Below are 57,671 nucleotides of genomic sequence, written 5' to 3'. Positions count from 1 at the left end.
GACAGTCGCCACGGCTACCAGAACTACAGCGGCAACACCCTCGGCGTAAAAGGCCAACTGCGCCGCGATGAAATCGACACCGCCCGCAGTCTCGACCCCTATATCCAGGCCAACTGGGCCCTCGACCGCTGGACCCTGCAAGCCGGCGTCCGGCACAGCACCATGCAGTTGGACGTTGACGACCAGTTCCTCAGCAACGGCGATTCCAACGGCAACAAGACCTATCAGAAAAATACGCCGTCAATGAGCGTGATGTATGCGTTCACGCCTGAACTGCATGGTTATGTGAGCGCGGGCAAAGGCTTCGAAACACCAACCCAGGCCGAATTGGCCTATGCGCCGGGCAATGTGGAGGGCTTCAACTTCGGCTTGAAACCGTCAGAGAGCACCCAGTACGAAGTGGGATTAAAGGCCCAAGTGAAAAACACCAGGATCAATGCGGCCGTATTCCAGATAACTACAGAAGATGAGTTAGTGGTCGCTCAATCCAAAGACGGCCGCACCAGTTACCAAAACGCCGGCCGCACCCTGCGCCGCGGCTTCGAACTGGGCATCGAAAGCCAGCTCAGCGAGCACTGGAGCGCCAACCTCGCCTACACCCGCCTGCAAGCCACCTACGACAGTGACTTCGTCAGCGGCAACACCGCCGTCGACAAGGGCAACTACCTGCCGGGAGTCCCTCAAACCACGCTGTTCGCAGAACTGAGCTGGAAACCAAGGGACTGGGTCAGCACCGCCCTCGAAGGGATGTACCGCAGCCAGGTCTACGTCGAAGACACCAACAGCCAACACGCCGCCCCGGCCTACAGCGTATTCAACTGGCGCGCCCGCTTTGAGCAGAAAGTCGAACACTGGACCTTCCACCAGACCCTGCGCCTGGACAACCTGCTCGACCGCCAGTACGTCGGCTCGGTGATCGTCGGCGACGGCAATAACCGCTACTACGAAGCGGCGCCTGGACGTTCGTGGTATGCAGGCGCCGGGGCGGAGTATCGGTTCTGATCAGTTGATATCTCGAGGCAACCGCTGATCAATCAATTGGTACAACGCACTGCTTTCAGGCCAGTTACGCATGAACCGCGCCCGGTCCTTGGCATACGCCGGGGCGAAGCTCGCCTCGGAGCCGTGCTGACACATGGCGTCCAGGTCGATCAGCGACCAGCGCCCCTGGTCCCAGAACAGGTTGTGGCCCTTGAAATCGCCATGGCTGATGCGTTCACGGATCAGCTCGGCGAACAGGTGATCCAGCGCCTGCAGTTCGTTTTCCGGCGCGTCACCATTTTCAACGTACGGTGCGAAGCGCTCGATGATGTCCGGGCCGGGCAGGTATTCGGTGACCAGGTAAGCGCGACGGCGCAACCAGAAGAAGCGTTTTTCCAGCACAGCCAGCGGCTTGGGCGTGGCGATACCGAGGAACGCCAGGCGGTTGCCTTCGCGCCAGGAGTGCCAGGCACGGCTCGGACGCCAGAAGCGTTTGAGCCAGTGGGCGAAGCCCTTGATGTTATAGCGCTTGATCACCAGCGGCCGACCGGCCACCTCGACCTTGGCCACGCTGGCGGCGCCGCCGGTCTTGTACAAATGCCCCTGGTCCAGCAGTGCGTCAGCCTGTTCCAGCACCGGCAGCATGGCCGGTTCCTCTTCCCGCCGGATCGCGCGCAAGGCAAAGGCGCCGCGCACCACGCTGAACAGCGTGCATTCACGGCCGACCTTGCTCAGGAAGTCCTTGAGGCGCCAGGCACTGACCTTACGCACCTGTTTCTCAAGGGCTTCCAGCGGCAGGGCGTGCTCGCCGTTGCTCAGCAGGTAGTACACCAGCAGCTCTTCGGTAAACGGCTCGAGATTCTTCGGCAACTGGGCGAAAAACACCCCGAGGTTTTCCAGCACACGGTTGCGTGAGAGCGGTTTACCCGCGTCTTCGACGCGGATCCCGGCGCCATCGATCAGGTACAGCTTGCCGTCCTGGCGCAGCAGGTTGTCCAGGTGCAGGTCTTCCTGCCATAGGCCCCTGGTGTGCATCTGCGCAATGGCACCCAGCGCTTCGGCCAGCACGGCGGTTTGTTCGTCAGCCAGCGGCGGCAGGTCTTCGACGGCCTGCCAGGCAGCGGCCAGGCTTTCGGCGCCCTCGATGAACTCGAACAGCAGCCAGCCGCCCTCGCCTTCCTGCAAGCCATCGGCCAGCAGCAACGGCGTGGTCAGGCCTTGCTCGGCGAGCAGGCGCACGCCGCTGAGTTCACGCTGAAAGTGCCGCGCCGCCTTGCTGCCCACCAGTAACTTGGCCAAAACCGGACGACCGCGCCAGACCGCCGCCCCCACATAACGCTCGCCCGGCAGCACACGCAACAGGCTCAGCAGTTGCAACTGGCCCGGGCCGGCCGCATCGGCCAGTTCGAGGGTCAGTGGCAGCTCGGGGTTACGGCCGGCGGCTTTCAGCTCGGACAGACGCATCAACGGTTTTCCTTGTGACTACGGCGCGCGGTCAGTTTCTGCAGCCAGCTGGTGACCAGCGCGCTGTCCTTCGGTTGATCAAGATAGGCGGCCAACAGTTGGCGTACCTGTTCATCCGACCACTGCGGTGCACGTCGCAACAACGGCTCCAGGTCCTTGACCCGATCGCGCCAGCCGAACAGCAGCGGGCGGGTTTTCTCAAGGTCGATCAACTGCGCGGCATAGCCGTCGCCGGTGGCCTGCATAAAAATATGCTTGGGATAAAAACAGCCATGCACCTGGCCGACGCTGTGCAACCGACGTGCAAGCTGACCGCAGGCCAGCAGGATCGCGTGGTGCTGGGCGTCGCTCAATTGAGGCCACTGCCCCAGCAGCGAATCCAGGTCATTCCAGCCGTCCAGGGCACGGGTCAGCAGCATCGCGCGATGCTCGCCGCCCACCTTGCGCTCGCCGTAGAAAGCCGCCTGCAAGGCAGGGATGCCGAGCTTGCGGTAACGACTGATATTGCGGAACTCGCGGGAGAAACTCGGCTCGCCAAAGGGACGGTGCAGGCTGCGCGTCAGGTAGTTGCTCTGACGCTTGAGATAATAACCGTGGCCGTCCAGCTCCAGACGAAACACGCTGCTCCAGCCGCCGCGACTGGTGTTGGGTTCATCCACTGCATCCAGTTGTTTGGCCCACAGGGCGTCGAACGTCGCCAAGCCGTTGCGCTCCAGCAGCGCCCGGTCTTCAGCCGCCAGGAAATCACTCATTCACGTCCCTCGAAAAACTTCACCACGTGGCGAATACGCTGTTTGTCCGCTGCACTCAGGTGTCGGCGCTGACGGTATTGCATGTAGAAACGCAGGCGCTGGGTGGCGGACAAGTGATACTTGGCCACCTTGTCCAGGCAGGCCAGGTCTTTGGTGATGCGGTACTTAAGCCAGAACCCGCGCCAGAAATCGCCGTTGGGGCAGTCGATCAGGTACAGGGTCTGCTGGTCATCGATCAACAGGTTGCGCCACTTCAAGTCGTTATGGGTAAAGCGATGATCGTGCATGGTGCGTGTGTATTCGGCGAGCTGACGGCTCACCGCGTCGACCCACTTGGGGTCGCGCAGGCGCGCATCGTTGCGCTCGGCCAATACCGAGAGGTCTTCGGTCTTCGGCAGCTCGCGAGTGATCATCGCCCCACGATCATAGGCCACACCCTTTCGCTCCAGCCCCCAGGCGACTACATCAGCGGTGGGAATACCCCATTTGGCGAAACGCTTGAGGTTCTGCCATTCGGACTTGACCCGCGGCTTGCCCAGGTAGCGCCGCAGCCCTTTGCCGGCACCGATGTAGCGCTTGACGTAATAGTTGACCCCGCCACGCTCCACGCGGATCACTTCCGACAGCGGATCGCGGGTCAGGCGCTCGCCCTGCAGGGCGAAGACCGCTTCGAGGTTGCCGAAATCATCCGCCAGGCTGGCGTACGCAGGTTCCAGGTTCCAACCCGCCATCAGATCGCATCCCCATAACGCAGCTTGCGCGCATACAGCTTGTCGGCCTTGCGCTGCATCAGGCTCAGGGACGCCGATTGCTCAGCGAGGATCTGGCGCAGCGGCTGGCGGAAGTAGCCCTTGAGGAAACGCAGCTTGTCGCGACGGGTGAGGCCGATATCCAGCGCCGAGTAGTACAGCGCGGACAGGTCCTTGTCGCGCCAGCGCAGCGGCAGATGGGCACGCAGTTGAGCGCGGTGCAGGTCGATCACCGACAGCTTGATGTTGTTCGCATCGATGGGCCTGGCGGTGTCCAGCAGGAAGTGGCACAGGTAGCAGTCGCGGTGGTTTACGCCACCCCGGTGCATATCACCAACCATGCGCGCCAGCTCGGCCGTGAGGGCATGACGCAACGCGGGCGCAGGCGGTTCGGCGACCCAATTGATCGTGACGTCTTCGAGGCTGAGGGTCGGCGCCAGCTCTTCGGTGATGATGAACGAATGCTGGTCCGCCGGGTTGCTGCCCTTCTCGCCGAAAGCCACGCCGGTCATGGTCGGCACGCCGAGTGCCTGGAGTCGATGAATCGCCGCCCATTCAAGGCCTGCGCCCAGCACCGGCAGCTTGGCGGTAATCAGGTTCTTGAAGATTTCGCCCCAGCCGATGCCACGGTGGATCTTCACGAAATACGGACGGCCATCCACCACGGTGCGCAGCGTGCGGCGCGCCGCAAGCTCACGGAATACCTGGCCTTGCAGTTTCTCGACTTCGGCAAAGGCATCAAGCCCGGCCCACAATGTCTTGAACGGTTCGGCAAGAATCAACTTCATCGTTTTGGCTCCGCCAGAATCACATCCGCAGCGCGCTGCGGCATGCTGTAAAGGTCGGCCGTCTCAGCGAAGGCCAGGCCATTGCGGCTCCAGGCCGCGCGCTGTGCAGTGTCGGTGAGCATGTGCGTCAGGTACTGGTTGAGCTGCGCTTGTTCAAACGGCTCATCCAGTACCAGGCCACTGTCGGCCTCGGTAATGTAGTGGGCATACCCACATACTGCCGAGACCAGCACCGGCAACCCGGCCACCAGGGCTTCGAGCAAAACGGTGCCGGTGTTTTCGTTGTACGCCGGGTGAATCAACAGGTCGGCGCCCAGCAGGAAACGCGGGATATCGCTGCGGCCCTTGAGGAACTGCACGTTATCGCCCAAGCCCAAGGTGGCGCTTTGCAGTTGGAATACCTTGGGGTCGTCCTGGCCGATCACAAACAGGCGCGTGCGTTTTTTCAATTCAGGCGGCAACGCGGCCACGGCCTTGAGGCTGCGGTCGACGCCCTTGGTCTTGAAGCCCGAGCCGATCTGCACCAGCAGCAACTCGTCGTCGCCGAGGTTGAATTCCTTGCGGAAACCCTCACGGATTTCGGCGGCATTCGGCGGTGCGCGGCGGTCCTGGGCAATGCCCGGTGGCAGCAGGTGGAAGCGCTCCACCGGGGTGTCGTAATGCTTGATGAACAGCGGCTGCTGCACTTCGGAAATCATCAGGACTTCGGTCTTGGCGTCCTTGGCGAACACTGCGCGCTCGTACTCGGCGAAGTGCTTGTAGCGGCCGAAATAGCGGTACAGCGAGTGGCGCAGGTTTTGCGCCTTGTCTTCAAAGCAACCGTCGGCGGCGTAGTACACGTCCAGGTTGGGCATTTTGTTGAAGCCGACCAGGCGGTCAACCGGGCGCTTGGCCAGGTCTGCGGCCATCCAGGCGCTGAGCTTTTCATTGCGCCGATGGTTGAAGAACGCCTTGACCGGCGCCACCAGCACTTCGAAGCCGGGCGGGATGTCGCCTTCCCAGATCAGCGTGTACACACGAATCTGATGGCCGCGCTGCTGGCACTCCAGGGCGATGCGCATGAAGTCGCGCTGCAGGCCACCGAAGGGGAAATATTTGTACAGCACAAAAGCCAGTTGCATCAGTGCAGCTCCTCAGCCAATAACAACGTGCTCAGTCGGCTTGCCACACGCTCTGGGTTCAGGCGAGTGAAGCACAGGGGCGACTCGCGCTTGAGGTCGAACCGACGCAGGTCGTCGGCCGTCGGTTGATAGGTACATTGCTTTTGCAGGCACGGCGCGCAGGGGAAGTCGCTGGCCAGATGAATCTGGCGCTTGCCGTAGGCACCGGTGAGGCCGGGGTTGGTCGGGCCGAACAGGGAGATGGTCGGCACATCCAGCGCGGCGGCCAGGTGGCCGAGACCGGTGTCCACTGCCACACAGGCGCGAGCGCCGGCCAATACACGAGCCACACCGGCCAGGTTCAGCTTGGGCAGCACCTCGGCGTTTTGCAGGCCCTGGGCCAGGCGTTCGGCACGGGCTTTTTCGGCGGCGTTACCCCAGGGCAATTTTACGTCGACGCCCAGGCGGCCCATGCGCTCGGCCAGCTCGCGCCAGTAGGCTTCGGGCCAGTGCTTGGTGTCCCAGGTGGTGCCGTGCAACAGCAGCACAAAAGGTTTTTTCGGCGGCAGGCCCAGGAGCTTTTCAGTGCTCAGGCCGTAGTCGCCCAGGCCTTTGGGCAGGTCATATCCGAGCGCCACGGCGAACAACTGGCGCAGACGCTCCACCGCGTGTTGCCCTCGCGCAACGGCGAGGCGTCGCGAATAGAAACGCGCAGCCATCGGCTCGCGGGCGGAGTTTCTGTCGAAACCCGCGACGGGCGCACGCACATAACGGGTCAGCCAGGCGCTTTTCAGCAGGCCCTGGGCGTCGATCACCAGATCGTATTTGGTCGACTGGACTTGCTGCTTGAAGCGCCGCCATTCGCCACTCTTGATGGTTTGCCAGATGTTTTTGCGCCAGCGGCGGATCGCCACCGGGATCACCTTGTCGACCGCCGGGTGCCAGGTGGGAATCTCGGCAAAGCCTTCTTCCACTACCCAGTCGAATTGAATGCCGGGGATCGCCCGCGCCGCGTCGGTCAGCGCCGGCAAGGCGTGGATCACGTCGCCCAGGGATGAGGTCTTGATTACCAGTACGCGCAAACTATCGGACCTCGACCGCAGAGCCCTGCAACCGCTGCAAGGCCTCGTTCACCGGCTGTGGCAACAACTGGCGCATGCAATTGTAGTGGCCGAAACGGCAGGTACGGTCAAAACACGGGCTGCACTCCAGGCCCAGGCGCACCACTTCGACCTGATCGGCCAAGGGCGGCGTGAAGCCCGGCGAGGTGGAGCCATACACCGCCACCAGCGGGCGGTTCAGCGCAGCGGCCACGTGCATCAGGCCGGAGTCGTTGGACACCACCGAATCGGCGCAGGACAGCAGGTCGATGGCCTCGGCCAGGGACGTGTCGCCACTGAGGTTCACTGCCTCTTCACGCAGGCCGGGGATCAGGCGCTGACGAATGTCTTCACCTACCGGATGGTCCTTCTTCGAACCGAACAGCCACACCTGCCAGCCTTCGCGGATCTTCGCCTCGGCCACCTTCGCGTAATGCTCCGACGGCCAGCGCTTGGACTCGCCAAACTCGGCGCCGGGGCACAAGGCCAACACCGGCCGGTCCAGGGTCAGGCCGAACTTGGCCAGGGCCGCGTCGCGGCTCAGCGGATCGATCTGCAGGCTCGGGCGCGGATACGGCTTGGGCAACTCGGCACCCGGCTCATAGGCCAGGGCCATGAAGCGTTCGATCATCAGCGGGTAGCGGGCTTTGTCCAGCGTCCGCACGTCATTGAGCAGCACGTAGCGGAACTCGCCGCGCCAGCCGGTGCGCTTGGGGATACCGGCAAAATACGGCACCAGCGCCGACTTGAGCGAGTTGGGCAGCAGGATCGCCTGGTCGTACTCACCCGCCAGGGACTTGCCGATGCGACGGCGGGTTGCCAGCTCCAGGGCACCGTGGCCGAGCGGGAAGCTCAAGGCCTTGCGCACCTCGGGCATGCGCTCAAGGATCGGCCGGCTCCACTCGGGGGCGAGCACGTCGATCTGGCAGTCCGGGTAACGCACGCGCAGGCACTGGAAGAGTGTCTGCGCCATCACCATGTCACCGACCCAACTGGGCCCAACGATCAGAATATTCATGTAGTTTCCACAAACGATGCGGGGAGGCTTATGCCTCCCCGCCGTAATAGTGTTTCAGCTCAGCCCCAGCGCCTGCCAGATTCGCATTACCTGGCGCCGTTCGTCGGCAAACTGATCCCCGGCCACTGTACCGGCCTCGTTCTGCAAGGCCTGGCGGTGCGCGGCGGATCGGTAGGCCTTATACACCTCACGCAGCAGATGGGCATCGGCGGCGGGCATCAAGCCTACCTGCTCCAGGCCTTCCAGAATGCGGATATTGTCGGTGTAGCGCAGCAACGATGGATGTTGCGCAGACCACGCCAAAGCCGCGTATTGCACCATAAATTCAATATCGACGATACCTCCGGCGTCCTGCTTGAGGTCGAACAGCGCCGTGGCTTCGAAGGCATTGGCGCCGGTGCCGGCCGCCGTGCCCTTGGTACCCAGGTTGTCACGCATCTTGGCGCGCATCTCGCTGACCTCCTGGCGCAGCTTCGCCAGGTCCCGCTCCTGCCCCAATACCTTAGCCCGTACCCGCTCGAACGCCTGGCCCACATCCTGGCTGCCCACCAGCACCCGCGCACGGATCAGGGCCTGATGCTCCCAGGTCCAGGCTTCATTTTGTTGATAGCGCTCAAACGCCCCCAGCGAACTCACCAACAAACCGGATGCGCCGGAAGGTCGCAGGCGCATGTCCACTTCATACAACTGGCCCGAGTTGGTCTGGGTGGTCAGCAGGTGGATGATGCGCTGGCCCAGGCGCGTGAAGAACTGCGCACCGTCGATAGGCTTGGCGCCATCGGTTTCCGCCTGGGGATCACCGTCGTGGATAAACACCAGGTCCAGGTCCGAACCATGCCCCAGTTCTATACCGCCGACTTTCCCATAACCGACAATGATAAACCCAGGATCGCACAGGGTGCCGTCCAACCGCTGCGGCGAGCCATGGCGCGCCACGGTCTGGCGCCAGGCCAGGGCCAGCACTTGTTCGAGGATGGCCTCGGCGAGCCAGGTCAGGTAGTCGCTGACTTTCATCAGCGGCAGGCTGCCGGCGATCTCCGAGGCCGCCACGCGCAGGCGGTGGGCCAGCTTGAAGTGCCGCAGGGCTTCCATCTGTTGCTCAAGGTCATCTTCGGGGATGCGTGTAAGACGCTCGCGCAGTTCGGCGGCCAGTTCCGGCGCCAGCGGTGGCTTGAACAGGCGGCCTTCGTTGAGCAATTCGTCGAGCAACAGCGGGAAACGGGTGATCTGCTCGGCGATCCATGGACTGGCGGCGCACAGGGTCAGCAGGCGGCGCAGGGCATCGGGGTTTTCCGTGAGCAGCACCAGATAAGCGGAACGCCGGGCGACGGCTTCCACCAGCGGCAACACGCGCTCCAGCACCAGGTCCGGGTTGGCGTGCTCGACCGCCTGGGCAAGCAGGCGCGGTATAAAAGCATCCAACCGTTCGCGCCCCAAACGCTGCATGGCACGCAGTTGCGGGCTGTTGCGCAGGCCGGCCAACGCCTTGAGCGCCTTGGCCGCGTCGGTAAAACCACCTTCGGCCAACTGACGGCAGGCCGCCTCTTCATCCTGGGATTCCTCCCAAAGCGGCAACCACTCACCGCCCACCACCAACTCGCTTTCTTCGCCCTCTTCTTCATCCGGATCGGCGATCACCTGGCGGAAGTGCCAGTCCACCCGACCGCGCCAGTACATCAGGCGCTCGTGGAAAGCGTCCCAATCGGCAAAGCCCAACATAAAAGCAATGCGCGCCTGGTCTTCGGGGCTGTCCGGAAGCATTTGTGTCTGGCGATCGGCAATCGCCTGGATCGCGTGCTCGGTGTAACGCAGGAATTCGTAGCCATTGCGCAATTCGGCAATCACCGCCGGCGGCAGGTAACCCTGGCCTTCCAGGGTGCCGAGCACCTTGAGCAGCGGGCGCTGTTGCAGGCTCAGGTCGCGGCCGCCGTGGATCAACTGGAACGCCTGGGCGATAAACTCCACTTCGCGGATGCCGCCCGAGCCCAGCTTGATGTTGTCGGCCATGCCTTTGCGCCGTACTTCCTGCTGAATCAACTGCTTCATCGTGCGCAGCGCTTCGATGGCGGAGAAGTCCAGGTAGCGGCGATAGACGAACGGCCGCAGCATGTCGAGCAGTTGTGCACCGGCCACCTGGTCGCCGGCCACGACCCGCGCCTTGATCATGGCGTAGCGTTCCCAGTCACGGCCCTGATCCTGGTAATACTGCTCCAGCGCGTTGAAGCTCAGTACCAGCGCACCGGCCGAGCCGTAGGGACGCAGGCGCATGTCGACGCGAAACACAAAGCCGTCAACGGTGATCGGGTCGAGGGCCTTGATCAGTTTCTGACCAAGGCGGATAAAAAACTCCTGGTTATCCAGGGCGCGCTTCACACCCACCGTCTCGCCACCTTCCGGGTAGGCGAAGATCAAGTCGATATCCGACGACAGGTTCAACTCCACCGCACCGAGCTTGCCCATGCCGAGGATCACCATGTGCTGCGGCTCGCCGCTGCGCCGCCCGGTGGGCGTGCCGAACTGTACGCAGTGGCGTTGGTACAGCCACTGGTAGGCCTGGTCGATGCAGGCGTCGGCCATGTCGGAAAGGTCGCGGCAGGTTTGCACCAGGTCGGCCTGGCGGGTCAGGTCGCGCCAGATGATGCGCACTTGCTGGCGCGTGCGCTGGCGACGCAGCACACGGCCGAGTTCATCTTCTGTTTCGACTTGTTGCACGGCGCCAGCAATCTGCCCGCACAGCTCGCCGGGCGCAAAACCCCGGTCCAATTCGCCCCAGGCGACCAGTTCGAGCAACATCAAAGGGTCACGAACACTCTGTTCAATGACGAAATCACTGGCGGCGCACACGCGGGCGAAGTCGGCCCACCGTTGCGGCGTCCACGCAGAAAGTCCATGATCGTCGTCCAGCGCGGCCACTGCGTCACGAAATGACTGCTCGGCCCGCTGGGCTTTTGGCAAGAGAATGGCCGGTAGTTGGGCCAGTGTTGGAAGGCTCATGGTCTATCCTTGATCGGCGTGTAATTGGCTACGTGTTGTGAACGCAAGGACCACGCTCTATGAAGGACTGTCGAACAAAGGTTAGAAATAGCTGAAATTAATTTCATTTTGGCAGCCAACATCAAGCTTTCACCTTTTCTTGTTCGCAAAAGATCAACAATAACGATTATGCTCACCAGCCAGACCGAGCCATACGCTCAGTCTTGTGTAGTTTTACTACTCGTATATACATTCGAAAGGCTGAAATGGCCGACGATTTGTAGTAAAACTACAGGACGCCGAAGCAACCTTCGGCCATCCAAGAATTTATGTCGTCTGCCCACAAGGCCAGTCGCAAACTTCAGGCAACCGATTCTGGTAGCCTTTCCGCCCTGGAGCAAGCCATGCAAGACCTCGATCCCGTCGAAACCCAGGAATGGCTGGACGCCCTGGAATCGGTTCTCGACAAAGAAGGCGAAGACCGTGCTCACTACCTGATGACCCGTATGGGCGAACTCGCGACCCGCAGCGGCTCGCAACTGCCTTACGCCATCACTACGCCATACCGCAACACCATCCCCGTTACCCACGAAGCACGCATGCCTGGCGACCTGTTCATGGAACGCCGCATTCGCTCGCTGGTACGTTGGAACGCCATGGCGATGGTAATGCGCACGAACTTGAAAGATTCGGACCTGGGCGGTCACATCTCCAGCTTCGCTTCCAGCGCAACCCTGTATGACATCGGCTTCAACTACTTCTTCCAGGCCCCGACCGACGAACACGGCGGCGACCTGATCTACTTCCAGGGCCACACCTCGCCAGGCGTCTACGCCCGTGCGTTCATGGAAGGCCGCATCAGCGAAGAACACATGAACAACTTCCGCCAGGAAGTGGACGGTAACGGCCTGTCGTCGTACCCGCACCCTTGGCTGATGCCTGAGTTCTGGCAGTTCCCGACCGTTTCCATGGGCCTGGGCCCGATCCAGGCGATCTACCAGGCACGCTTCATGAAGTACCTGGAAGCCCGTGGCTTCATCCCTGAAGGAAAGCAGAAAGTCTGGTGCTTCCTGGGCGACGGCGAGTGCGACGAGCCGGAATCCCTGGGCGCCATCTCCCTGGCCGGCCGCGAGAAGCTGGACAACCTGATCTTCGTCATCAACTGCAACCTGCAGCGCCTCGACGGCCCGGTTCGCGGCAACGGCAAGATCATCCAGGAACTCGAAGGCGTATTCCGCGGCGCCCAGTGGAACGTGACCAAAGTCATCTGGGGCCGTTTCTGGGACCCACTGCTGGCCAAGGACGTCGACGGTATCCTGCAACGTCGCATGGACGAAGTCATCGACGGCGAGTACCAGAACTACAAGGCCAAGGACGGCGCGTTCGTCCGCGAACACTTCTTCAACACGCCTGAACTCAAGGCGATGGTTGCCGACCTGTCCGACGACGAGATCTGGAAACTCAACCGTGGCGGCCACGACCCGTACAAGGTCTATGCGGCCTACCACGAAGCGGTCAACCACAAAGAACAACCGACTGTCATCCTGGCCAAGACCATCAAGGGTTATGGCACCGGTGCCGGCGAAGCGAAGAACACCGCGCACAACACCAAGAAAGTCGATGTCGACAGCCTGAAGTTGTTCCGCGACCGCTTCGACATCCCGGTCAAGGACGAAGAACTGGAAAACCTGCCGTTCTTCAAGCCGGAGCCGAACAGCGCCGAAGCCCGCTACCTGGCCGAGCGCCGCGCCGCACTGGGTGGTTTCGTGCCACAGCGTCGCGCCAACAGCTTCAGCGTACCGACGCCGGACCTGAGCACCCTCAAGGCTATCCTTGACGGCTCGGGCGACCGTGAAATCTCCACCACCATGGCCTTCGTGCGGATCCTCGCGCAGCTGGTCAAGGACAAGGACATCGGCCCGCGCATCGTCCCGATCATTCCGGACGAAGCCCGTACCTTCGGTATGGAAGGCATGTTCCGTCAGTTGGGCATCTACTCCTCCGTCGGCCAGCTCTACGAGCCAGTCGATAAAGACCAGGTGATGTTCTACAAGGAAGACAAGAAGGGCCAGATCCTCGAAGAAGGCATCAACGAAGCGGGCGCAATGAGCTCCTTCATCGCTGCCGGTACTTCGTACTCCAGCCACAACCAGCCGATGCTGCCGTTCTACATCTTCTACTCGATGTTCGGCTTCCAGCGTATCGGCGACCTGGCCTGGGCAGCAGGCGACAGCCGTACCCGTGGCTTCCTGATCGGCGGCACCGCCGGTCGTACCACGCTGAACGGCGAAGGCCTGCAACACGAAGACGGTCACAGCCACATCCTGGCTGCCACCATCCCGAACTGCCGCACCTTTGATCCAACCTACGGCTACGAGCTGGCGGTGATCATCCAGGACGGCATGAAGAAGATGACCGAAGAGCAGCAGGACGTTTTCTACTACATCACCGTGATGAACGAGTCCTACCAGCAGCCAGCCATGCCGGCCGGCGTGGAAGAAGGCATCATCAAGGGCATGTACCTGCTCGAAGAAGACACCAAGGAAGCAGCGCACCACGTACAACTGATGGGCTCCGGCACCATCCTGCGCGAAGTGCGTGAAGCGGCCAAGATCCTGCGTGACGAGTTCAACGTCGGCGCCGACGTATGGAGCGTGACCAGCTTCAACGAACTGCGTCGCGATGGCCTGGCCGTAGAGCGTCACAACCGCCTGCACCCTGGCCAGAAGCCACAGCGCACCTTCGTTGAAGAGTGCCTGACCGGCCGTAAAGGCCCGGTGATCGCTTCGACCGACTACATGAAACTGTTTGCTGAACAAATTCGCCAGTGGGTCCCGTCCAAGGAATTCAAAGTCCTGGGCACCGACGGTTTCGGCCGCAGTGACAGCCGCAAGAAGCTGCGTCACTTCTTCGAAGTTGACCGTCACTTCGTGGTGTTGGCAGCCCTGGAAGCCTTGGCTGACCGTGGTGAGATCGAACCGAAGGTGGTGGCTGACGCTATCGTCAAGTTCGGGATCAACCCGGAAAAACGCAACCCACTGGACTGCTGAGGAGACTTTTTGTGAGCGAACTCATTCGCGTACCTGACATCGGCAGCGGTGAAGGTGAAGTAATCGAGCTGTTTGTGAAGGTCGGCGACACCGTCGAAGCCGACCAGAGCATCCTGACCCTGGAATCGGACAAGGCGAGCATGGAAATCCCTGCTCCCAAGGCCGGCGTGGTCAAGAGCCTGAAAGTGAAGCTGGGCGACCGCCTGAAAGAAGGCGACGAACTGCTGGAGCTGGAAATCGAAGGTGCCGCTGATGCGGCCCCTGCGCCGGCGGCCCCTGCTGCCGCCGCTGCACCTGCGCCTGCTGCTGAAAAACCTGCCGAAGCGCCTGCCGCTGCGGCTGCCGCACCTGCCGCCGCCACTGTCCAGGACATTCACGTCCCGGACATCGGTTCGTCGGGCAAGGCCAAGATCATCGAGCTGCTGGTCAAGGTCGGCGACACCGTCGAAGCCGACCAGTCGCTGATCACCCTGGAGTCCGACAAAGCCTCCATGGAAATCCCTTCGCCGGCTGCCGGCGTGGTGGAAAGCATTGCGGTCAAGCTGGAAGACGAAGTCGGCGCCGGTGACTTCATCCTCAAGCTGAAAGTACAAGGCGCTGCGCCTGCCGCCGCCCCAGCCCCGGCCGCTGCTCCAGCCGCCAAGGCTGAAGCCGCACCGGCTGCCGCTGCACCTGCGCCTGCACCTGCTGCAAAAGTCGAGGCCGCTCCGGCCGCTGCTGCTGCCGCACCTGCGCCAAGCGGTGCCAAGGTTCACGCCGGCCCCGCCGTGCGTCAACTGGCCCGTGAGTTCGGCGTTGAGCTGAGCGCTGTGGCGGCCACTGGCCCTCACGGTCGCGTGTTGAAGGAAGACGTGCAGGTTTACGTCAAGGCCATGATGCAGAAAGCCAAGGAAGCGCCAGCTGCTGGTGGCGCTACCGGTGGTTCGGGCATTCCGCCGATCCGCACCGTGGACTTCAGCCGCTTCGGCGAAGTCGAAGAAGTGCCGATGACCCGCCTGATGCAAATCGGCGCGGCCGGCCTGCACGCCAGCTGGCTGAACATCCCGCACGTGACGCAGTTCGACCAGGCCGACATCACCGACCTGGAAGCTTTCCGCGTTGCGCAGAAAGCCGTGGCCGAAAAAGCCGGCGTGAAACTGACCGTGCTGCCGCTGCTGCTCAAGGCCTGTGCCTACCTGCTCAAGGAGCTGCCGGACTTCAACAGTTCGCTGGCGCCAAGCGGCAAGGCGATCATCCGCAAGAAGTACGTGCACATCGGTTTCGCGGTGGACACCCCGGATGGCCTGCTGGTACCGGTGATCAAGAACGTCGACCAGAAGAGCCTGCTGCAACTCGCAGCCGAAGCCGCCGCGCTGGCTGCCAAGGCCCGCGACAAGAAGCTCACCCCGGACGACATGCAGGGCGCATGCTTCACCATCTCCAGCCTCGGTCACATTGGCGGTACTGGCTTTACGCCAATCGTCAACGCGCCGGAAGTGGCGATCCTGGGTGTGTCCAAGGCGACTATCCAGCCGGTCTGGGACGGTAAAGCGTTCCAGCCGAAGCTGATGCTGCCGCTGTCGCTGTCCTACGATCACCGTGTGATCAACGGCGCCGCCGCTGCGCGCTTCACCCAGCGTCTGGGCCAAGTGCTGAACGATATCCGCACGATCTTGCTGTAAACCGTCACGGCCTCCTCTTCACTGAGGAGGCCTGGCTGTATCGATTTTCGAGCGCCACGCTCGTACCTCAACCCCGCCACTTGGCGGGGCTTTTTTTGCCGGCTTTCAGGCAGGAAACTGGACATACAAGACAGGTTTGTACACCTTCCATCACCTCGATTGCAGAAATCCCTTCCGCAGCCGATAACCCCGTTATAGCACTTAGCCTTCATCCTCTCTTGTCAGCCCGCGCCGCATGATGCAACCTTGCCGCAGGCAACAGAAAAGAGGGCGTGAGCCCGGCGCCGTGCGCGTTATTTCAAGTGAGTCTCCCCCATGAAAAGCCAGCCCGATGTCGCCCGAATGGCGGCCGAGGTAGTGACGCAGTTACCGGTGCCTTCGCGCCTCGGTATGCTGCGTTTCGAGCGGCTTAATGAGGCAAGCTGGGCCCTGCTTTACCTCGACCCCAATTGCGAGCGCCAATTCGGCCTGCCGGCGGTCGAGCTGTGCGCGCTGATCGGCACCCCGTACGCCAGCCTGATGGAGCCTCAGGCGCGCTATCAACTGCATGACATCATCCAGCAGCAACTGAACCAGAGCCCGCACTACCTGGTGCGCTATACCCTGCACACCAGCGACGGCCCGCTGAGCCTGCTGGAAATGGGCGAAGCCTACAAACAACACAATCGCCACCTGCTGCGCGGCTACCTGATGGTGGTCGACGGCCTGTTCAGTGAAATCCCCACTGCCGTGCCCACGGCAGACCTGGAGAACCAGAACAGCCGCCTGCAGATCGCTCTGGAACTCAACCAGCGGGCCCAGCAGGAACAGTTGCAGCACCTTGAGCGGGTGCGCGCCCAACAGGAGTTGATCCTGCTGCTGGCCCGCCAGCGCTACACCACTAACAATTCGCTGCAGGAAGCCGCCGAGCTGATCACCCGCAGCGCCTGCGATATCTACCAGATCGACTGCGCCAGCATCTGGAACCTTGAAGGCCAGCGCCTGGTGCCGATCTCCGCCTACCACCGCGCAGACGGGCAGCATCACTTGCCCGAGCCTATCGACGCCAGCTGCTTCCCGGACTACCTGGAAGCCTTGCACTCCAGCCGGGCCATCGACGCCACCAACGCACTGCGCGACCCGCGCACCCGAGAAATGGCCGACAGCCTGCGCGACAAAGACATCCACGCGATGCTTGACGCGAGCATTCGCGTCGATGGCCATGTGGTGGGCGTGCTGTGCCTGGAGCAAAGCGGCAGCACCCGCGCCTGGCAGGCCGATGAAATTGCCTTTGCCGGCGAGCTGGCCGACCAGTTCGCCCAGGTGATCAACAACCACAATCGCCGCACCGCCACCAGCGCCCTGCACCTGTTCCAGCGTGCCGTGGAACAAAGCGCCAACGCCTTTCTGCTGGTCAACTGCGATGGTGTAGTGGAGTACGTCAACCCAAGCTTTACTGCAATCACCCAGTACAGCGCCGAAGAGGTCCACGGCCACCGCCTGGCCCAATTGCCGGCGCTGGAGAACCTCAGCGAATTGCTGTTCGACGCTCCCTCGAGCCTGGCCAAAAGCAACAGCTGGCAGGGCGAATTCAAGAGCCGGCGCAAGAACCTGGAGCCCTACTGGGGCCAGCTGTCGATTTCCAAGGTGTATGGCGACAACCGTGAGCTGACGCACTACATCGGCATCTACGAAGACATTACCCAGACCAAGCTGGCCCAGCAGCGTATCGAGCGCCTGGCCTACACGGACAACCTGACCAACCTGGGCAATCGCCCGGCGTTCATCCGCAACCTCGATGAACGCTTCGCCCGTGACAGCGACAGCCCGATCAGCCTGCTGCTGGTGGACATCGACAACTTCAAGCGCATCAACGACAGCCTAGGCCACCAGACCGGAGACAAGCTGCTGATCAGCCTGGCCCGGCGCCTGCGCAACAGCCTGAGCACCGGTGGCAGCCTGGCGCGCTTTGCCAGCAACGAGTTTGCGGTGCTGCTCGACGACACCGACCTGGAAAGTGGCCAGTTGGTGGCCAGCCAATTGCTCGCGACCCTCGACAAGCCGATGTTCGTCGACAACCAGTTGATCAGCGTCACCGGCTCCGTGGGCCTGGCCTGCGCGCCACTGCATGGCCGCGACCCGCAGACCCTGATGCGTAACGCCGGCCTCGCCCTGCACAAGGCCAAGGCCAACGGCAAACATCAGGTGCAGATCTTTACCGAAGCGCTGAATGCCGAGGCCAGCTACAAGCTGTTCGTCGAGAACAACCTGCGCCGCGCCCTCACCCAGAACGAGCTGGACGTGTTCTACCAGCCCAAGCTGTGCCTGCGCAGTGGCCGTCTGCTGGGCATGGAAGCGCTATTGCGCTGGAACCATCCGGAAAAAGGCATGATCCGCCCTGACCAATTCATCAGCGTGGCTGAAGAAACCGGCCTGATTATCCCCATCGGCAAATGGATCGCGCGCCAGGCCTGTCGCATGAGCCGTCAGTTGACCGCCGCTGGCATGGGCAACTTGCAGGTGGCGATCAACCTGTCACCCAAGCAGTTTTCCGATCCGGACCTTGTGGCCTCGATCGCCACGATCCTCAAGGAAGAAAAACTGCCGGCCAACCTGCTGGAGCTGGAACTGACCGAAGGCCTGCTACTGGAAGCCACCGAAGACACGCGCCTGCAGCTTGATCAATTGAAGAGCTTCGGCCTGACCCTGGCCATGGACGACTTCGGCACCGGTTACTCGTCGTTGAGTTACTTGAAAAAATTCCCTATCGACATCATCAAGATCGACCGCAGCTTCATCCACGAAATCCCGGACAACCAGGACGACATGGAAATCACCTCGGCGGTGATCGCCATGGCCCACAACCTCAAGCTCAAGGTGGTGGCCGAGGGCATCGAAACCGCCGAGCAACTGGCGTTTCTGCGCCGGCACCGTTGCGATGTGGGCCAGGGCTACCTGTTCGACCGGCCGATCCCCGGCGCCGAGCTGCTGGCGATGCTGAAACGCTACCCGCGCGGCCCTATCGCCTGACAGCGCTGTAACACTCGGGCACACTGGCGGTCTCAATCTTTATTGCTAACTCAACCTGACGAGAGGACTGATCATGGTCTTGCGCTCGGAAATTCTGGTGAACAAAAACGTGCTGCCTACTCAAGAACAAGCTCTGCCTGGCCGTGAAACCCCGATGGCATTGCCGGAGACGCACTTCGTCAATGGCAACCCGCTGCTCGGACCGTTCCTCGATGACGTCGGCTTTGCAATCTTCGGCCTGGGCTGCTTCTGGGGTGCCGAGCGTCGGTTCTGGCAGCGCGATGGCGTGGTCAGCACTGTGGTCGGTTACGCCGGTGGCTACACGCCCAACCCGACCTATGAAGAAGTCTGCTCGGGCCTGACCGGCCACAGCGAAGTGGTGCTGGTGGTGTATGACCAGGCCAAAGTGAAATACGAAGACTTGTTGAAAATGTTCTGGGAACTGCACAACCCCACCCAGGGCATGCGCCAGGGCAATGACATCGGCAGCCAGTACCGCTCAGTGATTTATGCCACCACGCCGGAACAACTGGCGGCGGCGCAGGCCAGCGCCAAGGCGTATCAAGCCGAACTGACCAAGGCCGGCCTGGGTGCGATTACCACCGAAATCGAAGAGGCACCGACGGTGTACTTCGCCGAGGCGTATCACCAGCAGTACCTGGCGAAGAATCCACAGGGCTATTGCGGGATTGGTGGCACCGGTGTGACCTGCCCGATCTAAAGCCGACACGGGTAAAATGTGGGAGGGGGCTTGCCCTAATGCCAGTCAGTTAAGGAGGAACACTGTAACTGTGGCGAGCGGGCTCGCCCCGCGTTGGGCTGCGCAGCAGCCCCAATAAGAGCACTGCAGTGTGCCAGACAGCTCCGGGGCTATGTTTTGGGGCTGCTTCGCAGCCCAACGCGGGGCAAGCCCGCTCGCCACAGGTGACTGGTTGCCCGTTCTGTCCCTTAACTGACCGGCATTAGGGCTTGCCCCCTGCCACATTGTTTCTAACCAGGCGTGGTTACTCAGCGATGAGCCAATCCATCTGCCATCCGCCCTGGGTCTGCCCAAGCTTCCTGGACAGCCACGGCAGCAGCTCACGCAGCTCCTCTTCCAGCCCCCACGGCGGGTTGGCGATGGCCAGGCCCGAGCCAGTCAGGGTGTTGGGGGTGTCCAGCGGATGCACCAGTAACTCCACTCGCAGCAACTTCGGCGCGCCGGTGCCGGCCAGGTCCTGGTAGAAACGACGCAACATGCGCTGGTCCTTCACCGGGTACCAGATGGCCGCGACGGTCTGGCGCATGCGGCCCACGGCTTCCTTGAGGGAGGCGGCGCAGCGTTGCATCTCGTCGAGCTTTTCGAACGGCGGGTCGATCAGCATCAGCGCGCGCTTTTCCGGCACCGGCAACAGCGCACGCGGTACGTGCCAACCTTCGCCCAGGTGCACTTTGACGCGGCGGTCGCCCTTCATGTTGTCCTTGAGCAACACGCCGTCTTCCGGGTGTTTCTCATTGAGCAGCACGCGGTCCTGAGGGCGCGTCAGGCGCCGCGCCAGCTCGGGCGAACCAGGGTAGTAGCGCAACTCGCCATCCGGGTTCATCTCATGCAGCACGCGCATGTAATCGGCGGTCAACGGCGGCAGGTCGCTTGCGCCCCACAGGCGGGCGATGCCTTCCAGGTATTCACCGGTGCGGTTGGCCTGGTCGCCCTGCAGGTCGTACAGACCGATCCCGGCATGGGTGTCAAGGTAGGCGAACGGCTGCTCCTTGCGCGACATCAGGGCAATGAGGCGGGTCAAGGTCAGGTGTTTGAAGACATCGGCGTGGTTGCCGGCGTGAAAGGCGTGACGATAATTCATGGTTGCTCCTGCGCAGGGGGCGAAGTTTACCTTTTACGCAAGCGTTGGTGCAGGGCAACGTGCCGGGCGGTGCTTATATCGAAAAGACAGGCTTTCACCTGAAAAAAGTCTAAATATCAATGATGACTCGGACTTATTGTGGCGATCCACACTCCAGGGAGGTCCATCACCCTCATGAAAGACGCCACCATCGCACTGCACCACGGCTTCAAGTCGGACCCGACCACCAAGGCTGTTGCTGTGCCGATCTACCAGAATGTTGCCTTCGAATTCGACAACGCCCAGCACGGCGCCGACCTGTTCAACCTGGACGTGCCCGGCAATATCTACACGCGGATCATGAACCCCACCAACGACGTGCTGGAGCAACGCATCGCCGCGCTCGAAGGCGGTATCGCAGGCCTGGCGGTGTCGGCCGGCAGCGCGGCGATCCACTACGCGATCCAGACGCTCACCCGCGCCGGGGACAATATCGTCACCACCCCGCAACTCTACGGCGGCACCTACACCTTGTTCGCGCACTTGCTGCCCAGCTTCGGCGTCGATGTTCGCTTTGCCCAGGATGACTGCGCCGAAGCCATCGCCGAGCTGATCGACGACAACACCAAGCTGGTGTACTGCGAAAGCATCGGCAACCCGGCGGGCAACATCGTCGACCTGGAAGCCCTGGCCAACGTCGCCCACGCGCGCGGCGTGCCGCTGGTGGTGGATAACACCGTGGCCACGCCGATCCTGTGCAAACCCATCCGGTTCGGCGCCGATATCGTGGTGCACTCGGTGACCAAGTACATCGGCGGCCACGGCAACTCCCTGGGCGGCGTGATCGTCGACAGCGGCAACTTCCCCTGGACCGACTACCCGCAGAAATTCCCCGGGCTCAACAACCCCGAGCCCGCCTATCACGGCGTGGTCTACACCGAGAAATTCGGCCCGGCCGCCTTCATCGCTCGCGCCCGCACCGTTCCACTGCGCAACACCGGCGCAGCACTGGCCCCGATGAACGCCTTCCTGCTGCTGCAAGGCCTGGAAACCCTGGCCCTGCGCATGGAGCGCCATACTGAAAACGCCCTGAAGGTCGCACAGTTCCTGCAAGGCCATGCCGAGGTAGAGTGGGTCAGCTACGCAGGCCTGCCGGACCACCCGCACCACGAACTGGCGCGGAAGTACTTGCAAGGCAAACCGTCAGCAATCCTTTCATTTGGCTTGAAGGGCGGCTATGAGGCCGGCGTGCGCTTCTATGACGCACTGCGCATCTTCAAGCGCCTGGTGAACATCGGCGATGCCAAATCCCTGGCCTGCCACCCGGCCTCCACCACCCACCGGCAGATGAACGAGCAAGAACAGGCCAAGGCCGGCGTAAAGCCCGAGATGATTCGCCTGTCGGTGGGCATCGAGGCCATTGAAGACCTGATCGAGGATTTGCAGCAGGCGCTGGGCTCAACTCAGCTCTGAGGCCAGGTAATCAGCCAGCGCTTCATGGCTGATACCCGATCGACGCGCAAAGTAGGCGACCTTGTGTTGCAAGGTCGCCGGCGCAAAAGCGGTGTAGAGGTCGGGTCGCTGCTCTTCGAGCCACTGCAACAGGTTACCGACCAGGGTTTGCGGCGATTGCTCCGCCAAGTGCTCCAGCAAAGGTACCGGCACTCGCCACCATGGGCTGGCTTTGGCGGCAGTGACCGGGCCAGTCGCAACAGTCAGCGATTGGCCATTAATGAGGTATCGCGGGAACACCGGCAACAGCTCTTCACCGCAGCGCTGAATGATCGGCAGAAACTGCGCGCCATCCCAAAAGCGCAAAAATACCTCTTGCCCATCGGCCAGGTACACCTTGGTCAGGCTTTGCAGGTGTGCGACCACCACGTCCAATGGGCAGGACGACACGGCCAGCCAGCCCCAATCCGTGGCGTCTGTGGCGGCAGCCCATTCCAGGAACGCGCTACCTGGATCGACGATGCCTACATGGGGCATCACCTCCTCCCAGGTCGCATAGGCCGTACTGGCCCAAACGGGATGCAAAGGCGCTCCGCCGGCCAGCGTTCGCCACGCATTCAAGGGCTGGGCGTCGCTGGCAGCGCCGAGTACTGCGAAGATCTTTTCACCAGCAAGCAAGGGTTGAAGCATCGACGTAGAGTCCTTCTGGGTGGAGGTCAGGTGAGATTGCACTGGCCGTTCCTGCATCGTTCGCACTCTTCGCAAAACGGTGCACTGCGTTTCAGGCTGGCGACCTGCACACGGGACAGCGGAGCCGGGATCACTGCCAACAATTTTTCCTTCACCCCCGGCATCAACGGCGCCGCTACTGCAGCGGGCGCCCCGCCAGGCTGGATCGGCACGCTGCTGAAAATGCCACCGGCAGACAGGGTGATCGACTGCCCACCCGCCTGAATCGTGACGGTCGCGCCTGCGTCGATGACGATGCTTTGTCCTGCGCCTATCTGGATGGTCTGCCCGGCCCGGACCTGCTGCGAACCGCCCACCACCAGATGGTCGTCCTGCTTGAGGTCGGTCAGGCGGTTGCCATGATTTATCCGCTGTTCCTCGCCCTGCACTTCATGGTGCGATTCGCCGTCCACCGTCACCCGATGGTCATGCAGCACATGTTGCGTCCAATCCCGCTGGGCACGCAGATAGATTTCCTCGGCCCCCTTGCGATCCTCGATGCGTAGCTCGTTGTAGCCACCACCCCCAGGGCTGCTCTGGCTGCGCAAGATGCTTCGGGTCTTGTCCGCCGGCAAATCAAGGGGCACCTGTGTTGCCGCATTAGGCAGGCAACCCATCACCAATGGCATATCCGGGTCGCCATTGACGAAGCCCACCAGGACCTCCATACCGACCCGCGGAATCAACACCGAACCGTAACGATCATGAGCCCAACCGCTGGCAACCCTCAGCCAGCAGCTGGACTGATCGTTGCGTTCACCGTTGCGGTCCCAGGCAAACTGCACCTTGACCCGGCCGTACTCGTCACAATGGATTTCACTGTCGGCTGGCCCCGTTACCACTGCGTTCTGGTAACCCGATATGGGCGGCCGCGACATCAGGAGCGGTGTTCGAAACAGCACGTCCCAGGGCGTTACGACAAATTCATTGCTGTAGCCTTGGGAGGATTCATCGCCGTACCCTTCAGGGGCAGATTCCTCAAGCACCTGAGGCTGCCGCCCTGTATGGTGCAACTGAGTGACCAGCCACAAATCATTCCACTCCTGGCGCGGGTGCCCAGCCATCTTCAGGAACTGTCCGGTGACCAACGCCGGCTGGTCGCTATGGCCGCTGGCCTGGCAGTAATCGCTGCGATGACGCTCCAACATGCGTTGCGCCAGGTACTTGCCGCGCTCACGATCCACGAAGTGCCCTGGGTAACGCTGTTCGTTCAGAGTCGGTTGCTGCTTGCTGGAGACTGCGCTTTCCAACGTCAGGTTCGGCTTTTTGAAGTCGTAGTCCCGCAGATTCACCTCACTGGTGCGGGTCTTCAGCCGCAGAATAAAGCGCTTGATCGCAGGCCCATCGGCCACCATCCCGGAGCCGGGTGAATACGGCGTGACGTGATCCGGCTGCGCGAACACACTCTGGTCGTCGCCAAACACCAACAGGTGGCGCTCGGGGCTGTGCTGGAAGTGATAGTGAATGCCCCATTCGACACACAAGCGTTGAATGAACTCCAGATCGGTTTCGCCGAACTGAACACAATACTCACACTCGGGGTACTTGCCGCTCAGATGAAACGCGAAGGCATCAGCCTTGATTGCCTGGGCTTCCAATACCTGCGCAATGATCTGGGGCACTGTTTGTTTCTGGAAGATCCGCTGATGCGTGCTGTGCTCCAGATAAGCCAGCTGCGGCACCAGAGTGATCTGATAGCGCGTAAGGCGCCTGCCCGAATCGCCTTGTGCGACCCGATACACCAGGCCATGAATGCCATGGCCATTGGCATCAAACCCCAGGAACGCCTGGCTGTGCAGCAGGCTCTCAAGGTCCAGGTCGGGTTGCTCGCTGACCAACTCCAGGTCAAAGCGAAAAGGCAGGCTGATGAACTCAGTCCCCATGAACCCCTGGACCTTGAACTCACTGGGCTCCCCATTGAGGGACAGGGTAAAGGCACTCTGATTGGCGGGAGCTAACATCCGGTGTTTCTCTGCAAGGGGTAAGGGGCCGATTCTGCATCACGGCTGCCCTCTGCCGAGCACGCGCCAGACAAATCAGTAAAACCCTACAAAAACGCGTACGAATTCTCTCTGGGTCGGCGTAAAGCACACGCAAAAAAAGGCCCGCTATCCATAGGAAGCGGGCCTCTCTTTCAACTCATCAGGCGCTTAAGGCCCGGCGAATTACTTGTTGAGGTTGTAGTCTTTTTCCGCCGCATCAAAACGCTCGACCATACCCGCAGTCGGTGCGCCCATCTTGCTCACGACGTAGATCGCGAGGCTGGCGAAGATGAAGCCTGGGATGATTTCGTACAGGCCCAGCAGCTCAAAGTGTTTCCACACGATCACGGTGATCGCGCCGACCAGGATACCGGCCAGTGCGCCGTTGCGGGTCATGCCTTTCCAGATCACCGAGATCAGCACCACAGGACCGAACGCGGCGCCGAAACCGGCCCAGGCGTAGCTCACCAGGCCCAGTACGCGGTTGTTCGGGTTGGCGGCCAGGCCGATAGCGACCAGGGCCACCAGCAGCACCATGGCACGACCGACCCACACCAGCTCAACCTGGGAGGCGGTCTTGCGCAGGAAGGTTTTGTAGAAGTCTTCGGTCAGGGCGCTGGAGCACACCAGCAATTGGCAGCTCAGGGTACTCATCACGGCAGCCAGGATGGCCGACAGCAACACACCGGCAATCCATGGGTTGAACAGCAGCTTGGCCAGCTCAATGAATACACGTTCGTGGTTTTCAGTCACAGGACCGGCCACTTCCGGGTGGGCCGAGAAGTAGGCAATACCGAAGAAGCCCACCGCCACGGTGCCGCCCAGGCACAGGATCATCCAGGTCATGGAGATACGACGCGCCTTGGCAATCGACTTCACCGAATCCGCCGCCATGAAGCGCGCCAGGATATGCGGCTGGCCGAAGTAACCCAGGCCCCAGCCCATCAGTGAAATGATGCCGATGAAGGTGGTGTTTTTCAGCATGTTGAAGTTGTCAGGGTTCTTGGCTTCGATGGCCAGGAAAGTGGTGTCGACGCCACCAGTGGCCAGCAGCACGATGATCGGCGTGAGGATCAGCGCGAAAATCATCAGGGTGGCCTGTACGGTGTCAGTCCAGCTCACGGCCAGGAAACCACCGACGAAGGTGTAGGCAATGGTCGCTGCGGCACCGGCCCAAAGGGCGGTCTCGTAGGACATGCCGAAAGTGCTTTCGAACAAGCGGGCACCGGCCACGATGCCGGAAGCGCAGTAAATGGTGAAGAACACCAGGATCACCACGGCGGAGATGATCCGCAGCAGGCCGCTTTTATCTTCGAAACGGCTGGAGAAGTAATCCGGCAGGGTCAGGGCGTCACCGTTGTGCTCGGTCTGGACCCGCAGGCGACCGGCGACGAACAGCCAGTTGAGGTAGGCACCGACGATCAGGCCGATGGCGATCCAGCTTTCCGACAGGCCGGACATGTAGATCGCGCCCGGCAGGCCCATCAACAACCAGCCGCTCATGTCGGAAGCACCGGCCGACAAGGCTGTCACCACGCTACCGAGGCTGCGACCGCCCAGGATGTAGTCGGAAAGGTTGTTGGTGGAGCGATAGGCCATGAAGCCGATCAGCACCATTGCTGCGATGTAGATCACGAACGTGATCAGGGTTGGATTACTAACGCTCATAAGAGTGACGCCCTGGCTTTGTTTTTATGTAGCGGCGGTCTGTCAGACGACCACCCACTGGAAGTAGGTAGACGTAGCTGCGTGCCGCGCATTTATGACTGACGTTTCCCCAGGAAAGCCGCCAGCCGATGAACCAAACCTCAGAGGTGGTTGCACCTTGGGCGCGAATGCTATTCAACAAAGCAAATAAGGTGCAACCAGTTTCGCGAGAATAAGTTGCACCTTGATGTTAAATGCGCAAAACACCTCGTTTTTGCTCCTTTTCGGAGCAAGAACAGCCGATCTCAGAAGCAAACGCACCAAGGCGAAGCGGATTCCGTCGAAGGCCGGTTTTTTTCCCGATCACGATCGAAAAAATCATGAAGAAAATGGGTTGCACCCGGTTGCACCTCAGCATGCGCAAAGCTAATCTTGCCGCCAGCTGATGCCACTCGGTAGTGGCACCCATGAGGATAAGAAAATGGCTACGACCACCCTTGGGGTCAAACTTGACGACCCGACCCGCGAGCGCCTCAAGGCCGCCGCGACCTCCATTGATCGCACGCCTCACTGGCTGATCAAGCAGGCGATTTTCAATTACCTGGAGAAACTGGAGGGTGGTGCAACCCTGACCGAACTCAATGGTTTGAGCAGCAAGGACGCCGACGACGCGGGCGAGGTCCAGACCGACCACGCCCACCAGTGCTTCCTCGAATTCGCCGAAAGCATCCTGCCGCAATCCGTGCTGCGTGCGTCGATCACTGCCGCTTACCGTCGCCCCGAGCCGGAAGTGGTGCCGATGCTGATCGAACAGGCCCGCCTGCCGGCGCCGATGGCCGAAGCCACCAACAAGCTCGCCGCCTCGATTGCCGAAAAACTGCGTAACCAGAAGAGCGCCGGCGGCCGTGCCGGGATTGTCCAGGGCCTGCTGCAAGAGTTTTCCCTGTCGTCCCAGGAAGGCGTTGCCCTGATGTGCCTGGCCGAAGCGCTGCTGCGCATCCCGGACAAGGGCACCCGCGACGCGCTGATCCGCGACAAGATCAGCACCGGCAACTGGCAGCCGCACTTGGGCAACAGCCCGTCGCTGTTCGTCAACGCCGCCACCTGGGGCCTGCTGCTGACCGGCAAACTGGTCGCCACCCACAATGAAGCCGGCCTCACCTCGTCCCTGAGCCGCATCATCGGCAAGAGCGGCGAGCCGATGATCCGCAAGGGCGTCGACATGGCCATGCGCCTGATGGGCGAACAGTTCGTCACCGGCGAAACCATCGCCGAAGCCCTGGCCAATGCGAGTAAGTTCGAAGCCAAAGGCTTCCGCTATTCCTACGACATGCTCGGTGAAGCCGCGCTCACCGAACACGATGCCCAGAAGTACCTGGCCTCGTACGAACAAGCCATCCACTCCATCGGCAAAGCCTCCCACGGCCGTGGGATTTATGAAGGCCCGGGCATTTCCATCAAGCTGTCGGCGCTGCACCCGCGCTACAGCCGTGCGCAGTATGAGCGCGTGATGGATGAGCTGTACCCGCGCCTGCTGTCCCTGACCCTGCTGGCCAAGCAATACGACATCGGTTTGAACATCGACGCCGAAGAAGCCGACCGCCTGGAGCTGTCCCTGGACCTGCTCGAGCGCCTGTGCTTCGAGCCTCAACTGACTGGCTGGAACGGCATCGGTTTCGTGATCCAGGCCTACCAGAAGCGTTGCCCGTATGTGATCGACTACGTCATCGACCTGGCGCGCCGCAGCCGCCACCGCCTGATGATCCGCCTGGTAAAAGGCGCGTACTGGGACAGCGAAATCAAGCGCGCCCAGGTAGAAGGCCTGGAAGGCTACCCGGTGTACACCCGCAAGGTGTACACCGACGTGTCCTACATCGCCTGCGCACGCAAACTGCTGTCGGTACCGGAAGTCATCTACCCGCAGTTCGCCACGCACAACGCCCACACGCTTTCGGCCATCTACCATATCGCCGGTCAGAACTATTACCCCGGCCAGTACGAGTTCCAGTGCCTGCACGGCATGGGTGAGCCACTGTACGAGCAGGTTGTAGGCAAGGTTGCCGATGGCAAGCTGAACCGTCCGTGCCGCGTGTATGCACCGGTCGGCACCCACGAAACGCTGCTGGCCTACCTGGTCCGTCGCCTGCTGGAAAACGGCGCGAACACTTCGTTCGTCAACCGTATTGCCGACCAATCCATCTCGATCCAGGAGCTGGTGGCCGATCCGGTGGCCAGCATCGAGCAAATGGCCACGCTGGAAGGCGGCTTCGGCCTGCCGCACCCGCGCATTCCATTGCCACGTGACCTGTACGGCAGCGACCGCGCCAACTCGGCCGGTATCGACCTGGCCAACGAACATCGCCTGGCATCGCTGTCGTGTGCCCTTCTCGCCACCGCTCACAACAACTGGAAAGCCACGCCGATGCTCGGTTGCACCTCCAGCGAGCAAGCAGCGGCGCCGGTGCTCAACCCGTCCGACCTGCGCGATGTAGTCGGTCATGTGCAAGAAGCCACCGTCGAAGATGTCGACAGCGCCATCCAGTGCGCAATCAGTGCCGGTCCGATCTGGCAGGCCACCCCGCCCGCCGAACGCGCCGCGATCCTGGAGCGCGCCGCCGACCTGATGGAGGGCGAGATCCAGCCGCTGATGGGCCTGCTGGCCCGCGAAGCCGGCAAGACCTTCGCCAACGCCATTGCCGAAGTGCGTGAAGCCGTGGACTTCCTGCGCTACTACGCGGTGCAGGCACGCAACGACTTCACCAACGACGCCCACCGCCCACTGGGCCCGGTGGTCTGCATCAGCCCGTGGAACTTCCCACTGGCCATCTTCAGCGGCCAAGTCGCCGCCGCATTGGCCGCCGGCAACCCGGTACTGGCCAAGCCGGCCGAACAAACTCCGCTGGTCGCCGCGCAAGCCGTGCGCATCCTGTTGGAAGCCGGTATTCCGGAAGGCGTGCTGCAACTGCTGCCGGGCCAGGGCGAAACCGTGGGTGCCCGCCTGGTGGGGGATGATCGAGTCAAAGGCGTGATGTTCACCGGCTCCACCGAAGTGGCGCGCCTGCTGCAACGCAACGTCGCCGGCCGCCTGGATGCCCAGGGCCGTCCGATCCCGTTGATCGCCGAAACCGGCGGCCAGAACGCGATGATCGTCGACTCCTCGGCGCTGACCGAACAAGTCGTGATCGACGTGGTGTCTTCGGCCTTCGACAGCGCCGGCCAGCGTTGCTCGGCCCTGCGCGTACTGTGCCTGCAGGAAGATTCAGCAGACCGTGTGATCGAAATGCTCAAGGGCGCCATGGCTGAATGCCGCCTGGGCAACCCGGAGCGCCTGTCGGTGGATATCGGCCCGGTGATCGACGCCGAAGCCAAGGCCGGCATCGAGAAACACATCCAGGCCATGCGCGACAAAGGCCGCAGCGTATACCAGGTGGCGATTGCCGATGGTGAAGAGATCAAGCGCGGCACCTTCGTGATGCCAACCCTGATCGAACTGGAAAGCTTCGACGAGCTGCAACGCGAGATCTTCGGTCCGGTGCTGCACGTGGTGCGCTACAAGCGTAAAGAGATCGACCAGCTCATCGGCCAGATCAACGCTTCCGGCTACGGCCTGACCCTGGGCGTGCACACCCGTATCGACGAGACCATCGCCAAGGTGATCGACAACGTCAATGCCGGTAACGTCTATGTGAACCGCAACATCGTCGGTGCCGTGGTTGGCGTACAACCGTTCGGCGGCGAAGGCCTGTCGGGCACTGGTCCAAAAGCCGGTGGTCCGCTGTACCTGTACCGCCTGCTGTCGACCCGTCCTACGGATGCGATCGAGCAATCCTTCGTACGCTGCGACGCACTGGCCGCACCGGATGTTCGTTTGCGCGACGCCATGAGCCAACCGCTGACGGCCCTCAAAACCTGGGCCGACAGCAACCAGTTCAGCGAACTCAGCGCCCTGTGCAGCCAGTTCGCCGCGCAATCGCAAAGCGGTATCACCCGCCAACTGGCCGGCCCGACCGGCGAGCGCAACAGTTACGCCATCCTGCCCCGCGAGCACGTTCTGTGCCTGGCGGACGTGGAAGGTGATCTGTTGACGCAACTGGCGGCAGTGCTGGCCGTGGGCGGTTCGGCGGTATGGCCGGAATCTGACCTGACCAAAGCCTTGTTCCCACGCCTGCCGAAGGAGATTCAGGCGAAGATCAAGCGCGTGGCCGACTGGACCAAGGACGAAGTGGTGTTCGATGCGGTATTGCACCACGGTGATTCCGACCAGTTGCGCGCGGTGTGCCAGCAAGTGGCACAGCGTGGTGGCGCGATTGTCGGGGTGCATGGTTTGTCCCAGGGCGAGACGGCGATTGCGCTGGAGCGTTTGGTGATTGAGCGGGCGTTGAGTGTTAACACTGCTGCGGCGGGTGGCAACGCCAGCCTGATGACCATCGGCTAACCCTGACGAAACACGGCCAAAATGTGGGAGGGGGCTTGCCCTCGATAGCAGTGGATCAGTCACCTGTGTATTGACTGAAGCGCCGCAATCGGGGGCAAGCCCCCTCCCACATGGCCTGCACCCTACCTCCCACCCGCGTTTTGCCTCTGCATCACCCAAATCAATGTTGCTATCCAGCCTCTATTCGCGCACTTAGACTCAGGCCAATTCCTCCAAAGGTAATCCGCCATGTCCGAGACGCTGCTCAGTTCCCGCAATCTGGCTTTCGAGCTGTACGAAGTCCTCGATGCCGAGGGCCTGACCCAGCGCGAGCGGTTTGCCGAGCACAATCGCGAAACCTTCGACGCGGCCATCAGCACCGCCCGCAGCATTGCGGAAAAATACTTTGCGCCCCACAACCGCAAGAACGACGAGAACGAACCGCGCTACGAAGACGGCAAGGCCATTCTGATTCCGGAGGTCAAACCGGCGGTGGATGCGTTCCTTGAAGCCGGTTTCCTCAACGCAGCACGCAGTTTCGAAGCCGGTGGCATGCAACTGCCCACCCTGTTGTCACAAGCCTGTTTCGCGCACTTCCAATCGGCGAACGCCGCGTCCACGTCCTACCCGTTCCTGACCATGGGCGCCGCCAACCTGATCGAAAGCTTCGGCACCGACGATCAGAAACAACGCTTCCTGCAACCGATGATCGACGGCCGTTTCTTCGGCACCATGGCACTGACTGAACCCCATGCAGGTTCATCGCTGTCGGATATTCGCACCCGCGCAGAACCAGCGGCTGACGGCACCTATCGCCTCAAGGGCAACAAGATCTTTATTTCCGGCGGCGATCACCCGCTGTCGGAAAACATCGTGCACATGGTGCTGGCCAAGCTGCCGGACGCGCCCGCCGGGGTGAAGGGCATTTCGCTGTTTATCGTGCCCAAGTTCCTGGTCAACGACGATGGCAGCCTGGGCGAGCGCAACGATGTGTTGCTGGCCGGTCTGTTCCACAAGATGGGCTGGCGCGGCACCACCTCCACGGCGTTGAATTTCGGCGATAACGGCAACTGTGTCGGTTATCTGGTGGGTAAACCGCACCAGGGGTTGAGCTGCATGTTCCAGATGATGAACGAGGCACGCATCGGCGTGGGCATGGGCGCGGTAATGCTTGGCTACGCCGGCTACCTCTATTCCCTGGAGTACGCCCGCGAACGCCCTCAAGGTCGCCTGCCCGACAGCAAGGATCCTACAACCGCACCGGTCTCGATCATCCAGCACGCCGACATCAAGCGCATGCTGCTCACACAAAAATCCTATGTGGAAGGCGCCTTCGACCTGGGCCTCTACGCCGCACGCCTGTTCGACGACACCACCACCCTGGAAACCGAAGACGCGCGCAAACAGGCCCATGAACTGCTGGACCTGCTGACCCCGATCGTCAAATCCTGGCCGTCGGAGTTCTGCCTCAAGGCCAACGAACTGGCGATCCAGATTCTCGGCGGCCATGGCTACACCCGTGAATACCCGGTGGAGCAGTACTACCGTGATAACCGCCTGAACCCGATCCATGAAGGCACCCATGGCATTCAGTCCCTGGATTTGCTGGGGCGCAAGCTGGCGCAGAATGGCGGCGCGGGCTTGAAGCAACTCATCAGGTTGATCGCCGAAACCGGCGCCCGTGCGCAGCAATATCCAAGCCTCACTGCACTGAGGGAACCGCTGGAACAACTGGTGAACCGCCTGCAAGGCGTGACCATCGGCCTGCTGACGGATCTCGCCCAGGGCAAGGTCAATAGCAGCCTGGCGAACTCGGCGCTGTACTTGAAGGTGTTCGGACATACGGTGATTGGCTGGCGCTGGCTGGAACAGGCAATTCGCGCCGAAGAAGGCTTGGCCAAGGGCAATGCGGCCGATGTGGCCTTCTACAAAGGCAAGCTCCGGGCAGCCCGGTACTTCCTGACCTGGGAAGTACCGGGCTGCCATCATGAACTGGCGATTCTGGAGGCACGCGATGACACGTGCCTCGGTATGCAGGAGGAGTGGTTCTAAGGCGTTCCGATCGCCTTGGAAATCACATCGACCGTGGCGCTGACTTGCTCTTGGTAACGGTCGAGTTCCTGCTGGTGAGCCTGCTGCATTTCGATCTGCTCGGCGCACAGGTTCAGCGCCGCCAGCACCAGTAATTTGTCACCGATCAGGGTCGGGTACTTTTTCTTGGTGGTGGCCAGGGAGGCCTTGAGCAGGGTCACGGCGTGCATCAGGGTCTTATCTTCCCCAGGCGGGGCCTTGATCGAGTAATCCTCTCCGAGAATCGAAACGACCTTTATCCCTTCACTCATGCGCTGACAGGCCCTGCACTCACACGCTCAACCAGCGCCTGGATACGGGCGGCGGTGGCGCCGTGCTTCTCTTCCTGTTCCATCAGGCTCAGTTGCAGGCTGTCGTTCTCATCCTTGGCGCGGGCCAGTTCGGCCTTGAGGGATTCATTGCTGCCCAGCAGGTCCTGATTCTGTTGTACGAGGTCGCTGACGAGTTGTTCCAATTGGCTGAGGGATGCTTCTAACATTTTGATTTCTCTGGCTTTTCAAAGGGCGGTGACGATAAAGAAAATTCACCTCGGATGCCAGGGTTATCCCCGGCGCGCGGCCCGTTTTTTAAGGGCCGGGCCGCACTTTCGAGCCTTAGTGACTGCATTTACCGGATCTGGTTCCTGAATCAGTCAAACCCCTCGTCAGGTGCGACAAAACCGCACACGCCCCTTTAGACTTTAGTCGTACGACCGATAGAGAGGCACACCCCGTCTCACGGCCGCACGGATCGCGCTTCTCCCCCCAGGATTCCCGCATGTCGCTTCGTAATATGAATATCGCTCCGAGGGCCTTCCTCGGCTTCGCGTTTATTGGTGCGTTGATGTTGTTTCTCGGTGTGTTCGCCCTGAATCAGATGAGCAAGATCCGCGCTGCCACCGAAGACATCACCCTGTCCAGCGTGCCAAGCATTCGTGCCCTGGATGAGTTCACCCAACTGACCCTGCGCCTGCGGGTGCTGTCGTACCGCCTGCTGACCAACCGTGAACCGGATGTGCAACAGAAAACCCTGGAAGCCTTCGAGCTGCGCAACCAGCAGATCCGCACCGCCCAGGGCATCTACGAAAAACTGATCGAGAGCAGTGAGGAGCGTTCGACCTATGACGAGTACGTACGCCTGCTCGGCCAGTACCACCAGATTGAAGAGCGCATGAAGAGCCTGTCACGGGCCAATCAAGTGGAGGAACTGCGCAGCCTGCTCAACACCGAATTGCTCAGCAACTCCGAGCAAGTCAACGCCGTGCTCACGCGGCTGCTGGACCTCAACAACACGATGGCCCTGACCACCAATAAGGAAGCCGAGGACCAATACAACATGGCCTTCAACCTGGTGGTAAGCCTGTTGGTGGTCGCCACGCTGCTGACCCTGCTGTTTGCCTGGCTGTTGACCCGCAGCATCACACTGCCCATCTCCCAGGCATTGGAAGCTGCGGAAGAAGTGGCCGAAGGCAACCTGACCCGCCCGATCAAGGTCGACGGCAACGACGAAGCCGGGCGCCTGCTGGCAGCCATGGCCAAGATGCAGGACAAGCTGCGCGACACCCTGCAACGCATCGCCGGTTCCGCCACCCAGTTGGCATCGGCCGCCGAAGAGTTGAACGCGGTCACCGACGAAAGCGCCCGTGGCCTGACCCAGCAAAACAATGAAATCGAACAAGCCGCCACGGCGGTGAATGAAATGACCAGTGCCGTCGAAGAAGTTGCTCGCAATGCGGTGAGCACCTCCGAAGCGTCGCGCAACGCCACCACCTCCGCCGGTGATGGCCGTGATCTGGTGCAGGAAACGGTCGGCGCCATCGAGCGCATGAGCGCCGACGTGCAAGCCACCGCGACCCTGATTGGCGACCTGGCCAATGAGTCCCGCGATATCGGCAAGGTACTCGACGTGATCCGTGGCCTGGCCGACCAGACTAACCTGCTGGCCCTGAACGCGGCGATTGAAGCCGCGCGTGCCGGTGAAGCCGGTCGCGGCTTTGCGGTAGTGGCCGATGAGGTGCGGGCCCTGGCCCATCGCACACAGCAGTCGACCAGCGAAATCGAGCGGATGATCGGCAGTATCCAGGCCGGCACCGAGCACGCGGTGGATTCGATGCGCAACAGCACCGAACGCGCCGAATCGACGCTGAACATCGCCAAAGGTGCCGGGATGTCACTGGATACCATCAACACCGCAATCGTCGAGATCAACGAGCGCAACCTGGTGATCGCCAGCGCGGCGGAAGAGCAGGCGCAGGTGGCGCGGGAAGTGGACCGCAACCTGGTGAACATCCGCGATTTGTCGGTGCAGTCGGCCACCGGCGCCAGCCAGACAAGCGCGGCGAGCAGTGAACTGTCGCGCCTGGCAGTGGACCTGAACGGCATGGTCGGCCGCTTCCGCCTCTGACTGAAACAACTGGGTCAAAACTGCGGGAGTGGGCTTGCCCCCTCCCACATTTGATCGCTGTGAATCTGGAAAAGCTTTTTGACAGCGCAGCAATTCAACAGGTTAGAATCGCTGGCACGCAGACTGCATGGTCAGTTTGCGCCCTGTCTTGTTTGCCCATGGAGTACTGCCTTTGAATGCGACGACCATCAACAGCCTGTTCCTGATCGGCGCGTTGCTGGTAAGTGCGAGCATTCTAGTGAGTTCTCTTTCGTCCCGCCTGGGGATCCCGATCCTGGTGATCATCCTGGCCGTGGGCATGGTCGCCGGCGTCGACGGCGGCGGCATCATCTTCGACAACTACCCGACCGCCTACCTGGTGGGCAACCTCGCCCTGGCCGTGATCCTGCTTGATGGCGGTTTGCGCACGCGGGTGGCGAGTTTCCGCGTGGCACTCTGGCCGGCGTTGTCGCTGGCCACGGTGGGGGTGTTGATTACCACCGGCCTCACCGGCATGGCCGCGGCCTGGCTGTTTGACCTCAATATCATCCAGGGCTTGCTGATTGGTGCGATTGTCGGCTCGACGGACGCCGCAGCCGTGTTCTCGCTGCTCGGCGGCAAAGGCCTGAACGAACGGGTCACCGCCAGCCTGGAGATCGAATCCGGCAGCAACGACCCGATGGCGGTGTTTCTCACGGTCACCCTGATCGACATGCTCGCCAGCGGCCAGACCGGCCTGCACTGGAGCCTGCTGACGCACCTGGTGCGCGAATTCGGCATCGGCGGCATCGTCGGCCTGGGCGGCGGCTGGTTGATGTTGCAGATGGTCAACCGCATCAACCTGGCCACCGGGCTGTACCCGATCCTGGTGATCGCCGGTGGCCTGTTCGTATTTGCCGTGACCAACGCCCTGCACGGCAGCGGCTTCCTCGCCGTGTACCTGTGCGGCCTGGTGATAGGCAACCGCCCGGTGCGCAGCCGTCATGGCATTCTGCATATGCTCGACGGCATGGCCTGGCTGGCGCAGATCGGCATGTTCCTGGTGCTGGGCCTGCTGGTCACGCCCCATGACTTGCTGCCGATTGCGTTGCCGGCCCTGGGCCTGGCGCTGTGGATGATCCTGTTTGCACGGCCGCTGTCGGTGATGGTTGGCCTGCTGCCCTTCAAGGCGTTCCATGGCCGCGAAAAAGCCTTTATCGCCTGGGTCGGGTTGCGCGGCGCGGTGCCGATCATTCTGGCGGTGTTCCCGCTGATGGCCGGACTGCCCCATGCGCAGCTGTACTTCAACCTGGCGTTCTTTATCGTACTGGTGTCACTGCTGGTGCAGGGCACGAGCCTACCGTGGGTCGCCAAGCTGCTCAAGGTCACCGTCCCGCCGGACCCGGCGCCGATTTCCCGCGCGGCGCTGGAAGTGCACGTCACCAGCGAATGGGAGCTGTTCGTCTACCGCCTGGGCGCGGAAAAATGGTGCATCGGTGCCGCCCTGCGCGAGCTGAAAATGCCCGAAGGCACGCGGATTGCCGCGCTGTTCCGTGGCCAGCAACTGCTCCATCCGTCGGGTAGTACCGTGCTGGAAGTCGGCGACCTGCTCTGCGTGATCGGCCACGAACACAACCTGCCAGCCCTGGGCAAACTGTTCAGCCAGGCTCCGCAACGCGGGCTGGATCTGCGCTTCTTCGGCGACTTCGTGCTGGAAGGCGACGCCCAGCTGGGCGCGGTGTCGGCCTTGTACGGCCTGAAGCTGGAGGGCATCGACCCGGACATGCCGCTGAGCAGCTTCATCACCCAGAAAGTCGGGGGCGCGCCCATCGTCGGCGACCAGGTGGAGTGGAACAACACCATCTGGACCGTTGCGGTCATGGACGGGAACAAGATCGGCAAAGTGGGCGTCAGATTCCCCGAAGGAAGTCGCCCGGGCCCCGGACTCTTCCTCTAAACTGCGGGGCGATGACGCCCCCGATTCTTCACCTTGCACGACCGGTCTCTATGCCAACCTTGCGCACTCTTCTCGCCACTGCCCTGCTGAGCCTGACCCTGTGTGTCGGCGTCGTCCACGCCGCCGACCCGCCCAGCGCCGAGGCTATCCAGCAAACCCTGGACAAGCTGCCCGACCGCAAGCTGCCCGACGCCGACATGAAGGCGCTGCAGACCATCCTGCAGCAAACCCTGACGTACCTGGGCAACAAGCAGGATTACGAGCAGCGCCTGGCCGACCTCAAGCGCCAACTGGAAGACGCCCCGCGCCAGACCACCGAGAACCAGCGCGAACTGACCCGGCTCAAGGCAACCAAAGTCATCCCGGTCGCCCAGCGCTACGCCAGCCTGCCGGTGCCACAGCTTGAACAGTTGCTGGTGCAGCGCAGCACCCAGCAAGGCGACCTGCAAAAAGAACTGGCCGATGCCAACAGCCTGTCCATCGCCGCCCAGACCCGTCCTGAGCGCGCCCAGACCGAAATCAGCAACAGCCAGACGCGCATTCTGCAGATCAACTCGACCCTCAAGGCCGGTAAAGACAACGGCAAGACCCTCAGCGCCGACCAGCGCAACCAGCTCAACGCCGAACTTGCGGCCCTCAACGCGCTGATCCCCCTGCGCCGCCAGGAACTGGCTGGCAACAGCCAGCTGCAAGACCTGGGCAACAGCCAGCATGACCTGGTGATGGAAAAGACCGCACGCCTGGAACAAGAGATCCAGGACCTGCAGACCCTGATCAACCAGAAGCGCCTGGCCCAGTCCCAGCAGACCGTGACCCAGCAGTCCATCGAAGCGCAAAAGGCCGGTGGCAGCAGCCTGCTGGCCACGGAAAGCGCGGCCAACCTGAAGCTGTCCGACTACCTGCTCAAAAGTACCGACCGCCTCAACGACCTGACCCAGAAGAACCTGCAGACCAAGCAGCAACTGGACACCGTGACCCAGAGCGACTCGGCCTTGGACGAGCAAATCAACGTGCTCAAGGGCAGCCTGCTGCTGTCAAAGATCCTCTACAAGCAAAAGCAGGCCCTGCCGCGTCTCACCGTGGACCGCGACCTGGCGGACGACATCGCCAACATTCGCCTGTACCAGTTCGAGGTCAACCAGCAGCGCGAGCTGATCAGCTCGCCCAGCGCCTATGTGGATAACCTGCTGGCGAACCAGGCGCCGGAGGATGTCACCCCGCAGCTGCGCCGCACCTTGCTCGAATTGGCGATCACCCGCAGCGACCTGCTGGAGCGCCTGAGCCGTGAACTGAGCGCGCTGCTAAACGAATCCATCACGTTGCAACTGAACCAGAAACAACTGCTTAGCACCGCCACCACCCTGCGCGCGACGCTGGATGAGCAGATGTTCTGGATTCCCAGCAACAAGCCGCTGGATACCGAATGGCTGGAAACCGTCCCCGCGCACCTGAGCAAGCAAGTCGCCACCCTGCCCTGGGCGTCCAGCGTCAGCGAACTGTATGACGGCCTGACCCAACGCCCGCTGCTGTTCCTGCCCCTGCTGCTGTTGATCGGCGCGTTGCTGTGGCGTCGTAAAAACCTGTACCAGCGCCTGAACAAGGTGCACCTGGACATCGGCCACTTCAAGCGCGACAGCCAGTGGCACACGCCCCAGGCCATCCTGATCAACATCCTGCTGGCGATGCCGGTGTCCCTCGGCCTTGCGCTGTGCGGGTATGCGCTGCAAATCGACGCCCGTGGGCAAAACGCCAACCTCGGTTCAGCCCTGTTGCAGATCGCTCAGGCCTGGCTGGTGTTCTACACCGCCTATCGCATCCTGGCGCCCGGTGGCGTGGCCGAACTGCATTTTCGCTGGGAAAAGCCCCAGGTCGAATTCCTGCAAGGCTGGGTGCGCAAACTCGGGCTGGTGGTATTGGCCCTGGTGGCCGTGGTCGCCATCGCTGAACACCAACCCGCGGCGCTGGCCGACGACGTGCTGGGCATCGGCGTGGTGCTGACCTGCTACGCGCTGATGGCCTGGCTGCTGGGCCGCCTGTTGCTCAACAGCCCTACGCACGAAAAGGCTTCGCTGTTTCGCAAGGCCGTGGGCCTGCTGTTTACCGCGCTGCCCATCGCGCTGTTTATCGCCGTGTGCTTCGGCTACTACTACACCGCACTCAAGCTCAGCGACCGGCTGATCAATACCCTGTACCTGCTGATGTTCTGGCTGGTGATCGAAGCCACCTTCGTCCGTGGCCTGGGCGTTGCCGCCCGGCGCCTGGCCTATGCGCGCGCCCTGGCCAAACGCCAGGCCGCCAAGGAAGCCGGCGACGGCGAAGCGGTGATCGAAGAACCGACCCTGGACATCGAGCAGGTCAACGAGCAGTCCATGCGCCTGATTCGCCTGGCATTGCTCGGCGGTTTTATCGCCGCGCTGTATTGGGTGTGGGCGGACCTGATCTCGGTATTTTCCTACCTGGATAACGTCACGCTGTACGAATACACCAGCGGCACCGGTGCGAATATCAGCATGGTGCCCATCAGCATCGGCGACTTGCTCGGCGCGCTGATCATCATCGGCATTACCTTCGCGCTCGCGCGCAACTTGCCGGGTTTGCTCGAAGTATTGGTGCTGTCCAAACTGGACCTGGCCCAGGGCAGCGCCTACGCGACTACCACGCTGTTGTCCTACGTGATTGCCGGCGTCGGTTTCGTCTCCACCCTGTCGACCCTCGGCGTGAGCTGGGACAAGTTGCAATGGCTGGTGGCGGCGCTGTCGGTGGGCCTGGGCTTTGGTATGCAGGAGATCTTCGCCAACTTCATCTCCGGCATCATGATCCTGTTCGAACGCCCGGTGCGCATCGGCGACACCATCACCATCGGCAACCTGTCGGGCACGGTGAGCAAGATCCGCATCCGCGCCACGACGATCACCGACTTTGACCGCAAGGACATCATTGTCCCGAACAAAACGTTCATTACCGGACAACTGATCAACTGGTCACTGACCGACACCATTACCCGCGTCACCCTCAAGCTCGGCGTGGACTACGGCTCCGACCTGGACCGCGTGAAGGAACTGCTGCTCAAGGCCGCCCGCGAGAACCCGCGGGTACTCAAGGAGCCGGAACCCCATGTGTACTTCCTCAACTTCGGCGAAAGCACCCTCGACCATGAACTGCGCATGCACGTGCGCGACCTGGGCGACCGCAACCCGGTGATCGACGAAGTGAACCGCTTTATCAATCGCGAGTTCAAGAAAGAGCACATCAACATCTCGTTCCGCCAGATGGAGGTCTATCTCAAGAACCTCCACGGCCAGGAATACAAACTGGTGGAAGTCGACACCCCGGCCAAGCCCGCCAATGACGGCGGCGTGCAGGAACCACCACCGAGCAAACTCGACTAACTGCGCTATCCCCAGCAGAATGCTCGGACATTCTGCTGGAGATGGCCGGTGAAAGCCCTCGACGAACTGACCTTCGACAACCGCTTCGCACGCCTGGGCGATGCGTTCTCAACCCACGTATTGCCCGAGCCCCTCGACGCACCGCGCCTGGTCGTGGCGAGCGAAGCCGCCATGGCCCTGCTCGACCTGGACCCCGCCGTTGCCGAAACACCGGTGTTCGCCGAACTGTTCGGCGGGCACAAACTGTGGGCCGAGGCAGAGCCGCGGGCGATGGTCTATTCCGGGCATCAGTTCGGCGGCTACACCCCGCAATTGGGTGACGGCCGTGGGTTGTTGCTGGGCGAGGTGTACAACGAGGCGGGCGAGCATTGGGACCTGCACCTCAAGGGCGCCGGCATGACGCCTTACTCACGCATGGGCGATGGGCGTGCCGTGCTGCGCTCGTCGATCCGCGAATTCCTCGCGTCCGAAGCGCTGCATGCGCTGGGCATCCCCAGCAGCCGCGCGCTGTGCGTGATCGGTTCCGACACCCCGGTGTGGCGCGAAAAACAGGAACGCGGCGCGATGGTGTTGCGCATGGCGCACAGCCATATCCGCTTCGGGCATTTCGAATACTTCTACTACACCAAGAAACCCGAGCAGCAGGCGCAACTGGCCGAACACGTGCTCAACCTGCACTACCCCGAATGCCGCGAACAGCCCGAGCCGTACCTGGCGATGTTCCGCGAAATCGTCGAGCGCAATGCCGAGCTGATCGCCAAATGGCAGGCCTATGGCTTCTGCCACGGGGTGATGAACACCGACAACATGTCGATCCTCGGTATCACCTTCGACTTCGGACCGTTTGCATTCCTGGACGACTTTGACGCGCACTTCATCTGCAACCACTCGGATCACGAAGGGCGCTATTCCTTCAGTAATCAGGTGCCGATCGGGCAGTGGAACTTGAGTGCATTGGCGCAGGCGCTGACACCGTTTATCAGCGTCGATGCGTTGAAGGAAGCACTTGGATTGTATCTGCCGCTTTATCAAGCGAACTACCTGGACCTGATGCGCCGCCGCTTGGGGCTGACCACCGCCGAAGACGATGACCAGCAACTGGTCGAGCGTTTACTGAAGCTGATGCAAAACAGCGGCGTGGATTACACCCTGTTCTTCCGGCGCCTGGGGGATGAATCGGCGGCGTTGGCCGTAGCGCGGCTGCGCGATGACTTTGTCGACCTGGCCGGGTTTGATGCCTGGGCCGAGCAGTACCAGGCGCGCGTTGAGCGGGATGGGGAGTTCAGCGAAGAACAACGCCGTGCGCGGATGCATGCGGTGAACCCGCTGTATATCCTGCGCAACTACCTGGCGCAGAACGCCATCGTTGCCGCCGAATCCGGGGATTACAGCGAAGTGCGGCGGTTGCATGCGGTGCTTTCCAAGCCGTTTGAGGAGCAAGCGGGGATGGAGCAGTACGCACAGCGGCCGCCAGATTGGGGGAAACATTTGGAGATTAGTTGTTCGTCATAGGAGGCCTATCCAGAAGATCGCCCACCGCCGTGATCGTGATCAGATGAACATATCCACAGGGACCTTGAAGAACTCCGCCAGCCAACGAATCTGCCGAACGTTCAGCTGGCGTTTTCCACTCAGGATTTCTGAGACAACCGACTGAGCGCCGACACCAGGCAGGTCACTTTGCGTCAAGCCATGCTCCTGCATCATTGAACGCAATACATCGACACCGCTCGCCTCAGGTATTGGCCAATGCTCTAAGTCATAGGCCTCAACCCAATCACCGATGATATCGACCAGCCCCATCAGCGGATGGGTTTCATCGTCCCCCACGATATCCAGCAATTCGTCGAGCGCCTCTACCAACACATCGTAATCAGCCTCGGTTTTCGGCTTACGCAACAAGGGGGACACGAACTTCCAATGCTCGGCGACTTGCTCGATCAATACACTCATTTTTCCCATTACTCCTTCCACTTACCCTTGTCGTATTCACGATGGTCCAAAACATGCCGGATGTAGAGACGCTGCATTCGATAGCGCACGATGGCAATAAGGCGGAGCTTGTTGCCTGCGATATTGAACACATGCAGCGCCCCCACTTTATCCACAGCAGGGAAAACTGCTCTCAACGTCGCAAAGTCTTCAGGGTTGATGACTTTGACCTTCCGATGCCACTCATCCAGAGCACTGGCTGAGTGAGGCCATTTTTCCTTGGCATTTCATATTTGCTTCGCACTGATCACTCGCATGCAACATCCCTATCGCATCTTGCTATGAAGGTTAAACTCGAACGCTGACTATCGCAATTTGCTATAGAGTCGATCGGACCGGTGGTGCTTTGTCGAACACGCTTTCACAGCCTAGGTAGGCATGCCCAACCAGCACGCAAAAATCTGTGAGCATATGCAACGCCGCTTCATAACTTGATAACACCTGCGTCCGGCTCCACATTGAACTTCACTGACTGCTTTCATTGGAACCCCACCATGCCCGAACCTCTTGTCATCCCCTGCCCCCACTGCAACGGCCTCAACCGCATCCCCGGTGAACGCCTGGGTGATGCGCCCAAATGCGGGCGCTGCAAGCAGCCGGTTTTGTTGAACAAGCCGTTTGAGTTGAAGCAAGGCGACTACGCCAGTCAAATCAAGGGCGATTTGCCGTTGCTGGTGGATGTGTGGGCGGACTGGTGTGGGCCGTGTAAGTCGTTTGCGCCGGTGTTCGAGCAGGCGGCCGGGCAGTTGGCGGGCAAGTGCCGGTTGGCCAAGCTGGACAGCGAGGCCAATCAGCAGTTGTCGGCACAGTTGGGGATTCGCTCGATTCCCAGTTTGATTCTGTTCAAGAACGGCCGCGAAGTGGCGCGCCAGAGTGGGGCGCTTGCGTTGCCGCAATTGATGAGCTGGTTGCGTAGCCAAGGCGTGTAACTCGGCCTTGGAAACCACCCATCCCCCTCCCACAGGGTTTTTGTGTTGTCTTTTGGATCACGCGTTTTCCAGCAGGTTATGCAACTCTACAAACTGCTGCGTCAGCTTGTGCCGTGGGTCCAGGTGGATCAGCGGCTTGCTCTCCTGGTGCGACTCACGCATGCGCACGGAGCTGGCCAAGTACACCGGCAGCACCGGCAACCCTTCTGCAATCAACTCATCCAGCATCTGCTGCGGCAGGCTCGCCCGGGCCTGGAACTGATTGACCACGATGCCTTCCACTTCGAGGTCCTCGTTGTGGTCTTCCTTCAACTCTTCGATCTCCGCCAGCAGACCATACAGGGCCTGGCGCGAGAAGCTGTCGCAATCGAAGGGGATCAGCACGCGATCAGCGGCAATCAGCGCTGAAACCGCATAAAAATTCAGCGCTGGAGGCGTATCCAGGTAAATCCGGTCGTAATCTTCACTCAGCTCATCCAGCAGCTTTCGCAGCTTGTTGATCTTGTGCTTGGCCTCGAGCTTGGGCTGCAGGTCCGCCAGCTCTGCGGTTGCGGTGATCACGTGCAGGTTGTCGAAGGGGGTCTCGTAGATATCCACTCGGTTTTTCTTCGAAAACGGCCCGGAAGACAGGGTTTGCTTGAAGAATTCGGCAATACCCATGGGGATATCGTCGCCGGTCAGCCCAGTGAGGTATTGGGTTGAATTGGCTTGCGCATCGAGGTCCACCAACAGGGTTCGATAACCTTCGCTGGCGCTGACTGCCGCCAGGTTGCAGGCAATGCTGGACTTGCCAACGCCACCTTTTTGATTGAACACCACACGCCGCATGGAAAAACCTCCGTGTATCAATGAATGTCCGAGTGTAGAGGGCAAAAGCGCCTGTTAGCTACCTCGTTCATCCATGCACTGCTGCATCACGATGCCATTGGCACGATAGCTGTCATACACAGCCCACAGATTAAAAAGAACGGTCCGACAATCCATCCAGTCCTTGGGTAAAGGACAATCTGTCAATTCTTTCCACTATTTTGTAATCGACCGTGCACAAATCTTTACCAAAGTTTGCTAGAACCCCACGGCACCGGGATAATACGCGCCATTCGGCTATTGTTCCCTGTCCCGGTATTCGGGGCCAAAAGTCGCACATGGAAGCCCGCAGGGGCGGGACAACTTCTCAGTGATCACTTTCAACATCGCCCAATGGCGCGCCTGGGCCCCCGGGCTCGATAGCGTGGATGACTGGCGCGCCTGGTGTCAGGCGCCGGCGTTGCTGCCCGCAAGTGATGCAGCCCCTGATGTCTCGTTCCTGCCTGCCATGCAACGCCGCCGCCTGAGCAGGCTGGCGCGCATGGCGTTCAGCGTGGGTTGGCCACTGGCCGAAGGCCTGCAGGACCTGCCGCTGGTGTTTATCTCCCGGCATGGCGAAACCCCGCGCACCCTTGACATCCTCAGCGACCTGGCCAGCGAACAACCGCTGTCGCCAACCCAGTTCAGCCTGTCGGTGCACAATGCGGTGATTGGCCTTTGGTCGATCCTGCGCAATGAAACCAGCGAAATGACCGCCCTCGCCGCCGCCGGCGATGGCCTGGAGCACGGCATGCTCGAAGCCGCCGCGCTGCTCAACGAAGGTGCGACGGCGGTTTTACTGGTGATAACCGAAGAGCAGGCGCCCGAAGCCTATGCCAGCTGGATCGTCGACGTGCCCTTCCCCTACGCCCTCGGTCTGCTGCTGACGCCGGGCGACGAGTGGCAACTGGAACTCGGTACCGGCACTGTCCAACCCACTCAAACCCAGTGGCCCCACGCCCTGAATCTGCTGCGCACCCTGCTCACCGAACAGGTCGCCTGCCAACATGCCTGGAAGAACCGCGTATGGAACTGGCAACGCAAGCCCTGAATGACAAACCACGAGACGCCTATTACTGGCGTCTGTTCGCCACCGCCGCCAGCTTTGCGCTGTTCGGTTTCGGCGGGTTGTGCCTGCGTTTGCTGGTGTTTCCGTTGCTCAGTTGCCTGCCAGGGGACGCTGCAAAGCACCGCAGCCGCGCCCGTCACACGATCAGTTGGCTGTTCTGGTTCTTTATCCGCCTGATGCAACGCGTCGGCGTGCTGACCTACAGCGTCGAAGGCGCCGAAAAGCTCGGTCGCCCGGGCCAGATGATCATCGCCAATCACCCATCGCTGATCGACGTGGTATTCCTGATCGGCCTGGTGCGCCAGGCCAATTGCGTGGTCAAACAGAGCCTGTGGCAGAACCCGTTCACCCGCGGCCCGGTGCGCGACGCCGGTTATATCAGCAACGACGGCAGTGCCGAGATGCTCGATGCTGCCGCAGACGCCCTGCGCAGCGGCCAGACCCTGATCATCTTTCCCGAGGGCACCCGCACCACACCCGGCGCGGCGCCTGCCTTTCATCGTGGCGGTGCCGCCATTGCACTGCGGGGTGCGACAATCATCACCCCCGTGGTGATCAAGGTCAGCCCGACCACGCTGACCAAGGCCGAACCCTGGTATCGCATCCCTAAATGCCGCGTGCACTTCAGTTTGCGGGTGGGTGCCGATATAGAACCACAGGCGTTCGCAACACTGGGGCCCGCGCCCCAGGCCTCACGCAAGCTCAACGATTACCTGCATCACTATTTTATTAAGGAGCTCGCCGAAGATGAGCGACCAACACCGCCTTGAGCACGACATAAAGGCGCTGATCATCGAGGCCCTGGGCCTGGAAGATATCAGCGTCGACGATATCGGCAGCGATCAGACCCTGTTCGGCGAAGGCCTCGGCCTGGATTCGGTAGATGCCCTGGAACTGGGCCTGGCGATCCAGAAAAAGTACGGCATCAAGATCGATGCCGACGCCAAGGACACCCGCAATCACTTCACCAACGTGGCCAGCCTTGCGGCGTTCGTCACGGCCAGACAGGCAGCTTGAGACCGGACCATGCAAACTCGTGACGATATTTTCAACACCCTGCGCGATGCCTTGGTGGAACTGTTCGAACTGCCGCCGGAACGCGTCACCCTGGACGCCAACCTGTACCAGGACCTGGAAATCGACAGCATCGATGCCGTCGACTTGATCGACCATATCAAGCGCCAGACCGGCAAGAAGATCGCCGCCGAGGAATTCAAGGCTGTGCGCACCGTGAACGACGTGGTTGAGGCGGTGTACCGTCTGGTCACGCCTGCCGCATGAGCCGGCTGATCGGCCTTGGCCTGTTGCTGGCGGGGCTGCTGTACCCCTTTGCGGTGTATTACGGCACCGAACACTTCGCCCCGTGGCAATTCGGTCTGCTGCTCGGCAGTCTGTGGCTGCTGCGCGCGCTGACCGGTGCACGACGCCCAGGCAGCCGCTGGATGGCGCTGGCGGTGATCGTGTTCTGCCTGTTGCTGGCCTGGTTCGACAACCCCCGCCTGCTGCGCTGGTACCCGAGCCTGGTCAGCGCGTTCATGCTGGCGCTGTTCGGCCTGAGCCTCAAATATGGCCCGCCGATGGTCGAGCGCCTGGCGCGCATGACCGACCCGGTGCTGGCGCCGCATGCCATCGTGTACACCCGCCAGGTCACCGTGGTGTGGAGTGTGTTTTTTCTGTGTAATGGCCTGCTCGCCGCGGCCCTCACCCTGTGGGCACCGCTGAGCTGGTGGACGTTGTACAACGGCCTGATCGCCTACGGGCTGATGGGGCTGTTGTTTGCCGTGGAATGGCTGGTACGACAAAGGGTTCGAGGCCGCGTATGAATGGGTTGAAACTTGAGCACGTGCTGCTTGAGCCGCTGGAACAGCGTCCGGTTACCACCGAACCTGCCATGAATCACGCCCAACTGTGGGCATACTCCCTGAGCCTGGCGGCGGGCCTGCAAGCCCGCGGTATCCAGCGACTGGCCGTGTACCTGGAAGATGCCGGCCTGCTGGCGATTGCCCTGCTGGGTGCCTGGCGGGCCGGAGTCAGCGTACTGCTGCCCGCCGACCTGCAACCTCAGACCCGCCAACGCTGGGATGAAGCCGTCGATGCCTGGCTGACCGAAGCGGCTGACCTTGAGTCGCTGTATGCGGCGCCATTGAGCGCTGCCGCACTTGACCTGGACGCTTGCCAACTGAGCCTGTGCACCTCCGGCTCCAGCGGCGAACCCAAGCGCATCGACAAGACCCTGCGTCAACTGGCCAACGAGGTCGAGGCCCTGGAAACCCTGTGGGGCCAGGACCTCAAGGACGCCTGCATCATCGGCAGCGTCGCCACCCAACACATCTACGGTTTGCTGTTCCGCGTCCTGTGGCCGCTGTGCGCCGGCCGTACCTTTGTGCGCAAGCAACTGGCATTCCCCGAAGACATGCAGCGCGCCAGTCGCGAGCATGCGCACTTTGCCTGGGTTGCCAGCCCGGCACTGCTCAAGCGCATGGGCGATAACCTCGACTGGCCGGCGCTGAGCAGCGTGTCGCGGGTGTTTTCGTCCGGCGGCGCGTTGCCGGTGGACGCCGCCGGCAGCCTGTACGACCGCTTGCAACAATGGCCGACCGAGATTCTCGGCAGCTCGGAAACCGGCGGCATCGCCTGGCGCCAAGGCGCACAGCCTTGGCAGCCGTTTACCGACGTGCAACTGAGCCAGGATGCCGACGGTGCCCTGCGCATTGCATCGCCTTACCTGCCTGAGGGGCATGTCGAACAGACCGCCGACGCCGCACGCATCCATGCCGATGGCCGTTTCGAGCTGCTCGGCCGCCTGGACCGCATCGTCAAGCTGGAAGAAAAACGCATCTCCCTGCCCATGCTGGAACACGCGTTGATGACCCACCCGTGGGTCGCCGACACCCGCCTGGGCGTAGTCCAGGAAAATCGCGCCTCACTTGGTGCGCTGGTGGTGTTGAGCGCCGAAGGCCTGCATACCTTGCGCAATCAAGGCCGCCGGACCGTCACCCAAACCCTGCGCCAACACCTGAGCCAGCACTGCGAAGCCCTGGCCCTGCCGCGTCGTTGGCGATTGCTGAGGCAGCTGCCGCTGAACAGCCAAGGCAAACTGCCTCAGGCCGACATCGAGGCACTGCTGCTGGCACCCCGGCCCAAGGCACCGGAAGTATTGGAGCGCGTCGAAGCCAACGGCGAATGGACCGTGCAACTGAGCGTTCCGCCAGACCTGGCCTATTTCAGCGGCCACTTCCCGGTCACGCCGGTGCTGCCGGGCGTGGTGCAAGTCGAGTGGGCGTTCAACCTGGGCCAACAACTGCTCGATTTGCCACCGAGTTTTGCGGGTATGGAAGTGCTCAAGTTTCAGCAATTAGTGCGCCCAGGCGATGGGATCGAACTGCACCTGCGCTTTGACCCGGAACGCGGCAAATTGTATTTCGCCTATCGCAACGGCGTAGCGGCCTGCTCCAGCGGACGCATTCAGTTGGTGGCATCCAATGCATAACCCCTGCGCCCTGATCCCGGTCTACAATCACGAAGCCGCCGTGCCGGCCGTGGTCCGCAGCCTGCTGGACAGCGGCCTGCCCTGCCTGTTGGTGGATGACGGCAGCAGCCCGGCGTGCGCAGCGGTATTGGCGCAACTGGCAACCCTGGACAACGTCACCCTGCTGACCTTGCCGAACAACCAGGGCAAAGGCGGCGCAGTGATGGCCGGCTTTCGCGAAGCCGCACGCCTGGGTTTCAGCCACGCCCTGCAAGTCGACGCCGACGGCCAGCATGACCTGCGCGAAGTCGAGACCTTTATCGACACCTCGCGCCGGCACCCCGATGCGATTATCTGCGGCTATCCCGAATACGACGACAGCGTGCCCAAAGGCCGCTTGTACGCGCGCTACCTGACCCACGTGTGGGTGTGGATCAACACCTTGTCGTTGCAGATCCGCGACTCGATGTGCGGCTTTCGCGTGTACCCGCTGGCACCGGTGCTGGCGCTGATGGACTCGGCCTACATCGGCACGCGCATGGACTTCGACTCCGACATTCTGGTACGCCTGGCCTGGCGCAACCAACCGATGCGCTGGCTGCCGACCCAGGTGCATTACCCGGCCGATGGCCTGTCGCACTTCCGCCTGTTCCGCGACAACGTACGCATCTCGGCCATGCACACCCGGCTGTTCTTCGGCATGCTGATCCGCGCGCCGATGATCCTGTGGCGGCGGTGGCAGGCATGAGCGACAGCAGCAAACACTGGGCCGACCGCGAGGAGCGCGGCAGCTATTGGCTGATGAAACTCACCGCCTTCGCCGCCAAGGTCCTTGGTCGTCGACTGCTGAGCCCGGTGTTGTACGGCATCGTCCTGTACTTCTTCCTGTTCGGCCGCACCGCCCGACAGAGCGCCTGGCAATACCAGCAGCGCCTGGCCGACTGGAGCGGGCGTGACGAACTGCGCCCTACCCACTGGAAAGTCTTCGGCCAGTTCATGGCCTTTGCCGACTCGTTGCTCGACAAGCTCGACGTGTGGAACGGCAAGCTGCGCCTGGAGCAGATCGAAATCAACGACCCTGCGCAATTGCGCGGGCAACTGCGGGGCGAGCGCGGGCAGATGCTGGTGGGCGCGCACCTGGGCAACCTCGAAGTGTGCCGGGCGCTGGCCGAGATCGGTGAACAGGTCACCATGAACGTGCTGGTGCACACCAAGCACGCCGAACAATTCAACCGCCTGTTGGGCGAGGCCGGGGCGACGCACTTGCGCCTGATCCAGGTCAGCGAGCTGGACCCGGCCACCATGCTGCTGCTCAGCCAGCGCCTGGATGACGGCGAGTGGCTGGCCATCGCCGGCGACCGCGTGCCGCTGCACGGTGGGCGCACGGTGCGTGTGGACTTCCTCGGCCACGACGCCGCCTTCCCCCAAGGCCCGTGGCTGCTGGCCGGCCTGCTCAAATGCCCGGTGAACCTGTTGATGTGCCTCAAGCACGGCAGCCGCTATCGCCTGAGCATCGAGCCGTTTACGCCGCTGATCGAATGGAAACGCACCACCCGCGAGCAGGTCATAGCCCTGTGGACCGCACGCTACGCCGCACGCCTGGGCGAGTTCTGCCTGGAAGCGCCCCGACAATGGTTCAACTTTTACCCTTTCTGGAAGACCGATGACCACGCATCTTGAGCCGGTAACCTTTGGCGAACGCCCTTTGCGCATCGAAGACGTGCTGGCCCTGGCCAACCGTCAGGCGCCTACGCAGTTGCAGGATGACCCCGCGTATCGCCAGCGCATCGCCAAGGGCGCACAGTTCCTCGACTCGCTGCTGGACAAGGAAGGCGTGATCTACGGCGTGACCACCGGCTACGGCGACTCCTGCGTGGTGGCGGTGCCCTTGCAGCACGTCGAAGCGCTGCCGCGTCATCTGTACACCTTCCACGGTTGCGGCCTGGGCAAGTTGCTCGACGCCCAGGCCACCCGGGCGGTGCTGGCTGCACGTTTGCAGTCGCTGTGCCACGGCGTATCCGGCGTGCGCGTGGAGCTGCTGGAGCGCCTGCATGCGTTCCTCGAACACGACGTGCTGCCGCTGATCCCGGAAGAAGGCTCGGTGGGCGCCAGCGGTGACCTGACGCCCCTGTCCTACGTGGCCGCAACCCTGTCCGGCGAACGTGAAGTGATGTTCCGTGGCGAACGCCGCCAGGCCGCCGACGTGCACCGCGAACTGGGCTGGGACCCGCTGGTGCTGCGCCCCAAGGAAGCCCTGGCGCTGATGAACGGCACCGCCGTGATGACCGGCCTGGCGTGCCTGGCCTTCGCCCGCGCCGACTACCTGCTGCAACTGGCCACGCGCATCACCGCGCTGAACGTGGTGGCGCTGCAAGGCAACCCGGAACACTTCGACGAGCGGCTGTTCGCCGCCAAGCCGCACCCGGGGCAGATGCAAGTCGCCGCCTGGCTGCGCAAGGACCTGGCCATCGATGCGCCGACCGCGCCACTGCACCGCCTGCAGGACCGTTACTCACTGCGCTGCGCGCCCCACGTCCTCGGCGTGTTGGCCGACAGCCTGAACTGGCTGCGTTCGTTCATCGAGATCGAGCTGAACAGCGCCAACGACAACCCGATCATCGACGCCGAAGAAGAACGCGTGCTGCACGGCGGGCACTTCTACGGCGGGCATATCGCCTTTGCCATGGACAGCCTCAAGACCCTGGTGGCCAACGTCGCCGACCTGCTCGACCGCCAGCTCGCACTGTTGGTGGACGTGCGCTACAACCACGGCCTGCCGAGCAACCTGTCCGGCGCGCCGGCTGACCGCGCCATGATCAACCACGGCTTCAAGGCGGTGCAGATCGGCACCAGCGCCTGGACCGCCGAAGCCCTGAAAAACACCATGCCCGCCAGCGTGTTCTCGCGCTCCACCGAGTGCCACAACCAGGACAAGGTGAGCATGGGCACCATCGCCGCCCGCGATGCGATCCGCGTGCTGGAGCTGACCGAACAGGTCGCCGCCGCGACCTTGCTCGCCGCCAACCAGGGCGTGTGGCTGCGGGCCCAGGCCGAGGATGCGCGGCCGCTGCCACCGGCCTTGGCCGCCATGCACGCGGATCTGGCCAAGGACTTCCCGCCGGTCATCGAAGACCGCGCCCTGGAAGGCGAACTGCGCCTGTGCCTGCAACGCATCGCCGAACAACACTGGAGGCTGCATGCGTAACCCTGGCGTGCTGCATTGCGACACTGAAATCCTCGTGCCATTTTTTGACGTCGACACCATGAACGTCGTGTGGCACGGGCATTACGTGAAGTACCTGGAGGTGGCGCGTTGCGCGCTGCTGGACAAACTCGGCCACAACTACGCGGCGATGCTCGAATCGGGCTATGCCTGGCCGGTGATCGACCTGCAACTGCGCTACGTGCGCGGCGCCGTGTTCGGCCAGACCATCAACGTACGCGCCAGCCTGGTGGAGTGGGAGAACCGCTTGAAGGTCAACTACCTGATCACCGACCTCGCCAGCGGCGAGCGTTTGACCCGCGCCAGCACCGTGCAAGTCGCGGTGGAAATCGCCACGCGCGAGATGCAACTGGCCTCCCCCAAAGTCTTCACCGACGCCGTCGAAAGGGCCCTGAAATGAAATCCCATATGGGAGGGGGCTTACCCCCGACGGACTTCAACGATAACGCGATCCGCCGGACACTACGCAGCGCCCTCAGGCTCATCGCGGGCAAGCCCGCTGCCACATTTTTGATCGGGTTGTTCCTGAGCTTCAGTGCACATGCTTTTGACTTGCAACAACTCAGCGACCAACTGGCCAAACCCTTGGTGATCCACGGCAACTTCACCCAGGAAAAACACCTGCGTGCCCTGCCCCAGCCCTTGGTCAGCAAAGGCACCTTCGTGCTCGCCAAGGACCATGGCCTGCTGTGGCTGCTGAAAACGCCACTGCAACAGGACTACCGCATCAGCGCCCAGGGCATTGCCCGTCGCGACGCCAATGGTTGGCAACTGCTGCCGAACAAGAGCGCCGGTGCCGAACAAAATCGGCTGTTCCTCGCCGTACTGCAGGGCGACAGCAGCGGCCTGCAACGTGACTTCGAATTGAAGCTGCAAGGCGAGGCCAAGCAGTGGAAGTTGACCCTGATCCCGCGCTCGCTGTTGCTCAAGCAAGTCTTCACCCAGATCAACATCGACGGCGGCGACCTGGTGCAAACCATCGAACTGCTGGAAACCCAGGGCGACAGCACCGTGCTGCGCATGCAAGACAGCCATGCCGACCTGCCCCTGAGTGAAGCGGAGCAACACGACTTTGCCCAGTGAGCGCCTGCTGCCGCGCCTGTTCCTGATCCTGCTGGTGGCCGTGCTGGCCCTGGCCGGCTGGCAGTGGCGCCACGGTGCGCCGCTGTCGGCCAACCTGATGGAACTGGTGCCGGGCAACACCCCGGATGCGCTGGAACAGCAAGCCGAACAACGCATGCAGGAGCCACTGAACCGCGAAATGCTGGTGCTGGTGGGGCATGCCGACCGCCAGCAAGCCGTGGCCGTGGCGCAACAGTTGGGCGAGCGCTGGCAGGCCAGCGGGCTATTCGAAAAAGTGCAGTGGAACCTGCAAGCCGACTTGCCGGCACTGCGCGAGCAATTGCTGCGTGGCCGCCTGGCGATGCTGTCAGCCAAGGACCGCGAGCAACTGATCGAGCATCCCGATGCGTTTATCCAGCAACGCGTACAGGCGCTGTTCGACCCCTTCACCGGATTCAGCCTGGTGCCGAGCCAGGATGACTGGCTGGGCCTGACCGGGCGTATCCAGAACAGCCAGCCGCAACACGGCTCGGTGCAACTGGATATCGGCAGCGGCGCATTGATCGCCGATGCCGACGGCAAAAGCTGGGTGCTGCTGCGGGCACGCACCACCGGCAATGCCTTCGACATGAAACTGCCGTTGCAGGTGGCGGATCTGCTCCAGGCGAGCCGCGAGCAAGCCGGTCAGCAAGGCGCGCAATTGCTCGCCGCCAGCGGTTTGTTGTACGCCGCCAATGGTCAACAGCAGGCCACGCGGGAGATCACCTGGGTCGGCGGCGGCGCTACCGTTGGCATCCTGTTGTTGCTGTTGCTCGCCTTCCGCCGCTGGCGCGTGCTGCTGGCCTTTGTGCCGGTGCTGGTGGGCATGCTGTTTGGCGCGGTGGCCTGTGTGGCGCTGTTCGGCCATATGCATGTGATGACCTTGGTACTCGGTTCCAGCCTGATCGGCGTGGCGGTGGATTACCCGCTGCACTACCTGTCGAAGAGCTGGAGCCTGCAGCCGTGGCGCAGTTGGCCGGCGTTGCGCATCACTTTGCCGGGTTTGAGCCTGAGCCTGGCCACCAGTTGCATCGGCTACCTGGCGCTGGCCTGGACGCCGTTCCCGGCGCTGACCCAGATTGCGGTGTTCTCCGCGGCGGGACTGGTCGGTGCGTACCTGTCCGCCGTGTGCCTGCTGCCGGCGCTGCTCAAGGGCGTCGAACTGCGCCCGGCGCAATGGCCGCTGCGCGTCGCGCAATGCCTGTGGCTAGTGCGCGAATCGCTGCTCAAGCGCGTGCCGAGCCCGGCATTGCTGGCGCTTGTGCTGCTGTTTTGCGCCGGCGGCCTGTGGCACTTGAACAGCAAGAACGATATCCGCCAGTGGATCGGCGCGCCGCCGCAGCTGCTGCAAGAAGCCCAGGCCGTGGCGCGGATCACCGGGTTCCAACCTACCAGCCAGTTTTTCCTGGTGCGTGCAGACAACCAGCAACAGCTGTTGGAGCGTCAACACGCGTTGGGCCAACGCCTAGATCAGCTGGTGAACATGGACAAGCTCCAGGGCTACCTGGCGCTCGATCAACTGGTCAGCCTGCCCGCCGAACAGCAACAGCTGCGCGACGCACTGAACGCACTGCCGCAACACTGGCGGCCGCTGCTGGACCTCGGCGTGCCCGCCAGTGCCCTGCAAGCCGAAGTCGCCCAGTTGCAAGCACTGCCCACCCAAGACATCGACGCCGCGCTGAAAGGCCCGCTGGCCGAGCCTTGGCGCACGCTGTGGCTCGGGCCGGTGGACGGCGGCGTGGCGGCGATGGTCAGCCTGCAAGGCTTGAACAACCCCGCGCTGCTGCGCGTGCAAGCGCTGGATCTGCCCGGCGTGCAGTTGGTCGACCGCCTGGGCGACTTGAACCGGGTGTTTGCCGACACCCAGATCAGCGCCGCTGAATTGAAGTTGATGTCCTGCGTCTTGATCGTCCTGCTGCTGATCCTGCCGTTCGGTTTCGGCGGGGCCTTGCGCATCGTCGCCCTGCCATTGCTGGCGGCGCTGTGCAGCCTGGCCAGCCTCGGTTGGCTGGGCCAGCCGCTGACGCTGTTCAGCCTGTTCGGCCTGCTGCTGGTCACGGCCATCAGCGTGGACTACGCAATCCTGATGCGCGAACAGATAGGCGGTCCTGCGGTCAGTCTTCTCGGCACATTGCTGGCGGCGCTGACGACCTGGTTGTCGTTTGGCCTGCTGGCCGTATCAAGTACGCCAGCGGTGAGCAATTTCGGCTTATCGGTCAGCCTGGGCCTGGCATTCAGCTTTATGCTGGCACCCTGGGCCGGGCGGCAGAAGCACGCCTTATGAATGTAATTATCGCCAATGTGGCAAGGAGCCCTCGTGCCCACAGTTGAAATGGAACGTCGCCAGGTGGTGGTGATCGGTGCCGGTCCATCCGGGGCTATCGCCGCCGCGCTGTTAAAGCGCAAAGGGCATGATGTATTGATCATCGAGCGCCAGCATTTTCCACGGTTCTCGATTGGCGAAAGCCTGCTGTCGCACTGCATCGACTTTATCGAAGAAGCCGGCATGCTCGACGCCGTGCAGGCGGCAGGTTTCCAGGTGAAAACCGGCGCCGCGTTTGCCTGGGGCGAGCGCTACAGCGCGTTTGATTTCGGCGACACCTTCAGCAACGGCAAACCGACCACTTTCCAGGTGCAGCGCGGCGAGTTCGACAAGTTGCTGGCCGATCAGGCAGCCAAGCAAGGCGTGGATATCCGCTACGGCGAAACCATCGTCGGCGTGGACTTCAAGGGTGAGTCGCGCTACCTGCATGTACGCAGGGAGAACGGCAGCGAGTACCACCTCAAGGCCAAGTTCGTGCTCGATGCCAGTGGCTACGGCCGGGTGTTGCCGCGCCTGCTGGAGCTGGATCTGCCGTCGGACTTTCCGGTGCGCCAGGCGGTGTTCACCCACATCGAAGATCGCATCGAACACCCAGGTTTCGACCGCAGCAAGATCCTGGTGACCACACACCCGACCCAGCGTGATATCTGGTTCTGGACCATCCCGTTCAGCAACGGCCGCTGCTCGGTGGGCGTGGTCGCTGCCAAGCAGCATTTCGACGGTCGTGACAGTGACCTCGACGCCTGCCTGCGCGGCTTCATCGATGAAACCCCGAGCCTGGCCGGTGTGCTGCAAAACGCCGTATGGGATACGCCGGCGCGGACCATCGGCGGCTACGCGGCCAACGTCAAAGCCCTGCACGGGCCTGGCTTTGCGCTGCTGGGCAACGCGGCGGAATTTCTCGACCCGGTGTTTTCTTCGGGCGTGACCATCGCCATGCGTTCGGCGAGCATGGCGGCCGGCGTGCTGCATCGTCAGCTCAACGGCGAAACCGTAGACTGGCAGACAGAGTTTGCCGAACCGTTGAAGCGCGGTGTCGATACGTTCCGCTGCTACGTCGAAGGCTGGTACGCCGGGACGTTCCAGGATGTGATCTTCCATCCGGGCAGTTCGCCGGAGATTCGCCGGATGATCGCGTCGATCCTCGCCGGTTATGCGTGGGATGAGCGCAACCCGTTTGTGAGTGAGCCCAAGCGACGCTTGCGGATGTTGTCGGAAATTTGCGCAGGGGACGCCGCGTGAGCAGTCAGTATTTGAGTAAGAACTACGTCGAAGAAACCAGGTTCGGCTTCTGGTTCCTGCGCAGCCACACCTGGCAGCACCATGTGTTGCGCGTGGCGATCAACGACCTGCGCAGCCTGTTCACCGAACCACTGCCACAAGCGCCGGTGCTGCTGGACGCCGGTTGCGGCCAGGGCAAATCCTTCAAGCTGTTGCAGCAGGTGTTCGCCCCGAAGCGCCTGATCGGTCTTGACGCGGACCTGCACAGCCTGGAACTGAGCCGTGAAGAAGCGGCGCGCCAGGGCCTGACCATCGAGCTGATCGGCAGTGACTGCGCCACCCTGCAGGTGCCGGACGACAGCGTGGACATCCTGTTCTGCCACCAGACCTTCCACCACTTGGTAGAGCAGCATCGCGCACTCAAGGAGTTCTACCGCGTGCTCAAGCCAGGCGGTTACTTGCTGTTTGCCGAGTCCACCGAAGCCTATATCGACACCTGGGTGATCCGCTGGCTGTTCCGCCACCCGATGCATGTGCAGAAAAGCGCCGAAGAATACCTGGAGATGCTCCGCGAACAGGGCTTTGAGTTCGGCCCGCAAAACATCTCGTACCCGTACTTGTGGTGGAGCCGCTCCAGCGACTTCGGCCTGCTGGAACGCTGGGGCCTGCGCAAGGCACCGCCGGTGGGGCAACGCGAAGAAACCCTGGTCAACTGCGTGGCACGCAAACCACTGGCGAGTGCCAACCCATGATGCGCTGGCTGTTGATCGGTTGCCTGTTGCTGCTGGGCGCCTGTGCCAGCCAGGCGCCGTTGCCCGAGAAAATCCCGGCCCTGGCCTTGCCGCTGCAACTGCATGTGCAACGCCTGGCTGACGGCCAGAGCCAGGACTGGCTGCTGGTGATCCAGCGCGAAGGCGGCGGCATTCGCTGGTCGATGATGGACCCGCTGGGCATTCCCCAGGCCCGGCAAAAGCTGATCGATGGCGAGTGGCAAGCCGATGGTTTGCTGCCGCCCAACCCCCAGGCACGCGA

General features: G+C 62.1%; 44 protein-coding genes and 2 pseudogenes (2 of these 46 running past the window's edge). 29 read left to right on the top strand and 17 right to left on the bottom strand.

Annotated elements, in window-relative coordinates; all coding sequences use genetic code 11:
- Positions 1–1,002, top strand: the 3' end of a protein-coding gene (locus LUU92_RS02495) for a TonB-dependent receptor family protein (protein ID WP_257103118.1). 1,083 nt of this gene lie to the left of the window's left edge; 1,002 of the gene's 2,085 nt are visible here — the last part of the coding sequence; its start codon lies off the left edge, out of view; it ends in the stop codon at positions 1,000–1,002.
- On the opposite strand, the gene LUU92_RS02490 is transcribed toward LUU92_RS02495, so the two are convergent.
- The 8 genes from LUU92_RS02490 to glnE are packed head-to-tail and all read right to left on the bottom strand — an operon-like array spanning position 1,003 to position 10,946.
- On the bottom strand, positions 1,003–2,445 hold the full coding sequence (locus tag LUU92_RS02490; RefSeq protein ID WP_257103117.1) for a lipopolysaccharide kinase InaA family protein: 1,443 nt from the start codon (positions 2,443–2,445) through the stop codon (positions 1,003–1,005).
- The gene (locus tag LUU92_RS02485) at positions 2,445–3,197 is read right to left on the bottom strand and encodes a lipopolysaccharide kinase InaA family protein (protein WP_092246547.1); all 753 of its coding nucleotides are present in this window, start codon (positions 3,195–3,197) and stop codon (positions 2,445–2,447) included. Before LUU92_RS02485 ends, LUU92_RS02490 begins: the two co-directional genes overlap by 1 nt.
- Complete coding sequence (locus LUU92_RS02480) at positions 3,194–3,928, bottom strand: lipopolysaccharide kinase InaA family protein (protein WP_071492316.1); 735 nt, start codon at positions 3,926–3,928, stop codon at positions 3,194–3,196. Before LUU92_RS02480 ends, LUU92_RS02485 begins: the two co-directional genes overlap by 4 nt.
- Positions 3,928–4,734, bottom strand: a complete 807-nt coding sequence (gene rfaP, locus LUU92_RS02475) for a lipopolysaccharide core heptose(I) kinase RfaP (RefSeq protein WP_071492317.1) — start codon at positions 4,732–4,734, stop codon at positions 3,928–3,930. Before rfaP ends, LUU92_RS02480 begins: the two co-directional genes overlap by 1 nt.
- The gene (locus LUU92_RS02470; protein WP_071492318.1) at positions 4,731–5,855 is read right to left on the bottom strand and encodes a glycosyltransferase family 4 protein; all 1,125 of its coding nucleotides are present in this window, start codon (positions 5,853–5,855) and stop codon (positions 4,731–4,733) included. Before LUU92_RS02470 ends, rfaP begins: the two co-directional genes overlap by 4 nt.
- On the bottom strand, positions 5,855–6,916 hold the full coding sequence (waaC, locus tag LUU92_RS02465; protein ID WP_093513455.1) for a lipopolysaccharide heptosyltransferase I: 1,062 nt from the start codon (positions 6,914–6,916) through the stop codon (positions 5,855–5,857). Before waaC ends, LUU92_RS02470 begins: the two co-directional genes overlap by 1 nt.
- Position 6,917: 1 nt before the next feature.
- Positions 6,918–7,952 carry a lipopolysaccharide heptosyltransferase II gene (gene waaF / locus LUU92_RS02460; protein ID WP_071492320.1) on the bottom strand — a complete coding sequence of 345 codons (1,035 nt, stop codon included), beginning with the start codon at positions 7,950–7,952 and terminating at the stop codon, positions 6,918–6,920.
- 54 nt (positions 7,953–8,006) lie between these two features.
- Entirely contained in the window at positions 8,007–10,946 is a 2,940-nt protein-coding gene (gene glnE / locus LUU92_RS02455) for a bifunctional [glutamate--ammonia ligase]-adenylyl-L-tyrosine phosphorylase/[glutamate--ammonia-ligase] adenylyltransferase (RefSeq protein WP_257103116.1), read from the bottom strand.
- Positions 10,947–11,329: 383 nt separating this feature from the next.
- Between glnE and aceE the strand changes: the two genes are divergently transcribed.
- The 4 genes from aceE to msrA all read left to right on the top strand — a co-directional run bounded on the left by aceE (position 11,330) and on the right by msrA (position 19,366).
- Complete coding sequence (aceE, locus tag LUU92_RS02450) at positions 11,330–13,975, top strand: pyruvate dehydrogenase (acetyl-transferring), homodimeric type (protein WP_071492322.1); 2,646 nt, start codon at positions 11,330–11,332, stop codon at positions 13,973–13,975.
- Positions 13,976–13,986: 11 nt separating this feature from the next.
- The gene (gene aceF, locus LUU92_RS02445) at positions 13,987–15,636 is read left to right on the top strand and encodes a dihydrolipoyllysine-residue acetyltransferase (RefSeq protein WP_257103115.1); all 1,650 of its coding nucleotides are present in this window, start codon (positions 13,987–13,989) and stop codon (positions 15,634–15,636) included.
- 315 nt (positions 15,637–15,951) lie between these two features.
- Positions 15,952–18,645, top strand: a complete 2,694-nt coding sequence (locus tag LUU92_RS02440; RefSeq protein ID WP_071492324.1) for a putative bifunctional diguanylate cyclase/phosphodiesterase — start codon at positions 15,952–15,954, stop codon at positions 18,643–18,645.
- Between the two features lie 73 nt (positions 18,646–18,718).
- On the top strand, positions 18,719–19,366 hold the full coding sequence (msrA, locus tag LUU92_RS02435; protein WP_071492325.1) for a peptide-methionine (S)-S-oxide reductase MsrA: 648 nt from the start codon (positions 18,719–18,721) through the stop codon (positions 19,364–19,366).
- 283 nt (positions 19,367–19,649) lie between these two features.
- On the opposite strand, the gene LUU92_RS02430 is transcribed toward msrA, so the two are convergent.
- Positions 19,650–20,486: a 23S rRNA (adenine(2030)-N(6))-methyltransferase RlmJ gene (locus LUU92_RS02430; RefSeq protein WP_071492326.1), complete on the bottom strand. Its 837-nt coding sequence runs from the start codon at positions 20,484–20,486 to the stop codon at positions 19,650–19,652.
- 174 nt (positions 20,487–20,660) lie between these two features.
- On the opposite strand from LUU92_RS02430, the gene LUU92_RS02425 reads away from it, so the two are divergent.
- Positions 20,661–21,938: an O-acetylhomoserine aminocarboxypropyltransferase/cysteine synthase family protein gene (locus LUU92_RS02425; RefSeq protein WP_257103114.1), complete on the top strand. Its 1,278-nt coding sequence runs from the start codon at positions 20,661–20,663 to the stop codon at positions 21,936–21,938.
- Here the strand turns inward: LUU92_RS02425 and LUU92_RS02420 are convergent.
- The 3 genes from LUU92_RS02420 to putP form a co-directional block, all read right to left on the bottom strand.
- Entirely contained in the window at positions 21,924–22,607 is a 684-nt protein-coding gene (locus tag LUU92_RS02420) for a DUF4123 domain-containing protein (RefSeq protein ID WP_257103834.1), read from the bottom strand. The two genes, LUU92_RS02425 and LUU92_RS02420, sit on opposite strands and share 15 nt — an antisense overlap.
- A 26-nt stretch (positions 22,608–22,633) precedes the next feature.
- On the bottom strand, positions 22,634–24,607 hold the full coding sequence (locus tag LUU92_RS02415; RefSeq protein ID WP_071492329.1) for a type VI secretion system Vgr family protein: 1,974 nt from the start codon (positions 24,605–24,607) through the stop codon (positions 22,634–22,636).
- Positions 24,608–24,811: 204 nt separating this feature from the next.
- Positions 24,812–26,296 carry a sodium/proline symporter PutP gene (gene putP, locus LUU92_RS02410; RefSeq protein WP_071492330.1) on the bottom strand — a complete coding sequence of 495 codons (1,485 nt, stop codon included), beginning with the start codon at positions 26,294–26,296 and terminating at the stop codon, positions 24,812–24,814.
- Between the two features lie 460 nt (positions 26,297–26,756).
- Between putP and putA the strand changes: the two genes are divergently transcribed.
- Both putA and LUU92_RS02400 read left to right on the top strand, forming a co-directional pair.
- Complete coding sequence (gene putA / locus LUU92_RS02405) at positions 26,757–30,710, top strand: trifunctional transcriptional regulator/proline dehydrogenase/L-glutamate gamma-semialdehyde dehydrogenase (RefSeq protein ID WP_257103113.1); 3,954 nt, start codon at positions 26,757–26,759, stop codon at positions 30,708–30,710.
- A gap of 228 nt (positions 30,711–30,938) precedes the next feature.
- Positions 30,939–32,741 carry an acyl-CoA dehydrogenase gene (locus LUU92_RS02400; protein ID WP_071492332.1) on the top strand — a complete coding sequence of 601 codons (1,803 nt, stop codon included), beginning with the start codon at positions 30,939–30,941 and terminating at the stop codon, positions 32,739–32,741.
- Here LUU92_RS02400 and LUU92_RS02395 read toward each other — a convergent pair.
- Together LUU92_RS02395 and LUU92_RS02390 are read right to left on the bottom strand one after the other, a co-directional pair.
- Positions 32,738–33,031: a cell division protein ZapA gene (locus LUU92_RS02395; protein ID WP_071492333.1), complete on the bottom strand. Its 294-nt coding sequence runs from the start codon at positions 33,029–33,031 to the stop codon at positions 32,738–32,740. The genes LUU92_RS02400 and LUU92_RS02395 overlap by 4 nt on opposite strands.
- On the bottom strand, positions 33,028–33,258 hold the full coding sequence (locus LUU92_RS02390; RefSeq protein WP_058423524.1) for a hypothetical protein: 231 nt from the start codon (positions 33,256–33,258) through the stop codon (positions 33,028–33,030). The genes LUU92_RS02395 and LUU92_RS02390 overlap by 4 nt, the downstream gene beginning before the upstream one ends.
- Before the next feature lie 278 nt (positions 33,259–33,536).
- Here LUU92_RS02390 and LUU92_RS29090 point away from each other — a divergent pair.
- The 5 genes and pseudogenes from LUU92_RS29090 to selO form a co-directional block, all read left to right on the top strand.
- Positions 33,537–34,307: pseudogene (locus LUU92_RS29090) on the top strand (MCP four helix bundle domain-containing protein); the annotation flags it as partial.
- A complete protein-coding gene (locus LUU92_RS29085; protein ID WP_371322042.1) occupies positions 34,290–35,162 on the top strand; it encodes a methyl-accepting chemotaxis protein in 873 nt (290 codons plus the stop codon). The pseudogene LUU92_RS29090 and the gene LUU92_RS29085, both read left to right, overlap by 18 nt.
- 172 nt (positions 35,163–35,334) lie before the next feature.
- On the top strand, positions 35,335–37,077 hold the full coding sequence (locus tag LUU92_RS02380; RefSeq protein ID WP_058423526.1) for a potassium/proton antiporter: 1,743 nt from the start codon (positions 35,335–35,337) through the stop codon (positions 37,075–37,077).
- A 50-nt stretch (positions 37,078–37,127) separates the two neighbouring features.
- The gene (gene mscK / locus LUU92_RS02375) at positions 37,128–40,466 is read left to right on the top strand and encodes a mechanosensitive channel MscK (protein WP_071492335.1); all 3,339 of its coding nucleotides are present in this window, start codon (positions 37,128–37,130) and stop codon (positions 40,464–40,466) included.
- A 48-nt stretch (positions 40,467–40,514) separates the two neighbouring features.
- Entirely contained in the window at positions 40,515–41,978 is a 1,464-nt protein-coding gene (gene selO / locus LUU92_RS02370) for a protein adenylyltransferase SelO (protein ID WP_071492336.1), read from the top strand.
- A 39-nt stretch (positions 41,979–42,017) separates the two neighbouring features.
- Here the strand turns inward: selO and LUU92_RS02365 are convergent, their stop codons facing one another.
- Positions 42,018–42,419 carry a helix-turn-helix domain-containing protein gene (locus LUU92_RS02365; RefSeq protein WP_071492530.1) on the bottom strand — a complete coding sequence of 134 codons (402 nt, stop codon included), beginning with the start codon at positions 42,417–42,419 and terminating at the stop codon, positions 42,018–42,020.
- 8 nt (positions 42,420–42,427) lie between these two features.
- Positions 42,428–42,715 (bottom strand): annotated as a pseudogene (locus tag LUU92_RS02360) (type II toxin-antitoxin system HigB family toxin).
- Positions 42,716–42,952: 237 nt separating this feature from the next.
- On the opposite strand from LUU92_RS02360, the gene trxC reads away from it, so the two are divergent.
- A complete protein-coding gene (trxC, locus tag LUU92_RS02355) occupies positions 42,953–43,387 on the top strand; it encodes a thioredoxin TrxC (protein WP_222540846.1) in 435 nt (144 codons plus the stop codon).
- Between the two features lie 57 nt (positions 43,388–43,444).
- On the opposite strand, the gene LUU92_RS02350 is transcribed toward trxC, so the two are convergent.
- Positions 43,445–44,215, bottom strand: coding sequence for a ParA family protein (locus LUU92_RS02350; RefSeq protein WP_071492339.1), 771 nt, complete (start codon positions 44,213–44,215; stop codon positions 43,445–43,447).
- Positions 44,216–44,564: 349 nt separating this feature from the next.
- On the opposite strand from LUU92_RS02350, the gene LUU92_RS02345 reads away from it, so the two are divergent.
- The 15 genes in view from LUU92_RS02345 to LUU92_RS02275 are tightly spaced (at most 33 nt apart) and all read left to right on the top strand, a layout consistent with a single transcriptional unit that may run on beyond the window.
- Complete coding sequence (locus LUU92_RS02345) at positions 44,565–45,284, top strand: beta-ketoacyl synthase chain length factor (protein WP_092246490.1); 720 nt, start codon at positions 44,565–44,567, stop codon at positions 45,282–45,284.
- Positions 45,260–46,072: a lysophospholipid acyltransferase family protein gene (locus tag LUU92_RS02340; RefSeq protein ID WP_071492341.1), complete on the top strand. Its 813-nt coding sequence runs from the start codon at positions 45,260–45,262 to the stop codon at positions 46,070–46,072. The genes LUU92_RS02345 and LUU92_RS02340 overlap by 25 nt, the downstream gene beginning before the upstream one ends.
- On the top strand, positions 46,050–46,319 hold the full coding sequence (locus LUU92_RS02335; RefSeq protein ID WP_071492342.1) for an ApeE family acyl carrier protein: 270 nt from the start codon (positions 46,050–46,052) through the stop codon (positions 46,317–46,319). Before LUU92_RS02340 ends, LUU92_RS02335 begins: the two co-directional genes overlap by 23 nt.
- 9 nt (positions 46,320–46,328) lie before the next feature.
- Entirely contained in the window at positions 46,329–46,583 is a 255-nt protein-coding gene (locus tag LUU92_RS02330) for an acyl carrier protein (protein WP_016979215.1), read from the top strand.
- Positions 46,580–47,125, top strand: coding sequence for a COG4648 family protein (locus tag LUU92_RS02325; RefSeq protein WP_071492343.1), 546 nt, complete (start codon positions 46,580–46,582; stop codon positions 47,123–47,125). Before LUU92_RS02330 ends, LUU92_RS02325 begins: the two co-directional genes overlap by 4 nt.
- The gene (locus LUU92_RS02320) at positions 47,122–48,792 is read left to right on the top strand and encodes an acyl-CoA synthetase family protein (protein WP_222540845.1); all 1,671 of its coding nucleotides are present in this window, start codon (positions 47,122–47,124) and stop codon (positions 48,790–48,792) included. The genes LUU92_RS02325 and LUU92_RS02320 overlap by 4 nt, the downstream gene beginning before the upstream one ends.
- A complete protein-coding gene (locus tag LUU92_RS02315) occupies positions 48,785–49,519 on the top strand; it encodes a glycosyltransferase family 2 protein (RefSeq protein WP_092246478.1) in 735 nt (244 codons plus the stop codon). Before LUU92_RS02320 ends, LUU92_RS02315 begins: the two co-directional genes overlap by 8 nt.
- A complete protein-coding gene (locus LUU92_RS02310) occupies positions 49,516–50,451 on the top strand; it encodes a lysophospholipid acyltransferase family protein (RefSeq protein ID WP_092246475.1) in 936 nt (311 codons plus the stop codon). The genes LUU92_RS02315 and LUU92_RS02310 overlap by 4 nt, the downstream gene beginning before the upstream one ends.
- Positions 50,435–51,976 (top strand): HAL/PAL/TAL family ammonia-lyase, encoded by a 1,542-nt coding sequence (locus tag LUU92_RS02305; protein WP_071492347.1) that lies wholly within the window; start codon positions 50,435–50,437, stop codon positions 51,974–51,976. The genes LUU92_RS02310 and LUU92_RS02305 overlap by 17 nt, the downstream gene beginning before the upstream one ends.
- On the top strand, positions 51,969–52,394 hold the full coding sequence (locus LUU92_RS02300; RefSeq protein WP_092246468.1) for an acyl-CoA thioesterase: 426 nt from the start codon (positions 51,969–51,971) through the stop codon (positions 52,392–52,394). Before LUU92_RS02305 ends, LUU92_RS02300 begins: the two co-directional genes overlap by 8 nt.
- A gap of 8 nt (positions 52,395–52,402) precedes the next feature.
- Entirely contained in the window at positions 52,403–53,077 is a 675-nt protein-coding gene (locus tag LUU92_RS02295) for an ApeL family LolA-like protein (RefSeq protein WP_371322041.1), read from the top strand.
- Positions 53,067–55,379 (top strand): ApeM family transporter, encoded by a 2,313-nt coding sequence (locus LUU92_RS02290; RefSeq protein ID WP_071492350.1) that lies wholly within the window; start codon positions 53,067–53,069, stop codon positions 55,377–55,379. The genes LUU92_RS02295 and LUU92_RS02290 overlap by 11 nt, the downstream gene beginning before the upstream one ends.
- Before the next feature lie 33 nt (positions 55,380–55,412).
- Complete coding sequence (locus LUU92_RS02285) at positions 55,413–56,660, top strand: NAD(P)/FAD-dependent oxidoreductase (protein ID WP_071492351.1); 1,248 nt, start codon at positions 55,413–55,415, stop codon at positions 56,658–56,660.
- Positions 56,657–57,391: a class I SAM-dependent methyltransferase gene (locus LUU92_RS02280; protein ID WP_071492352.1), complete on the top strand. Its 735-nt coding sequence runs from the start codon at positions 56,657–56,659 to the stop codon at positions 57,389–57,391. The genes LUU92_RS02285 and LUU92_RS02280 overlap by 4 nt, the downstream gene beginning before the upstream one ends.
- A protein-coding gene (locus tag LUU92_RS02275; RefSeq protein ID WP_071492353.1) for a hypothetical protein crosses the window boundary here: on the top strand, positions 57,388–57,671 show its 5' portion. The gene runs 199 nt beyond the window's last position; the window shows 284 of its 483 coding nt (coding positions 1–284); it begins with the start codon at positions 57,388–57,390; the stop codon falls past the right edge of the window. Before LUU92_RS02280 ends, LUU92_RS02275 begins: the two co-directional genes overlap by 4 nt.

Origin of the sequence: Pseudomonas extremorientalis (assembly GCF_024584605.1) — a bacterium.
In the GTDB taxonomy this organism is placed as follows: domain Bacteria; phylum Pseudomonadota; class Gammaproteobacteria; order Pseudomonadales; family Pseudomonadaceae; genus Aquipseudomonas; species Aquipseudomonas extremorientalis.
Note: the sequence above shows the minus strand (reverse complement) of the source record. Positions and strands in the feature narration are given on the sequence as shown.

Coding starts and splice junctions, on each gene's coding strand:
- LUU92_RS02490 (WP_257103117.1), bottom strand. CDS start 2,445: ATGCGTCTGTCCGAGCTGAAAGCCGCCGGCCGTAACCCCGAGCTGCCA.
- LUU92_RS02485 (WP_092246547.1), bottom strand. CDS start 3,197: ATGAGTGATTTCCTGGCGGCTGAAGACCGGGCGCTGCTGGAGCGCAAC.
- LUU92_RS02480 (WP_071492316.1), bottom strand. CDS start 3,928: ATGGCGGGTTGGAACCTGGAACCTGCGTACGCCAGCCTGGCGGATGAT.
- rfaP (WP_071492317.1), bottom strand. CDS start 4,734: ATGAAGTTGATTCTTGCCGAACCGTTCAAGACATTGTGGGCCGGGCTT.
- LUU92_RS02470 (WP_071492318.1), bottom strand. CDS start 5,855: ATGCAACTGGCTTTTGTGCTGTACAAATATTTCCCCTTCGGTGGCCTG.
- waaF (WP_071492320.1), bottom strand. CDS start 7,952: ATGAATATTCTGATCGTTGGGCCCAGTTGGGTCGGTGACATGGTGATG.
- glnE (WP_257103116.1), bottom strand. CDS start 10,946: ATGAGCCTTCCAACACTGGCCCAACTACCGGCCATTCTCTTGCCAAAA.
- aceE (WP_071492322.1), top strand. CDS start 11,330: ATGCAAGACCTCGATCCCGTCGAAACCCAGGAATGGCTGGACGCCCTG.
- LUU92_RS02440 (WP_071492324.1), top strand. CDS start 15,952: ATGAAAAGCCAGCCCGATGTCGCCCGAATGGCGGCCGAGGTAGTGACG.
- msrA (WP_071492325.1), top strand. CDS start 18,719: ATGGTCTTGCGCTCGGAAATTCTGGTGAACAAAAACGTGCTGCCTACT.
- LUU92_RS02430 (WP_071492326.1), bottom strand. CDS start 20,486: ATGAATTATCGTCACGCCTTTCACGCCGGCAACCACGCCGATGTCTTC.
- LUU92_RS02425 (WP_257103114.1), top strand. CDS start 20,661: ATGAAAGACGCCACCATCGCACTGCACCACGGCTTCAAGTCGGACCCG.
- LUU92_RS02420 (WP_257103834.1), bottom strand. CDS start 22,607: ATGCTTCAACCCTTGCTTGCTGGTGAAAAGATCTTCGCAGTACTCGGC.
- LUU92_RS02415 (WP_071492329.1), bottom strand. CDS start 24,607: ATGTTAGCTCCCGCCAATCAGAGTGCCTTTACCCTGTCCCTCAATGGG.
- putP (WP_071492330.1), bottom strand. CDS start 26,296: ATGAGCGTTAGTAATCCAACCCTGATCACGTTCGTGATCTACATCGCA.
- putA (WP_257103113.1), top strand. CDS start 26,757: ATGGCTACGACCACCCTTGGGGTCAAACTTGACGACCCGACCCGCGAG.
- LUU92_RS02400 (WP_071492332.1), top strand. CDS start 30,939: ATGTCCGAGACGCTGCTCAGTTCCCGCAATCTGGCTTTCGAGCTGTAC.
- LUU92_RS02395 (WP_071492333.1), bottom strand. CDS start 33,031: ATGAGTGAAGGGATAAAGGTCGTTTCGATTCTCGGAGAGGATTACTCG.
- LUU92_RS02390 (WP_058423524.1), bottom strand. CDS start 33,258: ATGTTAGAAGCATCCCTCAGCCAATTGGAACAACTCGTCAGCGACCTC.
- LUU92_RS29085 (WP_371322042.1), top strand. CDS start 34,290: ATGGCCAAGATGCAGGACAAGCTGCGCGACACCCTGCAACGCATCGCC.
- mscK (WP_071492335.1), top strand. CDS start 37,128: ATGCCAACCTTGCGCACTCTTCTCGCCACTGCCCTGCTGAGCCTGACC.
- LUU92_RS02365 (WP_071492530.1), bottom strand. CDS start 42,419: ATGAGTGTATTGATCGAGCAAGTCGCCGAGCATTGGAAGTTCGTGTCC.
- trxC (WP_222540846.1), top strand. CDS start 42,953: ATGCCCGAACCTCTTGTCATCCCCTGCCCCCACTGCAACGGCCTCAAC.
- LUU92_RS02350 (WP_071492339.1), bottom strand. CDS start 44,215: ATGCGGCGTGTGGTGTTCAATCAAAAAGGTGGCGTTGGCAAGTCCAGC.
- LUU92_RS02340 (WP_071492341.1), top strand. CDS start 45,260: ATGGAACTGGCAACGCAAGCCCTGAATGACAAACCACGAGACGCCTAT.
- LUU92_RS02335 (WP_071492342.1), top strand. CDS start 46,050: ATGAGCGACCAACACCGCCTTGAGCACGACATAAAGGCGCTGATCATC.
- LUU92_RS02330 (WP_016979215.1), top strand. CDS start 46,329: ATGCAAACTCGTGACGATATTTTCAACACCCTGCGCGATGCCTTGGTG.
- LUU92_RS02325 (WP_071492343.1), top strand. CDS start 46,580: ATGAGCCGGCTGATCGGCCTTGGCCTGTTGCTGGCGGGGCTGCTGTAC.
- LUU92_RS02320 (WP_222540845.1), top strand. CDS start 47,122: ATGAATGGGTTGAAACTTGAGCACGTGCTGCTTGAGCCGCTGGAACAG.
- LUU92_RS02315 (WP_092246478.1), top strand. CDS start 48,785: ATGCATAACCCCTGCGCCCTGATCCCGGTCTACAATCACGAAGCCGCC.
- LUU92_RS02310 (WP_092246475.1), top strand. CDS start 49,516: ATGAGCGACAGCAGCAAACACTGGGCCGACCGCGAGGAGCGCGGCAGC.
- LUU92_RS02305 (WP_071492347.1), top strand. CDS start 50,435: ATGACCACGCATCTTGAGCCGGTAACCTTTGGCGAACGCCCTTTGCGC.
- LUU92_RS02300 (WP_092246468.1), top strand. CDS start 51,969: ATGCGTAACCCTGGCGTGCTGCATTGCGACACTGAAATCCTCGTGCCA.
- LUU92_RS02295 (WP_371322041.1), top strand. CDS start 52,403: ATGGGAGGGGGCTTACCCCCGACGGACTTCAACGATAACGCGATCCGC.